Origin of the sequence: Bacillus sp. AF62 (assembly GCF_050312695.1) — a bacterium.
Taxonomy (GTDB): domain Bacteria; phylum Bacillota; class Bacilli; order Bacillales; family Bacillaceae_G; genus Bacillus_A; species Bacillus_A cereus.
This window is the reverse complement of sequence record NZ_JBNPJZ010000051.1, coordinates 1-42,967: the sequence shown is the minus strand read 5'-3', so window position 1 is coordinate 42,967 and position 42,967 is coordinate 1. Positions and strand designations below refer to the sequence as shown.

The window sequence follows — 42,967 nt, the reverse complement described above, 5'->3', positions numbered from 1 at the left end:
TTTTAAATAAGCATTTTCCATTCGTAAATATTCAATCTCTGATTGTAAATCATTTTGAGAGTTCTTATCTTGTTTTTGTTTAGGCGCAATAGCTTTCTTTTTCTTCACAGTAGAATACCCCTTACTTGTCTTACGAAGAGCTTCTATTCCCTGTGACTCTAGTATTGTCCGCCATTTCCTAATAGTTTTAGGCGATGGAATATTAAACATAGCTGCAGCTTGTAGGGGCGAAGCTCCGGTATTGTTCATATAATTTAATACTTCCATTTTAAATCGAACATCGTATCTTGTAAATTTAGAATTTAAGGACTCTATCCCTTGTTTTTTAGAACGTGCCACCCATTCTTTTAGTAAAGTATAGCTCACTTGATATTTTCTGGCTGTCACTTTAAACGAATCATTTGTATTTAAATAATGTTCAACAGCATTTTTCTTTATCTCAAATGTATATTTTCTAGACATAATAAAACCGCACCTCCAATTGTTAGTAAATGTCTAACAAATTGGGTGCGGTTCATTTTCAGTCGGTTTATATTTAAATCTTAAATCAAATATAAAGCCATCTACTAACTTAGCATCCGGATATACACTATAGATTTGCCCACTTTCAATAAAAGATACATAGGCATTAATTTTATCTTGTAACAATGCTAAGTGCTGAAGTTCATTTTCCCAGTCTAAATGATCTGCAATCATTAATGCTAACTTATTTTCACCCATACTCTTGCCAATTCCATCTATCTTATTTTTGTCTAATATCGACACTTGTCTCTCACCTCATTTATTCATCAAAATAAGTTGTCCCCTCAGGACGAACAATTTGCAGTCGTGTTCCACTAGGCACTTCGTATCCCCCTGAAAAATCTCCCTTTCCTTCACCTACGACTGCCCCACCAGAATTCTTCAATTCAGGGAATCCCTTTTCTTGATTAGTAGTATATGGAGCAGTAGCGGAACTTTTATATTCTTGTATAATAACATTCCCATATTCATCAGATGCAATTGCGTCAACTCTCACCTTGGTCCCTTCATGCGTAACAATGGTTATTTCTCGTTGAGCATTTTCATACTGCTGTGAAAATAGATTAAAACTTTCATCAGAAAATTCTTGCCTCTGCTCTTTAAGTGATGCCCACTTTTCACTTGCTTCTTTCCACTCCAGTGGCTCTTTAGGCGCTTCACCATTGTTGTATTTCCTTTCACAATATACATCATACTTCGTTGGCAACTCAGCATTTTTAAACCTACCGGTATTATCAAGTAGATCAGAATTCCCTTTTCCAACTTTCCCCGTACCCTTATAGTTGTGATCTCACGCTAATTTTTAATTAGGGATTTTTTCAATACACTTAACAAAAGAGACCTCAAATATGAGGTCTCTTTTGTTAAGTCTTCTTCATCTATAACTTCCTCTTTACTTATTCAATATCAGACAATCTCCCTTATTGAAATATAATAAAATCCTAATAAAAACGCGTTCTTCAAAAAGTTCTTTTTCTGCCCTTCGAATCTAGTAAAATGGCTATAAGATATTACAAATTTAAGCTACGCTTAACTTGCACTAATAAATCCATTAATCCATTTCTTTCTGGATTTTTTTCCACTTCTTTTTTCACATGTTCTTCCAAATAATTATAAAAAGTTTCAAAGTCCAAATACACTTGTTGTTCAGACTCAACAGCTGGAGAATCTAATTCAACCAACACATGCTTATCATCTAAAGGTATAGGTAGCTGTGACATATCAAATTCATCTAAATCCGACTGAAAATGAACAAATACTATTTCTTGTCCAAACCCCTCTTTTTTCACAAAAAAACTCAAAGCTCTTTCCAAGTACTTACCGTTTATAAAGTTAAAATATATTGACATTAATTCATCGTTTTTCTCTTTATCTTCAATAAATTCAAAATTACTATTCATTTTATCCTCCTATAAACATTGTATCTTATAATATCAGTCTAGAATTGGGAAAAAGTTAGTTATCTCTCCAGTATCATTTAAATAACCTCTGAACTTCAATCCATTTGAAGCAGTACCTTCAACAAGCCTACCATTTATTGTTCCCTTTTGCATTGCTTCTTTTCCCCACTGATATATCTTATCATCACTAATCATTGCTGGATCGTATATTGTTTTAGGCTCCTTAATATTTTTATACGAAACAGGTTCTGCAATATTTCCAGCCATATCTTTTCTAGGTATTTTGTATTCTATCTCATAAATCCCTTCAATTGAAGAATGTGATTTTTTAGATATAATTAAGTCTTCTACATCAACACCCTGATTTTTCAAAGCATTGTAAAATTCATCCATGTTATGCCCACCACTAACTCCTTTCTTAGTGCCTATATTCTCAACATTTTTCAAATGATTTTTAGCATTATCTCCAAATTTAAAGTTATTAGCTCCACCCGTACCCTTAACAACCTTACTCTCCATATACTGATAAGCCTCTTTCAGAGAATACTGTCCTCCTGAGACATTTCCTACTCCAGCCATGGCGAAGCCTTTTCCCTCGCCTGGGATCCATTTGTATTCCAGTAATTTTTTTACTGCGTGCTGGATCTTTTCATTCCCCTGCAAGAAAGTTGTTTTTACGGTTGTGGCACCTTTGTTCCATAGATTGCCGATTTTGTCGGGAAATCCTTTTGCTGTGGAGGCTACAAAGTTTACACCCTCTTTTACTTTGTGGCTGGCTGTTTTTATGCCATCGACAGCTGCTTTTCCAGCTTTTCCAGCCACCATTGATATTCCTTCGCCTAGCCCTTTTCCTGCTTTTACAATCGTCTTCCCAAAGCTAGAAGCGACATACTTTATTCCTTTTCCAGCAAGACTTGCCACTTTTCCAACAGGAACAAAGTTTAGGAGCGTCCATCCTGCGGCGATGAGTCTTTCTTTTGATGATAATTCTTTTCCTGTAATAGGGTCTTTACCGGTAACTGCACGAATTGCATCATTTACTCCAATGAATTCAGCTGCTCCTTCTATTCCCTTTTCCCACCATGATTTTTCATGTTTCTTTTCTTTTTTATGGGTTTCTTTCAATTTTTCATTTTGTTTCTTTTGATATTCTTCATCTGCTTGACGAAACTTTTGAGCGATACGCCGTAATTCTTTTTCTGTAACTTGTAAGTTACGTATGTAAGATTCCATGAGTCTCATTGATCTCATATATTCCCCATAAAAATGCTGACTCGTTGCTCCTTGCCATTGCATTTGAATACTAAACATAGATTGATTGAGATTTTGTTGTATGGTCTGGCTGTGTGTTTGCATCTCTGATATGTTTTTGGCAATTTGTTCGAGTTGTTCAGGTTTGACCTTAATTTCCAAACCTTCTCCCACCTTCCTCTATTTTATACCAAAAAGAAATAGAACTGCATCAATTTTTACTTATTCCCTTTAGAAAAAACATCAAAAATACTGTTATCACAAATCGCTTCAATTTCTTCCTTTACAAATAATTTTTGAAATTTTGTTCCTGGGTTTAATATTACATTTGCCTCTAAATCTATCGTCTTTAATAATTCAATGGCATTCATAGAGACATACGGACATTCTTCTGGAATAACCATTTCTAAATGTTTCAAATCAGAATACAGTGGTAACATTAATCCTTCTTCCATTTCAAAATAATGAATTTGCAATTGTGTATTTTCAGTTGAAATCAAATTTCCTTCTTCATCTACAGTTGTATTGCCCTCTACCGAAGCAACAACGTACAAATTTGATTTCTGTAATATCTCATAAAAACGAACTCTTTTTTCTTCATTCTGTAAAGCCTCCACTAACGCCTCATCTAATGGACAAATTTCTAGTAAACTCATGAATTTTCACTCCCTATTTGAAATAAGTTCGCCACCTTACCTAGGGTAAGATGGCGAACTTTATTACTTTATTTTTTAGTAGCATTTTTTATCGCTTGTAGCCCATCATTTGCTTGGCTTCGAACGTCCTGCGGAACATGTTTATAATCCGCACGACTTACAAATTCGAAACACTGATATGCAGTATTTAAATCATTTCCCTTTAATGCATTTTGCCCAACAATAACCATCGTCTCTGCAATTTGTCTTATTTTCGCTTTACTTTGTTCATTTGTATATCCATTTTCAATAGCTGTATTTGCATAAACTAATGCAGTTGCAATATCTTTCACATTTGAGCTATTGCCATATTTCGCGAACGATTGACTTGCTACATTGAAATCATTCAGATAATCAATAGAATTTCTAATTACGTCTTGGAAGCCAAGTCCTTGTGCACCAGGCGTTGTATACATTAATCGGTATAAATTCATAGCTCTTGCAGGATCAGATACTTCAAATCCACGTGCTTTATTTAATAACTTATTAAAAATGTTACTCATATCTCCTGCATTAGCTATACCACGTTCATAAGCTTGTCCATAATAATATAATGCATTCAATTGACTAGCTTCATCACTCTTACTATTTTCATAACTTGCTAAATTCAACAATTGAATACCTTCTAATTTCTTCGTTGCTTCCTTTATTTTCTCATTGAATCTTGCATCATCCACTATAGCTGATGAAATATCTTTTAAATATACAATTAATTCAAGGGATGGTTGAACAGATTTTTTAACTTCACTTTGCCATCCAGAATTCCCCTTTAAATTATTCCATTGCTCCATAGTTTGATTCCAAAGGAAGTTTGTATTTGTTTGTAATTTTTCAAATGCACGAGCATGTTTATTTCCATTACGAATAGAATTCGCCATATATAATACAGCGTTATAATAATCTTTCTCTACTAATGCCTGATCTGCCTTTACTTCTAACATTACAGGTAAAGATAACGATTTTGCCTTTTCTCTCTGCTCAACAACTACATTTTTAACATTTAAGATAAAGTGATAATTTTGTAATGCCACTTCTGCAGATGTCTCTTCTGCTTTTGATTTTGTTAATAAGTTCTCAATTGCATTTTTCAATTGATCCCGCAATGTGTTTTGTTCTTCACCTTTTGTCTGATCAATGTATTGATCTGCTAGTACAATTGCTTCTTTCCACTTCGCTTCGTTCATATACGCTGTTACCTGTTCAATCGCCCATTGTCCAGGTGTTTTTACTTCCTCTTGCTTTGTACCATCTTTATTATCTTTTTGTTCCTCATTCTTTTTATCTTCTTTATTATTTTGTGCTTCTTCTTGTTTTGCATTTTCTTTATTCGTTTGTGCTTCTTCTTGTTTTGCATTTTCTTTATTCGTTTGTGCTTCTTCTTGTTTTACATCTTCTTTATTTGTTTTCGATTCTTCTGGCTTCGAATTTTCTTTATTCTCTTGTTTTTCTTCACCTTTTGATTGTTGTACTTCCTTTTCAGTCATTGCTTTTTCTTCTACATTTTTCTTTTGTTCTTTTCCTTGATTTAAAACTGGTACAGTTGGAACATCAACTTTCCCTTGTACCATTTGTTTCAATTCTTTTTCAAGCATTTGATTAAAAATATCTTGCACTCGATCGTAAGCTTGTTTTTGTAAGTCTTCATCAACGCCTTGTAATACAGAAGTTAATAAATAATATTTACTTAAAGCTGCATTTACATCTCGTTCTTCTTCTCTAAGCGCCGCATTAAAAATGTCTTTAGACAACTTTTCTATAACATATTTCTTATTTTCTTTAAATTGTTCAAATTCTTGGTCATTAAACGCTGGATCTTGATATAAAGTTAATTGATTTCGAATATAAAATAGTTGCTCATATTTTGAACTAGCTACTTTTTCAAATTGAGCAGAATCCTGTGCTGCTAACAATAATGCTGCTTTATTGGCTTTGGCTGTCGAGGAGCTCTGAGAAATAAGCTGTAAATCATCACGTTCCGCCATTGTATTTGTCATACCATCAATTAATTTCAAATGATTTTGTGCCTTATAAAACTCTCCAAAAAACACCGCACTAGATTTCTCCCCATTTGCTGTATACCATTCTACAAGAATATCACCCGTTTTTGGTGATACTGTAATTGTGGGGTATGTTGGTTCTGGATCTGGTTTTGGTTTTTCTGTTCCAGTTCCTTCTGTTCCAGTTCCTCCTGTTCCAGTTCCTCCTGTTCCAGTTCCTCCTGTTCCAGTTCCCCCTGTTCCAGTTCCTTCTGTTCCAGTTCCTCCTGTTCCAGTTCCTCCTGTTCCAGTTCCTCCTGTTCCAGTTCCTTCTGTTCCAGTTCCTCCTGTTCCAGTTCCTCCTGTTCCAGTTCCTTCTGTTCCAGTTCCTCCTGTTCCAGTTCCTTCTGTTCCAGTTCCTCCTGTTCCAGTTCCTCCTGTTCCGGTATTAGTTTTTGGTGGTTCTACAGTAGGTGTAGGTAATTGAACATTATCATTATTTTTAACTGGCTCCACCACAGGACCACCCATATTAGTTGGCAGTTCCGGCTTTTGTGGCGCTGGTGCATCTGATAATTTGATTAGTGGATCTTTCTTTTCCACCGACACATCATCCGGCTTATACGTCACTGGTGTAATTGGTGATTTATTATTTCCGATTAGGTCTGCTAAATTAACGTTTGGTTTTTCGCCAGGTTTGTCATCTTTTTTTGCAGGATCAGCAACTAAATTTGGGAACATAGACTGTAAATTGCTTCCTGTAATACGATCATCTTTTTTCTCTTCTGTATTACTTGCTAGTTTTACGGTTTCTCTTCCTGCTGTGCTAAATCCTTTGTCATACACAAGATATCCTGATGTTCCAAGTAAAGCTGCTGACATTACTGATATAGCAACTTTTTTCCCTAAATTATTATTGTTCTCTTCCATGCATTTTCCCCTTTTCCCATCTTTATTGAATCCAGCCGTTTGTTTTCATTTCTGTTAGTTTTTCTTGTGCTGCTCTTACTTCAGCTTCATTTTCATTTGCTTGTACTGTTTTTCTTAAGAAGCGGTTCGCTTCTTCATATTTTTTTTGTTTAATTTTGAACATCCCAAATGCAAAATTCACATGTGGATCTTCATCATTTTGCGAATATGCTTCTGCGAAAAATTTCTCGGCTTCATTTCCTTGTCCCACTTTATCGTATAAAATCCCTATATTCACAAGTGTATTTGTATCTCGGGTCCCACTGTTGACAACTCGATTATAAGCTTCTAATGCTTGTTGATACGCAGCATTACTTTTTCCACCATCTCGCGATTCGTAAAATTGACCAGCTTCATAATATACAATTCCTAGTTGATTTAGTAACTCTATATTTTTCATATCCTTTTGGATTGCAGCTTGTAATACTTGAGATGCTTGTTGATAATTCGCCTCTTTTTTCGCACTATCAATTAAATTTGTTTTATTCCAAAGCACATATAAGTTTGAAAGTTCAATTGTATATATAGCGTTCTTTGAATCTTGTGTAATAGCTTCTTTAAAGAACGATTCAGCTTTGTCTAACTGCACAGTTGCCGTAGCTAGTTGTCCTTTTAAATACGAAACAATCGCCTTATCTTCATTTGTTTTCGTGCTCATTTTGACGATAACGTCTTCCGCCTTTTCAAATTCTTTCATCTTCATATGACTTACAGCTAAATCTCTCATTGCATCTTTTTTATACGGTTCAATTCCTTTTGCATTATTCGCTAATGCTTGTTCGAAATTCGGAACTGCTTCTTGATATTTTCCAATGCGGAAATTTGCTGAAGCTAATAAATAGGCAGCTTCATTATTTTCTTTATCAATTTCTCTATCCTTTATTAATTTGGTAATATAGTCGATTGCAATTTTATTCTTTCCTTCAGCAACGTAAATTGTTGCTAATTGAAGATGCGCTTCGTCTTTTCCTTTCACTGCAATTGCATGACCAACAGCCTCTTCTGCAAGTTTATATTTTTTATCATGATAGGCTTGCCTTGCTTGTTCCATAAAGTGTTGATATTTAGCATTCGTTGTATAGAAGTAATACGCCGTAGCACCACCTATAACGACAATTGTAATTGAACCAATGATCAAAATACGTTTTTTATTTTTGCTCCACCATTTTGAAAAGGCAGACGGTTCTTTTTGTTCATGCGTTAATGTAAGAGGTTGATTCGATGCTTTTGCATTTAAAATTTCATCATCTATATCATATTCAACTTGTTTTTTTGTTTGTTTTCGGCTCTGTAGAATGCTATTTGGAACTGTAATTGTAGCTGCTGCTTCTGTAAATGATGTTTCTTGTTCTTCTTTTATCTCCTCAATAATGCTTTCAATTTCCTTTTTTAACGCATGATCAATGTTTGGAAATTGTACGATTCGTGAATAGACGAAACAAGCAAATTCTGCATTGTTTTCTCTCTCCAATTCAGTAGCTAGTTCCAAATAACTTTGTAGCACCTTTTTTGAGTTTATTCCAGGCTCTTGACTCTCTATTGTTTGAATGATATATGCGAGTTCTTGTTTTAGAGCAGTTGATGGATTAAGTGAATTGAAAATTGTTTTATATTCATATAATGCCGCTTGCTTAAATCCTCTCTCTTCTAATAATCTTGCAATTTCCAAACATTTCGATACAAAAAGAGACTGTTCTTGTTCTGACTGCTTTTCTGTATCAATTTTTATTATCTCTCTTGCACTATTAAATGCATCGTGCCATTGTGCAAAGCTTGGACATTCTGCAAAAGTTTTACTATTCCATGCCTGCTTAAATAACTGTGCAATTTCCCCATTCCATTGATTATGTAATACTTGCTGAAGTAATGCATATCTTTCACATTCTGTCTGCATTTCTTCCGTTTTAAAGTAACTTGCATCAGTCCATTTTTTATTTCGAACTTCTTCACTACACCAACTTAATATTTCTCCTAATAATATAGCACCAGCAAATCGATCGGCTTCTTTTTGCCATACTCCACTTGTCAAATACTTTGGTGCGTAACCCGCTGAACCTGCTGGCAATAATGAAGGTCTTTTCGTTTTTGGGCCATACATTTGCTCAACATCAACAAGCTCAATACGGTGTTGACCTTCAATAGGATTTTCACTTAGAAAAGGTATTAGTACGTTACTAGATGACAAGTCATTATGAGCAATCTCATTTTCTTCCATTATCTTAAGTGTTGTTAGAAATGCCTCTGCAATAAAAAAACATTGTTGCTTTGATAGCATTCGTTGCTCTTGTAAAATATCAGCCCAAGTTGGCCCTTCAATCCAAGGCATCACAATACTATTCGCAAGATCTTCTGACTTTTCAATTACAGATGTATGTTCTTCTTTTGTAACAATGTAGCGTGAACATACTTTAAGACCCGCTAAGGAAGAAAGTGGTTTCAAAAATACTAATTGATGTTTTTCATCACGATAGCGTTCCTTAAAAACTTTTAATGCTATTCGTTCTACACTATTTTCATGTTGTAGCTGATATACCGTTCCTTGTCTACCTTCTTGCCCATATGGCATATCAATTCCCATAACTGCTGGATGCTTTGAAAAATGATACGCATCTTTATTTAAAATAATTTTTTCTCCTACTTCTGGCCTGAATCCCATTTTATCCCCTTGCTCTCATATGACGATTTTTAAAGAAAAGACCAGGAACAATAGCTCCTGGTCTTTTGCAATTGTTCTGCTATTAATATGAGCTATCCGCGTTACGGAAGTTAGTAGCAATGTTTTTCAAATCAGTAGAAATATGTTCTAGAATCGGAATGTATTTTTGCATTTCTTGTCTAGCACTTTCAAAGTTCGCTCTGAACTTATCTTGTGTTGCCCCAGACCATTGTCCCTCTAAACTCTGAATTTCATTTCCAAGGTTATTGATTTGTTGTTGAGCTTCAGCTGCTGCGTTTGTAAAGCGTCCAGCGATTTGATCAAGTTGTTCAGGTGTAATTTTAATTTCTGCCATTCTGCTTTTCCCCTTTCAATCTATTAATATCATAACAATTAGATTATAAACTATATTCACACTATTTTTAAAGGGTTAGTTTACAAAAAAATAGTATTTTTTTGCAAATTACCCCAGTTTTATATTTTTTCTGTCGATTCTAACCATTTTCTAGCAATCTTTTTTGTTAAATCATGTAGTAAATGTAGTGGTGTAAAAGCACATTTTACTTTCATAGGTTTCCTGCGTACAAAATATCCTTCCCCACTCTGGAATTCTTGATCCATTTCCGTATGCTTAAGCTTTATATTAAAGAAATACACATCATTATTTTGCGTAGTGCCTAATAAATAACTACAGCTTCGTTTTCTGATTTCCGCAAACCATTTTTCATGTGAATAATTAGTTACACTTGAAGTTGTAGCAGCTGCAACAAAATGGATCCCTTTATTTCTTCCATTTTGAACAATTTGCTCTATTTTATTTTTCGCATCAAAATCAGTAGATAATAACGCCAGCATTTGATCAATATCATCAATAACAATAATAATCCTTGAATATGGAAATTTCATTTTTTCATTTGGATTTAAAGACGGCATGACCACTTCTCTATTATTTATTACTTCTAGCAGCTCATCTAACATTTCTTTTAATTGCATTCCATCTGTAATTCGCTTTTTAACATGTGGTAATTCTCCAAGAGCCAAAATACCCGTTGTTTTTTCACTTAAATCAATCATGAATAATTCAATTTCTTCAGGTGCATGTTGATAGGTAAGAGAAAAAATTAGTGTTTGTAATAAAGATGTCTTACCACCTTCAATTCTTCCTCCAATGAAAATATTTGTCATTTCCTCCAATGAAAAGTTTTGCAAGCGAATATCTTCTGTTTCGATACCTACACAAATTTGTGACGATTCTGATTGCTCTAGCATGTCTTCAATAAACAACTGTTTCGGAACCATTGGAATTGATTTTGCTTTCTCTCCAGTCCATGCTCCATTCATTTTTTGAATAATTGTTTTTAATTGCTTAGAATATTCCAATTCATTTTCTCCAATGAAAGGCAATGCTGCTTGGAATAGTTCTGGGGGCTGCCCTTTCGCTAAACCACGTCCAGATGGTACATCAATTAATGGGAAGTTTGGTCTTCCAACTAAACTATAATATTCTGTTCTATCTTGTAATTCAAACGAAATTGCCATCGGAATATTGTTACGAACACGGTCAAACATATCAGTTGTTTGGTTGAGTGATAAATGAAAAGAAATACCGTACGTACTTGATTCACGTAATAATTGCTCTAAAATTTCATTTTCCTTCTCATACTCACTACGGAACCTAATATAACCATCTATCATTACGACAATAGCTGGAATCTTTGTTTCTACCATTCGGTTATACATCGCGAAAGATTTTGCTCCCCTATCAGAAAAACATTCTTTTCGATATGTGACTTCCTTCTTCAAAAAGCTAAACAACCGTTTCATTTTTTCAACTTCGTCTTCTTGTACAATTCCACCCACATGTGGTAAATCTCTAAAGTCTAAAAACATGCGACCAAAATCAACTACATAAAAGTTTACTTCCTCTGGTGTATGAGACAATGCCAGAGACATAATAATTGTTTGTAATAGAGTCGTTTTTCCTGTACCTGGCATACCGTAAATATTTAAATGCCCCTCTTGAACATCTAATTTCAAAGGATACTGCGCTTGATTTGCCACATCGTCGATTAGTCCTACCGTTAACTGCAATTTATCTTCTCTTTGCTTCCATACATCCGCATTCCAATTCTCTATTTCATAGAATTGATTTAATAATAGTTTCTCTGGTAAAGGTGCTAACCAAGGTCCTGGCAACGCTGTAATATTTTCTTTTTCGGATACGTTCTGTACATATTGAATAAAAGCTTGTAATTGCTTTGGACTATTTGTCATTGGTTTTGGACGCTTTTTCACTTTTATTCTTTCACCCGAGAGCTTAACTTCTGTAAAATCAACAATATCAAGAACTTTCTCTTCATCTGGATTATAAGGTGCTCCGCTCCATGCTGATTGGAATAATTCCAATACTTCATTGCTACCAACTTGGAGATACCCTCGTCCTGGTACATTGATTTTTGATGCATCTGGAATCTTTAACATTTCACGACTATCCGCATCATCTTGGACACGTAAACAAATTCGAAAACGCGAGTTACTCCAAATCTTGTCATTTACAACCCCCGAAGGTTTTTGGGTTGCTAATAATAAGTGAACTCCTAATGTCCTTCCTATTGCAGCGACACTAATTAGCTCGTCCATAAATTCTGGTTGTTCCTTTTTCATTTGAGCAAACTCATCAATGACAATAAATAAATGTGGCAAAGGTTCTTTTTCACGCCAGCTTGTTTCATAATATTCATCTAAATGTTGAACATTCCCAGCCTGAATAAACAATTTTTGTCTTCTCTCTAATTCCGCCTTTAATGATATTCTTGCACGCTCAATTAAGTTCGGATCTTCTAAGTTTGTAATAGATGCGATAATATGTGGTAATCCTGCAAATGTGTTTGACATTCCGCCACCCTTATAATCGATAAGCATAAATGCCATCTCATGAGGGTGATAGGTAGCCGCTAATGCGGCTATAATAGACTGAATCACTTCACTTTTCCCTGAACCTGTTGTACCAGCCATTAAACCATGCGGACCATGTCCTTTCTTCTCAATTTTATCGTGAATATTTAGAAACACAGGTTTACTTCCTTCTCTTACACCGATTGGAACCGGCAATGAAGTCGGATATCGATTTTTATCCCATCTCTCTAGCACTTGTAACTCTTCCATTTTTTTCACTTGAAACAAATCTAAAAAAGTTAATACTTTCGGTATGTTAGCCGCTGTAGAACTTTTCATTCGAATAGGAGCAATACTTCGCGCACCTGATTCACATCGTTCGAATGAAAGTCGGTCTACTTTAAAACTAGCACGCGTTGTCCCGCTATTTTCAGCTGAGCTTGAAAATGTTTCTACTAACTCACCATTTTCTCCGTTTAAGCTAATAACAAGATCACATTCCATCGGCAATCGTTCTCTCTGTTCTGCAAATATAAACGTAGATGCTCCGACACTTTCTCCTTCTCTAAGTAACATTGGAATTAGAGGATCATCCTCTAAAAACTCTCTCGCAGATAAGAAAAATACATAAATTGGGATTAAAGGTATTTTCGCATCCGCCTGTGCAGAGGAATTATAAATTCTACGCATATTAAGTGGTGTGAACAACGCTTCAGCTAATTTCTGAGCGTCTTGTTGATTTTCAGATAGAAAACGCATACTCCTCTGCTCATCCCATACATGAGGAAGCCATCTCATCCAATCCCATTGTTTTTTCTCCTTCTCATGATAAAAGGCTGCTATTTTCACTTCATTTGGCGCATGATGTGTCATAATTTGCGTCGTTACAATTCGAATAAAGTTCAACCTATCCTCTTTATTTCCAACTACACCAATTACATCATTTTTTTTCAAAGATATTGAAATATGTCCATTAGGAATTGTAGTAAAATCCCTTTTGACATTTTGTGCTTCTGTAACTAATGGATTTTCTTCGTAGCCTTTCTGCTCAGGCACTTTCAACTCTACAAAGAATGGCCTTTCCCCCGTTCCAATACGAATATCTAAAAAATCTGGGCTTTCGGGTGTTCGCTCCCATAAGTTACTTTCTTGATTTTCAATTCTTTGCACACTTTTTAATGGACTTGGATTTTGTGTAATTAAATACTTTGCTTGTTCAACCTTTAACGTATCTAATTCCACTCGACGCTTTTGAATTTGCTCTAAGTATCTTGTTTGTAATTGTTCAACCATTTGACGATGTTCTTTCTTTCTACGTAAATGCCCCATCGATGTAAATATATATGACCCTAACATAGGAATACTAGAAACCATCATAAGAGGCATATAGCTTGAATTCATTTTCATAACCTTCATCATCACAAAGTATAATACTAGCGTCAAAATTGTCATCGCCGCTGGCAATATCATCGTTTCAATTGAAAATTTCGGCTCCTCCGGTATATTCGGTGGATCATGAATAATAACATTCCCTGTTGGTATATCTACTTTCACACGCGGAGAGCGTTGAAAATACGGTGATTTTTGCACAAAACATTTCTCCTTCCCCATCCAAAAACTATTACTCAATGATTTTCCATACATAATCTTCTTCACTAGAAGACATATCTTGTTTAACAGGTTCATTATAAACTTCTTCTGCTGGCATCATTTCAAAAGAAGGGATAATTGCTCCTTTTTTATGTAGCATTACATATTGTCCGTCCCACACATCATTATCGCGTAACGTTTCATCATTTCGAATAGAATGCCACTCTTCTTTATCTTTTGCCACTCTAATTTCATAGATCTCGCTTAATGCTTCATCTATTTTTTCATGATGTAAAATCGCTTCAATAATTTGCACCACTTTTACGTCATTTGGAATTGCAATATCAATTTCTTCATTTGACTGTTTTATGTATGTCACAATAATCTCTTCCACATTTATTCACCTTTTTCTCCATCATGTTTGTTACCAATAAACATCTAAAAATGAAATATCATCGCTTGTCGGAGAGTTCTGTGCCCTCTCAATTTCTTTTAACACTTCCTCAAAATTATACTGCATAAGCGGCACAAGTCCGTCTGAGTGAATAACTATCCGATTAGCTTCTTGCCTAGATAATGCCTTTGAAAAAACCGCCAATTCCCCACCAATAATGCCTCGCTGTGTAGACCATCTTTTCTCTATATTTCTATTAAACTTCATTATATTCGAACAATTCTCCTTATCTTGAAACAATTGTACAAATGAATCACCATGTGTAACTATCGTTATTTGTACTTTATCTTGATTTGGAATGAGTTCTATTTTCCCGCCAATAAACATCGTTTCACTACCTTTTGTTCGCTTTTCTTCCAAAACATCAAGTAGTAACCACGGTGTTTCTTCTGGCAAGCGAAATGCACTCACTTCCTCTGAAGCTTCTTCTATCCAATTATTTAACTGTTCATTTAATAATGTAGCAATATCCAGTCCACTTTCTTGACATGTATCAAACAAGTTTACTAACTTCATACCAAGAAATTTCGCAGCGATTTCACCATGAAAAGACATTCCTACACCATCACATAATGCAAAGGTAACACTAGTCCCATTATCTTGAAATATAAGAAAATCTTGTCCACTCTCATTTAAGTCTTGCGTTTCTTTAGCTCTTACGTAACTATATCGATATGTAAAATTTTCACCTTTCTTCTCTTGTAATACTGTTTCTTTTTCTTGCGACAGGATATACTTCACTATTTTTCTCCCTCCTATCGAACCGGCGTTGCAGCAGACATTTGAAATCCAAGTGATACTAAATCTGCATTTGTACCTGGAAACATCATCACTGCACCATCCCCAATATGAAAACCATACTCAGTCATCATCTCACGATAACTTTGAGGGATAGGAGAGGAAAGTCGTTGCAACTTTGCACCATATTCATCCGTAATTTCTGTATGTGGCATAATCCCTTCCCACTTCTTTATACTAGTAATTTGTTCTTGCATAATTTCATCCGAAATAAAGATATTTTCAATTAGTACATTTCCATCAGGTACAGACATATTCATAATTCTTCGCACAATTAATTCTGGATCTTCGCCAGTTGAAGCACCATCTGTCATATGACAAACAACAGGAGCTGGCCCATCTTGTAAATTCGGTAATTCCTTTTGCAATAACTTCTCCACTACAGAGAAAGCCTTTGCTGTATCAGTTAAACGATGCGTTTGAATTTTTTCTAGTGGACGTAGTCTTGCTACTTCATCTATTGTTTTCACCCCACCCAAAAGATCAAAAACTTGATCGCTATAAGCTAAAATAGATAACTTATATCTTGGAAGCAATCGACTACCTTTTGTCGAACGAAATACCATTTGGCGAATTGCTAAAGAAAGAGCATCCGTTACAATGTCAATTCTCCTTTTTTCTTCTCCCTCTACATCCATCATTTGATTCATTGATGCGCTTACATCAAGAAGATAGATTATATAAGCTGGTGTTTGTTGTGTTGCTTGAGTTTGATATAACATGTTTCATACCCTTCCATACATTATTATATGAACTTTTTTTATATTCACATTTCATTATAACTTATGAATTTTCTTTTTCTCAATTTATTATAAAATGTTCTCGATATAATTTACATATTTTCACACAAAAAGATATTTTTCTTCTCTTTAACTTATGTTTAAATATACAAAACCCTTCTATATTCATAGAAGGGTTTTAATATTATGGTATAAGACGAGTACAATCTCTCGGAAAAGCACTAGCCTCTCGTACATTTGTTAATTCTAATATTTTATATACAATCCTTTCTAACCCAATCCCGAAACCTCCATGCGGGGGACAACCGTATCGGAATGTATTTAAATAAGATTGAAATTTCTCTGGGTGTAATCCTTTTTCTTTAAACGAAGCGAGTAACATTTCATAATTATGAATTCGCTGTGCCCCTGACGTTATTTCTAGCCCTTTATATAATAAGTCGAATGAATCAGTAATAGCTGGATTCTCTTTATTTTGCATCGTATACATCGGTCTCGCTTCTTTCGGATAATGTGTAATGAAAACAAATTCACTATTATATGTTTCCTTTACATATTTCCCTAGTAACTTTTCACCTTCTGTATCTAAATCCCCTACAGGAGATTCTTTACGATACTTACTTTTCAAAATTTCTTGTGCTTCTAACAATGTAATTTTAGGTATTTCAGTAATAACAGGTACTTCTATTTGTAATAGTTGTAGTTCTATTTCACATTTTTTCGCTACTTGTTGAAACATATATCGTAAAACATCCGTTTCTAGTTGCATCACTTCATAAAAATCATGAATAAAACCAAGCTCTACGTCTAACGATATATATTCATTCAAATGACGGGAAGAATTATGATGTTCCGCTCTATATACAGGTGCAATTTCAAAAACTCGTTCTAAGCCACCCGCTACCATCATTTGCTTATAGAACTGTGGTGATTGTGCTAAATAAGCTTCTTTTTGGAAGTATGGAAGCTTAAAAACATTTGCTCCTCCTTCTGCCCCTTGTGAAACAATTTTCGGAGTAAATATACGTGTGAAATCGTTCTCTATTAGAAATTCACTAAAGCTCTGAACGAGTGTAGATTTCACTTTAAAAATCGCTGCAGTTCGCTCATGCCTTAATGATATTACCCGCTCATTAAGTAGTTGATCTAAGCCAACTTGTAACTTCTTTTTATTTATTTCAAATGGAAGTGGCTCTGCACCGTTTATTACTTTCACTTCATGAGCAAGTACTTCAATACCCAATTCCGTTTTCGACGTCTCGACTATCTCACCGATTACATGGACAACACTTTCTACATCAACTTTATATCCGGCCAATTCATTTTCTAATACACATTGAATTACTCCTGTTCTGTCCCGTAATAATAAAAAACTAACATTTCCAAGGTGCCGAATTTTTTTTACCCATCCTTGAAGTAATACAACCTTTCCACTTTGCTTTGTACATTCTTTTGTGAGTGAACGCTTCATTATTGAATCCATTATTTTTCCCTCCAGTAATTTTATATTTATTTACGTTATTGTTGTCATCGTCATCATCCACGGTCACTCACCCCCTTTCAAAGAATACAAAAATCCGCCCCTATAAATAGGGACGGATTTTTTTCCGCGGTACCACCCAAATTGTCATACTGACCATCTTAGCCCTGATAACGGTAGGTACCGTTTGCTTTTACTAATAATCACGTTCAAAGCAACACTCACAGGTGTCTTTCCATCATGCGGTATCGCAACCTTCCCAGCAACCGGCTGCTCTCTGTAGACCTTTGCACCATGTACTTTTCCTGATCATCACTTTTTATATTTACAGAGTATTCTAACTCCTCACTTTATAAAATGCAAGCCTTTTTTGAAACATTCTGATTTTCCAACTCCTAAATTCTTCTAAAGTGTGAAAAGTTAATTTTGTAATACATATTCTTATGTATCAAATTCGAAATTACACCTCTAACATTTTTCCATTTTTTACATAAAACCCAATTTATTTACGCATATTAATAAAAAATTTTATAGCGAGGTGTGTATATGCAAAAAGCAATTAGTTTCTTTCTCCTATTGTTTTGCCTAATTGTAGTAAACGAAACATACGCCTATTCACCAAAATCTTTACCCATCTCTCAAAACTCTGATCAATGGCAAGTGAATATTGATAAACCGAAAAAAACAAACAAGAATATGCTTCAAGCTAAAAAAGATGAATTTCAAACATATCATTTTTCAGTAAAGAATGTTGGGAATAGTGAGGTATATAACGTAAACGTCGAAGTATTCCGCAACGAACCAAATAAGAAAACGAAATATGAACTCTTTTCCCTAAAGGAAAGTCGTTTAGCAAGTGGAAAAACTGGATTTGAACACGCTAATTTACCTGTTGCTACAAAAGCAGATGAAGTTGATGTTATTATTACATGGCAAGAGCACCCATTCCGATCGATGCGAAATGGTCAAAAAGTTGAATCTAGAAAATTTAAAGAGCATTTTGTTTTTAAAGAAGCTAAAAAGTAAATGGGATACGGATATATTCACACTATCATTGATATAGCTTTATTTACTAGTACCAGTTCGTAAGCAAATTAAAAAGTCGTGGCTTATAAATGCCACGACTTTTTATATTAATTCGTACTAATGCCTCTCGCTGCCCAAATGCGATCGATATCAGCAGCATGTTGTCCGCCATATAAAAGAGCATCCGCTTGCTTAATCGCTTTCGCTCCATCACTGAATTTAGAGTTTGGTGTTAATGACCAGTGTGATTGTAAAATGATTTTTGTTGCTACATCACGGCCAAAAGCTTGTGCCATTTCGTATTGACCTTGAGCCCAAATTTCACCATCATCATGCACTTCATTCGTTATATCTTTCGGATATACTTTATTCGTATCTAATCGGCGTAAGCATGTTGGATCTGAACTAGAATAAGCTGTCGCATCCCATTCTCCAACACATGCTTTACCATATCCAGTAGTCGATACTGCATCTTCATATGTAGCACCTAAGAAGTCGCCAAATCCTTCTCCCATCGCTCCACCTTCTGCTGAACTACCAAAGCCAGGAACTTGGTTATCTTGAATCGAATGCCCATATTCATGTGCGATAATACCAGCATCTTCTGCATCATCAACACCGCCAGTACCGAAAGTTAAAGCTTTTGTTGATGGAGAATAGAATGAGTTATCATCAGTTGTACCATTAACATTCACTTTTATCGAACGGTTATTAATATTTTTAAAACCTAGACTTTGAATGTAACGTTGCAATGTGTCGATATGATAGTACGACATAACATCTTCAAAGCTATCATTTGCACGTGTATAGTTAAATTGTAAATTCGTAGATTTTGTTTTCGCTTTTGAAGAAATCGTTACATATTCTCCAATTAAAAATCCTGTTCCATCTAAACCTTTTAACGTAACAGTTTTCAGTTGGTTCGTTAGAGCTGTTGAATCTGCATCGTTATTATCTTTTAAGCCTACTTTACTACCGCTAGATACGACTGGGTTAGGTAAAAATACTTTTCCTGACCCTTCAGCTTTTCGGTTTATATCAACCTTTTTAATTAACTTTCCATTTTCTGCATCAATAAATGTTTCCCATGCACCAAATGGATTATTAGAATGGACTACAACTTTATATACTGGACGAGCAATTCCTTCTTCAACAATATATCCGAACTCTTTATCTGTAGGAGCCCATAAATTTTGCTCACTTGCTTCTCCAACATACGCCATTGATTTTTGTATTGCATCTTTTTCACTAATTTTTGTCGTTACTTCCTTCACACCTGTAACAGGCTGATAATCAGAAACAGCGAGTACTCCCTTTCCCTCTCCGTTAAGAGTAACTGTAATTTGTTTTGAGAATACAGGCGCACCGTTAACAACTTGTTGGAACCTAACATATGAAGCTACTGACGTTTCTGTTGTAGAAATATATTGCAAGTCTGAAAGGTCTGTTTTCAATCCATACTGCGCAGCATTTTCTTTTAAATATTCAGTTGCTTTTTTCTGTGGCGAATAAGCTTCTAACTTTACTTGCTGTTGTTTTTCCAATGCCGAAACCGTAGAAATCGTCCCCATTACTAACGGTACAGTCATTGCCATTGCCACCATTTTTTTATTAAACATAGAACCACTCCCCCTAATAAAGTAGCTCAACCTTATCCCATTACCACTCGGCAATCATTCCCCACAAAATGGGGGGATAAAAATTGAATCTACGAGTAATTCTCTATGGACACTTCTATTACCTTTCCATTTAGGGTAAGTGAAATTTTCTCAATATTTATGTGTAAAGTGAACACAATATTTTAGAAATATATTTCTAAAGCAATTCCTTAACTCTTAAACTTTTTAAATGACTTTGTAAAAAACAGGCCACTTTTTTACCTAACGGTAGGTTGAAAAAATATTAATGAATGATACGATTTATATAACCTTTTTTTAGGAGGCTTTATTATGGGCAAAAGTGAAGAAACACTCTCTTCAATTATGGAAGCAAGCTATCGACTGTTTGCCGGACATGGTATTACCAAAACGACTTATTCAATGATTGCTGAAGAAGTCGGAATTGCTAAACCGTCCATTTATTATTACTTTAAATCTAAAGATGCATTAATCGAATGTATTTTCACAGAATTATGTGCTGCGATGCAGTTTTCTTCCTTCTTCCATACAGAAGAGTTTACGAAAGGAAATTTTATTGACAAATGCATTGAAATTGGATTCAAAATAATTGATGAACAGCAGAACGATCCTTATTTTAATCGTGTGTTGCAAGAATATGTATTACTATCTTCAAGAAATGATATGTACAAAGATCGATTACTAACTGTGCAAACAGAATATTTACAAGGATTTGAATCCCTCCTTACAAAAGCAAATGAGCTTCAATTGATTGAAAATAAAAATCTAGTTTCAAAAGCTCATATGTTAGCATTAGTGCTTGATAATGTCGGGAATTTTATGATGTTACATGTGGATATAGATTATAGACAAATATGGATGGAAGCTGTAAACAGTATTTTTGAAAGAAGGGATTGAATTGAATACTAAAAAACGAATTATCGGCTTAGACTTTGCTAGAGCTTTGGCGATGTTTGGTATGCTGCTTGTTAATTTTATGGTGATAACAGGTGCAGAAGGAAATGGTCCCCCATTTTTAATAACTTTCATGTCACTTTTTGAAGGTAGAGCTTCTGCCTTGTTTGTTATACTTGCTGGAATTGGCATATCTTTAATGACTAGATCATCTGTTGCTAGAAATGAAAAAATAAAAATTTCTAATAGCCGAAAAATCATCTGGAAACGGGCACTATTCTTATTTATTTTAGGATTATTTTTATACGTAATGGAGTGGACTGGGGATATATTACACTACTACGGTGTTTACCTTTTCGTTGCTGCATTACTCATTACAGTCCGAAAAAAAGCATTACTCTTGTTATCTATTATTATCCTACTCTTGGCACAATCTCTTCAGCTTACTTTCAATACTTTCGAAGGTTGGGGAGGCCCTACTCCATTTATAAACTATGTAGACTTCTGGACAATAAACGGTTTTCTTCGCAATTTATTCTTTAATGGTTATCACCCTTTTTTCCCATGGTTTTCGTTCTTCTTAATCGGTATGATAATTGGAAGATTAGATCTTCATAATAAAAAGATTAGAGATAGGTTGCTCTTGCTCGGTATTACATTCACCATACTGATAGAACTTTTATCAAAAGGGCTCACATACTACTTCATTCCACACATTGGCAAAGAAGCTGCTACATTTTTGTTTAATACAGGACCCATTTTACCAAATATATTATATATTTTATCTGCTACAGGATCCGCTATTGCTATATTAATACTTTGTCTCTATTCCGCTGAAAAATATGAAAATAATTGGTTTGTTACTTCCATTATACAAACAGGTCAATTAACATTAACTCATTATGTAAGTCATGTATTTATCGGTATTGGAGCATTAATTCTATTCGATAGAATGGAACATCAAACACTACTTTTCGTTTTATTATTTGCTACTATATTTTTCATTTTCAGTATTTTGTTTAGCGTATTATGGAGAAAGAAATTTTCTAGAGGGCCTATTGAATGGATTATGAGGAAATTAGCTAGTTAATTTACCTCCATACGAAAAAGGAAGTTGGAATCATTCCAACTTCCTTTTTTCTTTAATTAGCTGCACTTAATTTAATTCTAAGTTTTGTTTCACCTAAAGAAAGTTCATCGTCTTCGTTCGTTAAGTGACCAAATGTAAATTGTTTAACGAGTAAGTTTTCTTCCAATAAATCTTTATGGTTCGTTAACGTTCGTTGTAGTTCTTCTTCTGTATCGAGAATAACATCGACTCGTAAATTAACTGGTAAATTCAACTGTTTACGATATTCTTGAACCGCACGAATGAATTCACGCGCTACTCCTTCTTGTAACAATTCTTCCGTTACATTCGTATCTAACATAACCGTATATTGTCCGTTAGTCGTGTTAGAGAATCCTGATTTTGCAACTTTCTCAACTAACACATCTTCAGCAGTTACAACTACTTCTTCTCCTGGTGTTGCTTCGTAAACTGCTCTTTCTGTTGATACAAAGTTTTGTACTTCTTCTTGTGATAATTGTTTTAGCCAACCATTCACTGCATTCACATTTTTACCGAATTTCGGCCCCGCTGTTTTAAAATTGAGCTTCAATTGATATGATGTGTATTTTGTTTCATCGAGTTCAACATGGAACGCTTTTACATTTAACTCATCCATAACGATATCACGATAAGATTCCCAATCCATATCATTCTCGTTATGCTCAAGTAATACAAGTTCTGCTAGCGGCTGTTTTACTTTTAAAGAATGCTGATTACGGTTACTTCTTCCAAGTTCAACAACTTGTAAAACAGCATCCATTTCCGCTTCTAATTTCGGCTGAAGTAGTGATTCATTTACAACTGGATAATCAGCTAAATGAACGCTACTTCCTTCTAAATTAAGATGAATGTCTTCCGCGACAAACGGTGTGAATGGTGCAATTAATTTACTAATTGTTACAAGTACTTCATGAAGTGTCTCATACGCAGCAGCTTTTTCAGCGTTCATACCAGATTCCCAGAAACGATTACGTGAGCGTCTTACATACCAGTTACTCACTTCATCTACAAGTACTGCAATTTCACGAGCTGCATTCGTAAATTGATAATCATCAAGTGCTGTTCTCACTTTTTTCGTTGTACTATGCAATCTTGATAATACCCATTCGTCTAATTTCGTACGCTTTACATCATACGTTTCTTTCGGGTTATACTCATCTAAATTTGCATATAAAACGTAGAAGCTATACACATTGACTAATGTATCTACAAATTTAGATTTCGCTTCCAGTACGGTTCTTTCAGAAAAACGCTTCGCATTCCACGGAGCACTATCAACAAGTAAAGCCCATCTTAGCGCATCTGCACCAAACTTATCTACTAAATCAACTGGATCTAGTGCATTTCCTTTGCTTTTAGACATTTTCTGCCCTTCTTCATCTAAAACATGCCCTAGTGATAACACTCGTTTATACGGTACTTTTCCTGTATATAGTGCTGATACTGCTAATAAACTATAAAACCAGCCGCGTGTTTGATCAATTCCTTCTGCAATAACATCAGCTGGAAACTGCTCTTCAAATAACTCTTTATTTTCAAATGGGTAATGATATTGTGCAAATGGCATGGAACCACTATCAAACCAAACATCAATTACTTCTGGTGTACGATTCATTGTGCCTCCGCATTTTTCGCAGCAGACTTGCACTTCATCTACATACGGCTTATGCAATTCCAAATCTTCTGGTGTTTCGTTCGTACTATGCTTTCTTAATTCAGCAATGCTCTTCGGTGCGAACTGATGATTACAACTTTCACATTCCCATACGTTTAATGGCGTTCCCCAATATCTATTTCGGCTAATATTCCAGTCCACCATATTTTCTAAAAACTTACCAAAACGTCCATGTTTCATATGATCCGGATACCAAGTAACAGAATCATTATTTTGTAAAAAGGTATCTTTAATTGCAGTTGTTCGAATTAACCAACTTTCTCCTGCATAATAAAGTAGTGGTGAATCACAACGCCAGCAATGCGGATAGCTATGTTCATATTTTTCTTTATGATACAGTAAACCTTCCTTAGCTAAATAACGAACGATATCCACGTCACAATCTTTTACAAATTTCCCTTTCAAAAATGGTACTGCTTCTGTATACTCACCTTTTTCATCTACAACGTGCAAGAATGACAATCCTTCACTTTGAACGACTCTATAATCGTCTTCTCCATATGCTGGAGCAATATGAACAAGTCCTGTACCACTATCCGCTGTTACAAAATCTGCTGCGATAACACGGTAACCATTTGTAACTTCTTTCATCGGAAATGGCGCTGTATAAGATGTGTTTAATAATTCTTCGCCTTTATGAACAGATAATACTTCATAGTTTTCTTTTAATACTTCTTGTACACGTTCTTTCGCAACAATGTATACATGACTTTCTTGTTTTGCTTTAACGTATTCCATATTTGGATGGACAGCAAGCGCTACGTTTGCTGGAAGTGTCCAAGGCGTTGTTGTCCAACCTAAGAAATACTCATTTTCACTATCTTTCACTTTAAACTTCACAGTTGCACTTAAATCTTTTACTGTTTTATACCCTTGTGCAACCTCATGTGAGCTCAATGAGGTTTGGCAGCTTGGGCAGTATGGTGAAACTCTATGTCCTTTATATAACAATCCTTTTTCATGGATCGTCCCCAAAATATGCCATACACTTTCGATATATGGATTCTCTAAAGTTACATATGGATCATCCATATCTACCCAATAACCAATACTTTCAGTGAATTCACGCCACTGCTTTTCATATGTGAAAACACTCTCTTTACACTTTTGAATAAATGGTTCAATACCATATTCTTCAATCTCATGTTTACCAGAAATACCAAGTTGCTTCTCAACACCTAGTTCTACAGGTAAACCGTGTGTATCCCATCCTGCTTTTCTTACTACTTTATAACCAGCCATCGTTTTATATCTTGCTACTAAATCTTTAATTGCCCGACCAAGTGCATGGCCGACGTGTGGTAAACCGTTCGCCGTTGGTGGTCCTTCATAAAACACAAACGATTGCGCGCCTTCTCGATTCTGAATTGATTGTTCGAAAATATTTTGTTCGTTCCACTGTTTGCGAATTCGTGTTTCTCTTCCTACAGCTGATTCTTTTACATCTACTTTTTCCATATACAATCACTCCTTTGAATATTTTAAAGCACACAAAAAACCCGTCCCTATAAAGTAGGGACGGGTTTACCCGCGATACCACCCTAATTCTATTAGCTTTTTCACTAATAGCGCTTAGCAACGTACTATCATACGTGTTCTTTGTAACGGTAGACATCCGTCCGGGCTTACTCACTTTCAGCCTCGGCTCCTCGGAGATGATTTTCAAATAACGTCTGCACACCGGCTTTCAGCAATATACCGGCTCTCTGGAGAACAGCTCACTATTTTACTCTTTCTCGTCTTCAGATTTGTATACTTTGTTAAAAGCTATTCTATGCCATTTGGTAACTAATTGTCAACTAATTCGAAATATATTTTCATTTATACCCTTTTTTCACTATTTATATACATATACTATTACTTTTCAAATTCCCGTAATCCTGCTAAATCTTTATCTTCCTCAATAAGTTCAGCAAAGAATCCCGATTCATCCTCACGAAGGACAATTTCAAGCTCTTCCTTCGCCTCTTCATTTCTATTTAACTGTGCTAAATAACAAGCACGATCATATCTTGCTAACAAATCATTTGCATCCATTGTTAATACTTCATTTGCTATTTTTTCTGCCGTTAGTGTTTGGCCGGCACCATGATATGAAGACGCTAAAGAAAGGAGAATTGCTGTTTCATTTGGATGATGTATAGAAGCATTTTCTAATACATGAATTGCCTCTTCAAACCTTTCTTGACTTTGATACATTTCTCCTAAAGCAAGAAATGCTCTACTTACGAACGGTGTTTGCTCCGTTAATTGTAAGGTAATCTTTTCTGCTTTTCTTTCTTCCCCTGCTTTAAAGAATACTTGTGCTTGCAGAAGAAGAGTATCATAATCATCTGGTAGTTCTCGAACCATTTGCTTCGTTAATTCCAAAGCATCTCTTAACATATCTTCTTCCTCGCACTCAACGAAAAGATTTACAAGTTGCTTCGCTACTTCATAATCCCATCTATTTTCTAGTGACGTGTGCAGAATCTCTATTGCTTCTTTATTCATCTCTACATTCTCATAAAATAGCGCAAATCGCTGTGCTGCCATACTATTTTTCGGATTTAATTTTAAAGAGATTTCATATAAATCAATTATCATAGTAACCATTGAAATTTCTTTGGCACGATTTTTCATACGATAAAAAGCTCTCGTAATGATAGATCGTTTTGGTTGTTCATGCAGCTGGCGTTCAATCCATATTTCCGTAACCGCAGCTGCAGCATACATGAATGCTGTACTTCTTTCTGCTTTTTTCACCTTTAACGTATGAAGAAAATCTCGTATGTTAGACAATTTTTTATGCTGCTCTACTGCTTTTACATAAACATCAAATATACGTTCATCATCAAAATCTTTTTGTATTACTTTCATTGCAACTTCAATTGCTTTTACATTTCTTTTTTTCACTAATACTTTTGCATAATGATATAGAACTTCTATATGCTCACCATCTAATTGTAGCGCGTATTCAATCTGTTCTTGTTCTTTATCTATTTCATTCATCGCTCCGTACACATATGCAATCGCATCTAAACGCCATATTTCAGGTACTTCTTCCTCTAATTGTTCTAGTTCCGTCAGCAATTCTTCCTGAAGATTCATATCTACTGAAAGCTGTGCCAAATATTCCATATTAATATGCAACGGCTCTTCCTTCATCGCCTGAACCATATGACTTTGTTCTTTAGAACGGTTTTCTTCTTTTTCGTATATTTCCGCAAGCTGTAAATGTACACCTACGAAATTCCCATCAAGCTCTAAACATGTTTCATACGCTTGTTTTGCTTCCGTCAATTGCCCTAATGCCATAAGTGTTTCACCAATTCGGTAATACGGTAATGCCGTTTCCTTTTGTTCTATCGCCTTATTATATCTTTTCATCGCTTGGCCGTACTGTCCAATAGATTCATATAAAATACCTGCATAACAACCGTACTCACTTACTTCATTACTTTCTTTGTGTAACGTTCTTAAAAACGCTATACCTCGTTGTACAAATTCCGTTCCTTTAATTCGATTCACATATTCATCTAACGCACTTGCTACATTATAATCGCTTTTCTTTATACCATTTTCTAACTTAGATAGCGCTACTTTAAACCCTTCTTCATTTCCACCAAGTTCAAGTTCAGCATCCCATAAAACCATTCCTGCATTCATGAGGAAATCTTGGCTCTTTTCAATTTGCTTCTCAAGACCAAGAATGTATTCTTTTGCTTCCTTGTATTGTTCTCTTGCCATATACACTTGTGTAAGTCCGAAGTGAGAATAAACATCCTCATCGTTTTCTTCTAAAGCACGCTTATACAATACTTCTGCTTCTTCCAAGCTATCATTTTGAAAATGATAGTCACCTAATTTTACGTAAAGAGGTGCTTTATCATCACAATTCTCAATACCGTTTAATAAAATTTCTTTCGTACTTTCCTCATCCTTCAAATCAGATTCGTATATTTCCGAAAGTTTCGTATAAATGTAAGGTGCATTACTATCCAAATGAATCGCTACTTTAAGCCCTTTTATTGCTAAATATAATTTTCCTAGTTGATGTGCACATCTCGCTCGTTCATACCATACATGTGCTTCATATTTATACTCTTTTAACAAGTCATTAAAGATTTCATATGCTTCTTCATATCTTTCTAAATCTATTAATATTAAACCGTGATTCGTTAAAGTGAACCTTTCAGGACTGCGCTCTAACGCAACTTGAGAGTATTGCAATGCTTTTTCAGATTGATCAATATACATATAGGATAAAGCGAGAAAACTCCAAGCAATAGGCTGATCTGCGTCTAATTGTAACGATGAACGAAAGCTTGAAATCGCTTCTATATAACTTTCCTGCTCAAAAGCATATCTTCCGTTTATTAAATGATATAAAGCACGATTATTTTTCCTCTCAACGCTTGTCAGCATTTGCTCCGCTTTCTCTACTTCTTGAAGACGAATAAAACACTGTGCACCATGCAATTTAACAAAGTCCGAGTTCGGAAACTCTTCCATTAACTTATCGATACAATATAAAATAAATTCTTTATCTACTTCAACATCTAAGTGCTTTATCGTATATAACCACGTATTTAGATTATCACTCGTTTCTTTTAAAAATTGTACTAAGTCACTAATTCCCTCTTTGTCATGTTCATCTAAATGATCCGTAAGAGAAAAAATAGATTTAAAATAACGATTTTCTTCCTCACTTAGAAACGCTAGTTGCGCCTTCTTTTCTTTCGGAACAAACGTGATTGCTAAACAGCCTGTATAACGATATTTTTCTTGTAATTTACTATATTCTACAAGAACTGGTTCTATAAAGTTTGGATCTTGAACATAGAAAGCTTGCAATGTATCATCATATCCAGATAGAACTTGTACGTGTGAAGCATGCTCAATATCTATACTTAATAAAACAGGAATTCCTTCATCAATCAGTCTCTTATAATTCTCTTCATTCCCTTTAAAATAACGATATTCATAACCTAATTCTTCCAAATAAGAAACAGTATCTGAAAACTTCGATCCTGTCATATCAAAAATAAACTCTGCTATTTCATCTTGTGTACGTGTCTCTCCCCATATACGCAACATCATCTCTAAACTTGTCGGAACACAATAATTATCCTTTTGTACAATAGGAACTATCGGCAAGTGAACCTTTTTTCCATCCGGATTTTTTTCTAAATTATGATATAAAGATTCTTTTAAACTCTTTTCTTTTTTTAATAGCTTTTGTAAATCTGCAAATTTATTCATTTTGTACAGCGCTTCTGCACGTAAATGTACAAAGTAAGTGTTATAAGCATGATATGGCAGCTGAGTATTTATGTTATCTATTACCGCTAACATCTCTTCATATTGCTCTAAATCTAATAAATACTTTACCTTCTCAAAATGAAAATATGGTACTTGTGGGAACTTTACAATCGCATCATCAATTAACTGTATCGCACGTTTTTGTTCTCCTTTATTCGCATACAATTGTGATAATAAATAGGTAGATAACTCTTCACAATCTTCATGCTGCATGCCAGCAATAAATTGTTCTTCCGCTTTCTCCCATTCGCCTGTGTGCATATAAACGTAGCCCCATTTATCAAACACTACGCGCGTACTGTACTCCTCTGCTTTTTGCATATACATTAGCGCTTCTTCATTTCTTTTCATTTCTAAAAGACATCGTACTAACGTAAAATATGTTTTCGCTAAAAAATCTGCATCTATTTCTTCTTTATTACTCTCTTCTAAAGTTTCTTTTAACAGCTGCTCTGCTTCAAGAATTTTTCGCTCATCAATTAGCTCATCACAATATAAAGAGAGCGTTCTCATATTTGGGAATTTTTTATAAGCGTAGCGAATGAGGAATGAACTGTATTGGTGCATAAGCCCTTCATCAGTAAGGCGAATTAATATGTCAAACTCCTTATGCGAAGGAATATTAGCAAGCCAATTCTTCACATAGGATAAAGTATTCGTTTCTTTTATATATGCAATTTCATTATTTATTTCCTGTAATCCGTCTACAAATCTCTTATCTTTCAAACACGCTTCTAACTGCTTAAAATCTAGCATGCATTCACCTCGAATTTATATTTAAACTGCTACTTGCTTAGATTTTACACACCATATAGTATGTATTCAACTAAAATCTCTTATAATGGATGATATTAATTAATATTATTCAAATTCATAACAAAATATAGTAAAAATGATTGTTTTTCTCCATATGTTGTTTAATTATATAGAATAACGTAACATGCAGTTTTAATCTTGTAGAAGCTGAAATTAGTACATAAAATTATATCGGCGATTTTCAAATTATATCGACCGATTCTTAACATTTATCGGCGATTATATGTCGAATATCGACTTATCGACATTAAACGACAATCCTTATATATCATATCTTTTAACATACTATATCACCAAATGTAATTTTCATATTCGGAGCGTACACTAAAGAAGAATGCACATGAAATATTTTAAAAAATCGTAGTTCAGCTTCATATTGAGCTAGCGCATTATCATATGTTAATCCTCTGTCTATTAAACGTTTTATAAATTGCTGCTTATCACCCGGATTACCTGCAATCCCCTCTTCTTTTAATGAATGATACAAACTTTGTTTATCATTATGGTGGATATTAGAATCTAAAAAGTTCACTTTATCACTTACTCTACACTCAATATTTTTCACACCTAATTCACTTAAATACATCGGTATTTTCATACCAATATTTCCATCTTTTCCACTCCTCTGCGTGTCACTTTCAAATAAATTCTGCAAAATGCCTAGCTGGATAATTTCCGATTGGTTCTCTCCATCCAAAGTGTATGAAGACATATTTGATATCCAATGTGGTTCAAAACAGATTATTTTCCCGCCACTTTTAACTGAATGAATCATTTTTTGTAGCATCGTTTTTGGTGAACTCATATGTAATAAGAAGGCATGACAAATTGCTATATCGTATGTATCGTTCAATTCAATTTCTATAGCATCTCCCTCCAGAAATTCTGACTCGTACGGAAGTGAACGAAACAACTCTCTCGCTTCAGCTAATAATGTTTCTCCACTATCAATGCCTGTATACTTTGATCCTTCTGGAAGTAAAGGCATTAATAATAAGCCTAAATAACCATATCCACAACCATAATCAACAACATGGACTGGCTCAGAAATCTTCCAAACTGAATTCACTAGAAAACTTACATAATCGCTATTGTAATATAAATCTCTCGTATTTTTTAAATACGCTAGTTTACTGTTCCAATCGTATGTTTCCAACCTCTAACGCCTCCTTTTATATACACCCCTTACAATTCTCCATTTAACAAAACATTCCTACATTTTTAACAATTACCCAAGAAATTGGTTTTAATAAGGTGAGATTACTGCTTACATGACTCCTATACCAAATAAAAAGGCATACATATCTGTAATGATACATACACCTTTTATGCTACATCTCCTCAGGAGTCTCCACCCCAAGTAAACGTAATCCTTCTTTTAATACAACCGTCACAGCATAAACCAATGCGAGTCTGCTGTCTTTTTCTTCACTCTCTTCTAATATACGAACATTACCGTAATATTTATTGAACGATTGTGCTACATCTAATACATATTTCGAAATAATCGATGGCTCATTTTTATTGAAAGCTGCTTCAATTACTTGTGGGAATTTGTTTAGTAATTTTACGACACTCCAGCTATGATCGTCTTTTAAAGCAAACGTACATGTTTCAAATTCTACACTTTCTTTTCTTAAAATAGAGCAAGCACGTGCATGTGTGTACTGTACGTACGGGCCTGTTTCTCCTTCAAATTTCAGCATGTTTTCTAATGAGAATTCAATATTGTGCATACGCTCATTTTTTAAATCGTGGAAGATGATTGCACCAACACCGACTTGCTTTGCTACTACTTCTTTTTGTTTTAAGTTTGGATTTTTCTCTTCAATATTTTGTTTTGCAAGTTCGATTGCTTCTTCGAGTACTTCTTCAAGTAAAATAACTCTTCCTTTACGTGTTGACATTTTCTTACCATCTTTTAAAATGAAGCCAAACGGTACGTGTTCCATACCATCAACCCAAGTATAGCCAAGTTTTTTTAATACGGTGAAAAATTGATTGAAATGTAAGCTTTGTTCTGGACCAACAACATATAGCGCTTTATCAAACCCATAAGTGTTTTGACGATATAAAGCTGCCGTTAAGTCACGCGTTGCATAAATCGTCGCACCATCTGATTTTCTAATTAAGCAAGGCGGCATTCCTTCTTCTTCTAAATTAACGACTAATGCGCCTTCTGATTCTTCCAGTAAGTCGTGCTCTTCTAAAATCCCAATAAAGTCTTCCATTTTATCATTATAGAAAGCTTCGCCTTGAAAATTAGTAAATTCCACACCGAGAAGTTCATAAATACGAGAAAATTCTTTTAATGATTCGTGACGGAACCAATTCCAAAGTTCAACTGCTTCTTCATCGCCTTCTTCTAGCTTTTTAAACCAAGCACGTCCTTCTTCTTCTAATTCATCATTCTCTTTTACTTCTACATGAAACTGAACATATAACTTAAATAGCTTACGTATTGGATCCTCTTTCACCACTGCTTCATTTCCCCATTTTTTATAAGCCGTAATTAACTTTCCAAACTGTGTTCCCCAATCTCCTATATAATTAATCCCTACAACTTCATAGCCACATTTTTCAGCGATATGTTTCAGCGAATTTCCTATCATTGTAGAACGTAAATGCCCCATCGAAAAAGGTTTCGCGATATTAGGAGAGGAATAATCAATTACTACTGTTTTTTCACAGCCAAAGTGGTTTTGACCGAACTCTTCTTTCTCCGCTAAAACTGTTTTTAATACTGCATCACTTACAGTTTCACGATTGAAAAATACATTTACATAAGGACCAACGGCTTCTACTTTCGTAAAAAACGGATCATTTAATTTCTCAGCAACTTCCTTTGCGATAAGAGCTGGTGCTTTTTTATATTGCTTCGCTAATGAAAAACATGGGAACGCTGCATCTCCAAATTCATCTTGTTTCGGTGTTTCAATTAAATCTAAAATTTGTTTTTGCGTTAATTCATTCGTGAAAATATTAGATAAACTTTCCGCAAACTGCATTTTATAATCCATGATACAACCTCCTTATTTTTTAAAACACAAAAAACTCGTCTCTAAAAAAGAGACGAGTTTGAACCCGTGGTACCACCCTTGTTGTTCGTTACGAACCACTTTCCCGTTTATAACGAGGACAGGGGGCCTCGGCTTTCTCTACTATTCGTTCAAGAAGCATCTCCGAAGTGCGCTTCATCTTTTTCTTCCGTACTAGGCTCACACCATCCCTAGCTCGCTTTCCTTCTAAAAAAGACTACTCTCTTCATCACAGACAGCATATTTAATTAATTATTGCTTATTATACATCTTTTCAAACAATTAGCAAGGGTCAATTACACCAAAGTGAAACTTAGCACTTTTTCTTTTGTATACATGAAAATTGTGTTTTTCAAATCTAGAACTACGAAAATGATCTTTTAAAACGACACGTTTTCTCGCCACTCGTTTTGCCTCCGCAATTGTTTCGTCAGTAATATCATGATACAAAGCGAAGTGTTTTAATCCTTTAATTCCGTCAGATTCTATGACAGTTTCTTCAAACATCGGATCAAGGTAAACGACATCATAACTATTGTCTTCACATTGCGCTAAAAATGAAAAATGCTCCGTTTGCTTTACTTGGATTCTTTGCATTGCTTCATCAATTTCAGAAACAGATGAAGACCATGTTTTCAAACCATTTCTCATGATATAAGCCATATATTCATTGCCTTCAAGTCCTGTTACTTTTCCACTTTCACCAACAACATAACTAGCTACAATACTATCTGATGCCATCCCGAGCGTACAATCTAACACTGTCATTCCGCTCTCTAATTTAGCAGCTTGTACAAACGGATCGTGTTCTCCACGCATTAACCTTTTCACACGAAACATCGCTGAGTTCGGATGAAAGAAAAATGATTCTTCCGTACCTTTCGGATAAATAGCTAATCGGTTCTTTCCTACGACAAGTATATCTTGTTCATACTGCTCATGTAATTTATGCACTGGTATATCATTACGTAAAATGAAAGAACGATTTAATTCTTCTGCTACCTTTTTTGCATATGCTGTCATTTCTTTGTTTGTTCTTCCTGCTGTTGTTACTATCATTGTTTCACCTCTATATAAAGAAAAGAGGGAGATTTACTCTCCCCCTTCTTTAGCAATTCTTTTCGAAAGCTTGCTCTAAGTTCGTAATAATTTCGTCCATAGTTGCACCTTCAATTTCATGACGGTGAATGAAGTGAACAACTTCTTTTCCTTTTAATAATGCCATAGATGGTGAAGATGGAGGAATTTCTCCGAAATATTCACGCATTTTTGCAGTAGCATCTTTATCTTGACCTGCGAATACAGTTACAAGATGATCAGGTTGTTTTTCAGCACGAACAACCGCTTGACCTGCTGATGGACGTGCTAAACCAGCTGCACAACCACAAACAGAGTTTACAACTACTAAAGTTGTACCTGATGTATTTTCCATAAATTCTGTTACAGCTTCTTCTGTAGTTAACTCTTCAAACCCAGAACGCACTAACTCTTGGCGCATTGGGATTACCATTTGGCGCATGTATTCTTCATAAGCATTTGACATCTTGTAATCTCTCCTTCAACTTTCATTCCAAATTCATCATATCACGCTCTATTAATAGGTGCAAAAGAAAGATAACGATGATTTCATTTTTTTGTAGGGATTTCACAAACCCCACCGCGGCAATGTCCCACTGGAACAAGTTTTCTATTATTAGCGATATAATCGTATACTTTACTTCCAAAACCAAGTACGATAGATAGCTTTATAAAAGGAACTGCAAACCAATAAGATGGAACGGCCTTTGCTAATACATCTATGCTCTGAATGCCGTCATACCACTTATTATTTTTAAAAATATACAGTCTTTGTTCCATTTTACTTTGTAGTTCTTGAGAAAGCTTATATTTCTCAACTACATCTTCATTTCGAAATGAAACAAATTTCATCTTACCCTTTTTATCTAATTTTTTCGTACGTTCTGCAACGGCCGTACACATCGGACACCAACTATCATAGAAAACAATCATACATTATTCCCCTTTACGAGACTCCGTCATTTGTTTCCATACAGAACCTTTTGCTTCTTCTCCGCCTTCAATACGCTCTAATGCTAGACGTGCTTGCATCGCTACTTCAAACTCTGAATCATCTTGCGCTGCTTTTAATGCTGGAATCGCACTTTCATCTCCAAGTTCAAATAAGAACATCGCTGCACGCCAGCGTACTAATTTACTTGGATCTTTCAGAGATTTAATCATAACGAACATCGCTGCCGGATCACCTACATCTGATAAACAATCTCCTGCAGTACGACGAACACTTACAGAGCGATCTAACAACGCTTTATATAATAACGGTAATACTTCATCACCTTTTACCATACCTAAATACGCTGTTGCTAAACGGCGTATTGAAACTTTTTCATCATCTAACGCCATCTTCAACACTGGAATATCTTCTTCAGTAGGATCCATTTGTTCTAATGCTGCAAAACGGTTTTTCCAGTCAGAATCTTTCATCATCTCTTCTGTTACTTTATATGGCTCACGCTTTTGAATCGTTACTTCAACAGCACCTGCTTGATTCAATAATTCTTTAACCGTTTCATTTACACGTTCTTCTGAATAAGCAGCAACAATCTCTTCTACTACTTCTTTCCCGATTTCTTCAAAATTACCGTAACGTGTACTTTGTTCTACCCATTTACGCTCTTTTACAACGTTTGGTGCAGACATTTGTACTTTCATAATTGATTCTTTGAAACGATCTGGTAAGCCAACGCGTTCTTCCGATGTTCCATCTGTTAACTTTACTTGCATTGGAATTGTAAAGAACATTTGAACAAACACTTTCACTTCTCCAAAATGAGACAGTTGTTGTTCTTCACTTTCTTCCACTACTTCTTCGCCAAAAACAGCACGAACTTGTTGTAATAATACTTTCCAGTCATACTTTGCATTTCGCTCGACTGCTAAAAAGTCAGCTACATGATACACACCTTTAATGCCTTCAATTTTCAAAATTTCTTGCACTTGCATTGGTGCCTGTTCTTTATTTTCATTTGTATAATTATTACGCGCTCCTGATGGTAATACTTCATTCAAAATAACTTTCATTGTATTTGGACTTGGCGTCGGTTCAATTGCTTTAATCTTCACGTAAAAAACTCTCCTTTATTGCGTGTTCTTAGCTGTATTGTAACATGTTATCACTCTATACTCCTACTCGGATGCTTAATTTTACTACTTTCTTCCCGCTACCATACTATTTCATTCTTTTTACATTTCAAATTAGGAATGAGGTTTTAAAAGCTTTCGTTTCCGATGCTTTTTATTTTTTATCCATTTCTTGAGGTACCGCCAGTATTAAAAAAACACACGCTAAGCAAAAAAATATAATAAGCTGTCCATATAGACAGCTTATTTACATATTTTTCGTTCTCGGAAGTTGATCTTGTAGCGCTCTTTCTCGTAATTCACTATGTTTTCCAAAGAAAATAGTGAAAGACAAGGCGATGAATACATTTGCAAAATGACAAAACTGTAAGAATACACGAGTATTTGTAAGAAAGTTCGATGTTTTCCTTTTTCTTTTTTTATTATAGTGAAAAAGAAGAACGAAATATTCTCTTATGTAGGAAAGGAAGATAATAATGATTGATTTATTAAATAAATGGATGTTAGAAAGTACAGGAAATTTCAATATCGTTGTAGGACTTACAGCACTTCTATTTTTGGGTTCAGTAATTACACTTATTATTATTTACAAAAAAATTGGTAAACCAGATGAAAGAACAACTCCTATTCATTTTAAAATTATTTCTTGTATGTTTACTACTCAAATTCTAATGAATTGCATATTTATTTCTTTAGTTGGTAAAGATATTGAGAATTTCCGTCAAATCTTCATATTATTTGAAGCCTTTGTATTCTTCGTTGGAGCTATTTATTCGTTTAAATTATATAGACAAGAATTTAAATAATTCACTTGCAAGAAACAATAAAAAGGGGGATTCCTTACTCTCAGAAAGGATCCCCTTTTTTATTTTCTATCACTCGATTCTTCTTTTTATACATTCCTATCCTCGCATGGGTTTTACGGTTCTCGATTGTTACTGGATTAGCCGAAAAACGTAATAAAATTTTGTATACTCTTTACTTGTTTTCCAAAAAAAGCTGGCGGTACTCCTTCTTTAAGTTTATTAAAATACTTTCCACAATTTTTTCCGTAGCTATTACTTAAAATCACCTTTTATTACGATGCCCCCTCCCGCCTTCTCTCCAAAAAGGTAATACTCTCAATCACAACTTCAGTTCTATATATTCTCTTGCCTTGTTCATCATCGTAATTACTCGTCTGAATACGCCCTGTAATCCCAACAAGTGATCCCTTCTTACAATATTCAGTTACATTCTCAGCCGATTTTCGCCAAACGACACAATTAATAAAATCGACTTGTTGTTCACCTAAACTATTTCGAAATCCTCTATTCACCGCAATACATATTCTTGCATAAGCAACGCCTTGTTTTGTGTAGTATAATTCTGGCTCCTTTGTCAATCTACCGATTAATACAACTCTATTCATCATAAGTTATACCACCTCACATATTTTTCTCCATTGTAAGGAGAAATGGATGAATGGTAAAAAGCACAAAATGATGTATCCGTAAGTAAAAAGTGTTAATTTAGGCCTTACAAAACAAAAAAAGAAACCATACATAGTTCAAACATGTATGGTTTCAAAATTTATTACACTTCAGTACAAGATATGTAATATCCTCCGCGAGCCATCTTTATTTCAGCACGGTACATTACATTTTCTAAGTAAAAAGTAATCGGTTTAACTTTACTCTCAAATTTTAGTCTTTCATTGCATTCAGTTGCATATCCTTCAATCGCTGAAGTAATAACTTCAGATGATGGATATGTTAAAGCTTCATCTAGTTCTATGAAAAAACTTTTAGAAAATAGTTTTTTCATAATCCCCTTCTTCCCATTCATCATATTCCATCTCCTTCAATTCAAGTTGATAACATCCATATTATACCATACGTTCAATATATCTTTGAAAATAAAAAAAACCTGCATTTTTCATGCAGGTTTTTTTTATTAGTCATTTTTCGTAAAGTAAGAAACGAAACGAAGAATTTCTAAGTATAACCAAACTAATGTAAGCATTAGTCCCATTGCAGTGTACCACTCCATATATTTCGGAGCTTGACTACGTACACCATTTTCGATTAAATCGAAATCTAGTAATAAGTTTAATGCAGCAACTACAATAACAACTGCACTAATAATAATACCGATTGTACCACCTTAGTGAATGTATGGAACAGTTACACCAAACATATTTAGTAGGAATACGACTAAATACATAACCAGAATTCCGAGTGTTGCTGCCATAACGCCTGTACGGAATTTATCCGTTACTTTTACTACGCGTGTTGCATATAACACTAACATTGCAAATAGAATTGAGATTGTTAGTAATACAGCATTTAAAACGATAGAATCGCCAAATTTCATTGTATAAACTGCTGAAATACTTCCTAACACAACCCCTTCTACCGCTGCATAGATTGGTGCACCAAAAGGTGAAATACGCGGGAAGAACATAGACGCAAATGCGATGATTGCCGCAACGATTAAAGCACCAATTAATACTGGCATCTTCATCGTCCCCTGCATCATCTGTATGTATGAATAGACAGACGTTGCAAGTAGCAAGATAAGCATAATGAACGTTTTGCCTACTGTTCCGCCAATTGTCATCGCAGAAGCGCTTGCTCCCTCTTTACGGAATGCCTCTTTTTTCAACATTGGATTAGATGTTCTCATTTTTTCCCTCCTAAAATAGGTTCTACCAATAGTGTAAAGTTTTTCTCTTTACTTTTCAATATATGCAGCTTGTTTTTATTTTAATCCTTCAACCATGTCTGATAGTTCACTCCATCTTTCCATCTTTTTTTCTAGCTCTTCTTCTGTTTTCTGCTGTGCTTCAGATAATTCTTGTGCCTTTGTGAAGTCAGATCCAACTTTCGCAAGTTCTTCTCCAATTGACTCAATTTTTTCTTCAAGTTCGGCAATTGTATCTTCAATCGTTTCCCATTCACGCTGCTCATTGTATGAAAGTTTACGTTTACGTTGTTGTTTTGGAGCTTCTTCTACTACTTTTTTCTCTTTTTGAACTTCCGCTTTCTCCATAAGTTCTCTCGTTTTTTCCATTTCTAAATAATCTGTATAACTACCTAGGAACTCAAGCACTTCGCCTCCGCCAGTAAAGATGAACAGTTCATCTACTACTTTATCTAAGAAGTAACGGTCATGCGATACAGTTAAAACGACACCTGGGAAATCTTCTAAATAATCTTCTAGTACTGTTAATGTTTGTGTATCTAGATCATTCGTAGGTTCATCAAGTAAAAGTACGTTTGGTTCTCCCATTAAAATACGTAATAAATATAAACGTCTTCTTTCACCACCAGATAGTTTACCAAGCGGTGTACCATGTGAATGAGTCGGGAATAAGAAACGTTCTAACATTTGAGATGCACCAATTACTTTTCCATCTGTTGTATGAATAACTTCTGCAATCTCTTTAATGTATTCAATCATACGCTGATTTAAATTCATCTCTTCATTTTCTTGCGTATAATAAGCAACTTTTACAGTTTGCCCAACTTCAATTTCACCACTATCAGGAGATAACTTACCTGCAAGCATATTTAATAGCGAAGATTTCCCGCTTCCATTCGCTCCAATAATTCCGATGCGATCGCCTGGTTTCACGATATGATTAAAGTTGTTTAATACCGTTTTATCACCAAATTTTTTCGTCACATCTTTTAACTCAAGTACTTTTTTTCCAAGACGGCTACCGCTAAGTGCAATATCAACTGACTGTTTTGCAGCTGGCCCTTCTTGGCCCTTTAGCTCATCAAATCGTTGAATACGTGCCTTTTGCTTTGTTGAACGGGCTTTTGCACCGCGGCGGATCCATGCTAGTTCGCGGCGATATAAGTTTTGACGTTTTGATTCTTGCGCAATTTCTTGTTCTTCACGAAGTGCTTTCGCTTCTAAAAACGTACTGTAATTCCCTTCATAACTATACAGTTTTCCATTATCTAATTCGAAAATACGATTCGTCACACGATCTAAGAAATAACGATCATGGGTTACAAGTAATACTGCGCCATTATATCGAGCTAAATATTCCTCTAACCATTCCACTGTCTCATGATCAAGATGGTTCGTAGGCTCATCTAAAATTAATAGATCCGGTGTTTCAATAAAACATTGCGCCATCGCAATACGTTTTTTCTGTCCACCAGATAAATTTCCAACAGTTGCAGTGAAGTCCGTAATTCCTAATTTCGTTAAAAGAGATTTCGCATTTGCATTTGCTTCCCATGCACTCATTGCATCCATACGTTGCTGCACTGCAAATAATTGTTCCTGTACTTTTTCATTACTTGGATCTTTTTCGATATGTAATAGCGCCTTTTCATACTCACGAAGAAGACGAATTAAAGGAGTATCACCATGGAAGACTTGCTCTAGCACTGTTAGTTGTTCATCAAACTCTGGTTGCTGTGATAAATAACTAATTGTATACCCACGAGAATGAGTCATATCACCTGTATCAGGAATTTCTGCCCCTGCAATAATTTTTAATAACGTCGATTTACCAGTTCCGTTTACACCGATAATTCCGGCACGGTGTCCTTCTGCAATACTAAATGATAATCCATCAAATAACGGTTTTTCTCCATATGATTTTGATAAGTTTTCCACAGTTAACATTTTCATATTTGTGCATTCCACTCTTTCATAAATTGTTCAATAAACTGTTCCATATAACGATGACGAACTTCCGCCTCTTGTTTTGCTGCGTTCGTGTTCATTAAGTCTTTTAATTTCAAAAGTTTTTCATAAAAATGATTTAAAGATGGATCGTTATTTTTTCTATATTCATCTTTCGTCATCACTTCACGCGGAGGAATAGTTGGATCATACATTAATCTCCCTTTCGCTCCACCATACGCAAATGTGCGAGCTATTCCAATTGCTCCAAGGGCGTCTAAGCGATCCGCATCTTGAACAAGCTTCCCTTCAAGTGAATCCACTTTACCGCCATGACCACCTTTATAAGACATATTGGCGATAATATGAAGAACATGTTTACTTTCCTCTTCTTCCACATGTAACTCTTCTAACCAATCAGAAACTTTTTTCATTCCTTCTTCTTCACTTTCATTTAACTTCTCATCTGCCACATCATGAAGTAATGCTGCCATTTCAATTATAAAACGATTTCCCCCTTCTTGCTCGGATAAAGAAATCGCCAGTTTATGTACGCGTTCAATATGATACCAATCATGCCCACTCGCATCTTTTTCTAAAATATGTTTTACAAAAGTAATTGTTTTTTGAATCTTTTCTTGTTTTGTCATTTTATCTTCACCCAGTTACTTATTGTAACACGCCCGCATTTTTTCATCACATATTTTCTTGTCCGCCCATACACTGAGTGGTAAGCATCATCATGAAGGAGGAATAAATATGTTCTATAATAATCAACCGCCTTATCCAAGGCAACCATTTTACCCTCAACAACAAGAACAAAGATACACAGAACAATACGAAGAACAAGAGTTACAACAGCAAGAACAACAATATGACGAAAACCCATATGCAACAACGCAAAATCAAGAAACTGAATTTCAACAAAATCCATATGAAACACGTCCAAATTATGAATATCCTCAAAATCCATATGCGGTACCACAAAACCAAGAACAACCATATCAGCAAAATCCATATGCAGCACCACAAAACCAAGAACAACCATATCAACAAAATCCATATGCAGCACCACAAAACCCATACACAACTCAACCACAACAACCGCAATACCAACAACAAATGTATCAACCAAACTACGACGCACGTGTCTCACCACCTAAACCACCAACAATAGATCCAACGCAGCCACAAATTTTACCGCCAGGACCAACATTAGACATTACACAACCACAAATCTTACCACCTGGACCAATTACTGAACCAACACAACAACAAATTCAACAAGTTGTCGGTACACAGTTTTTACCTTTCAAGAAACCCGTACTAGATTTCGTAAAACCATGGGTAGATTACGGTTTAAATGAAGCAAAACATACATCACACGAACACGCATTAACAGAAGTTGCTGCGATTATGTTTTTAGTTGGTAAAGGCTTCAATCCGACGATTGCTCATTATATCGTAGAATCTTGGGAGAAGAATGAACAGTTTTAGGGTTGTTTATTTTATGTTCAGAAAAACTATAAAAGCGTCGCAAATGCCTGTTATACAAGCATTTGCGACGCTTTTTATTTGTTATATTATATTCTACTTCAAAAGGGTATTTCATATTTTTTCACATGTTTTTATATTATTTGTGAGCAAATAATAACCTTTTAATTAAACTGTATTAGATCCCCTTGATAAATAAACATTCCCCTTCCATTTGTTGAACTTGTGTTCTAAAAATACACTTTCATATTATATAGTTTCACTTCGTTTCATAGGTCTTATTAAATACGTCTTTATTTGATAAGGTTTTTCTACGATATCACTACTTATTATTAATTCGTGGCTGTTTTTATTCTTGATATTAAGACTGTTTTTATGAGCATTTCGTATAAGTATGATGTAACTGATTAAAGCTATTTTCAAAGACGACATATCGGCGATAATTTATGTCTATTTCTTATAGGTGTTAGCAAGTTCGTTTGCAAACTTGTTAGCACTTTTTTATAGTTCTTCTATAAATAAATGCCCCTTAATATAATCTGAATTTTATATATTTATATTTTTTTCTTTTTATCTCATAATTTTAATTGGGAAGGGGAGGAAAAAAATGGTTCAAATCAAGGTAACACCTGAAATGCTAGAAGAAGTCGCAAATCGTGCAAATAATACCAGGCGCACCTTAGAACCTGTTTAGAATCTATGGTATAATCTGTACAAAAAAGGATATTTTCTATGATACATAATTATACAAGTAA

At 34.9% G+C, this 42,967-nt stretch carries 32 protein-coding genes, 3 pseudogenes and 3 other annotated features; of the genes and pseudogenes, 6 read left to right on the top strand and 29 right to left on the bottom strand.

What is annotated here, in order from left to right:
• From ACQRBL_RS10565 to aspS, 14 genes are all read right to left on the bottom strand, one after another.
• Nucleotides 1-462 (bottom strand): helix-turn-helix domain-containing protein (locus ACQRBL_RS10565; RefSeq protein ID WP_427734496.1); only part of this gene is annotated, 462 nt, incomplete at its 3' end.
• A 33-nt stretch (nucleotides 463-495) separates the two neighbouring features.
• Nucleotides 496-765 carry a DUF6572 domain-containing protein gene (locus ACQRBL_RS10560; RefSeq protein WP_411996487.1) on the bottom strand — a complete coding sequence of 90 codons (270 nt, stop codon included), beginning with the start codon at nucleotides 763-765 and terminating at the stop codon, nucleotides 496-498.
• Between the two features lie 16 nt (nucleotides 766-781).
• Entirely contained in the window at nucleotides 782-1,228 is a 447-nt protein-coding gene (locus ACQRBL_RS10555; protein ID WP_023521818.1) for a hypothetical protein, read from the bottom strand.
• A 304-nt stretch (nucleotides 1,229-1,532) separates the two neighbouring features.
• On the bottom strand, nucleotides 1,533-1,922 hold the full coding sequence (locus ACQRBL_RS10550) for a hypothetical protein (RefSeq protein WP_001087573.1): 390 nt from the start codon (nucleotides 1,920-1,922) through the stop codon (nucleotides 1,533-1,535).
• A 33-nt stretch (nucleotides 1,923-1,955) separates the two neighbouring features.
• Nucleotides 1,956-3,335, bottom strand: a complete 1,380-nt coding sequence (locus ACQRBL_RS10545; RefSeq protein ID WP_411996488.1) for a WXG100 family type VII secretion target — start codon at nucleotides 3,333-3,335, stop codon at nucleotides 1,956-1,958.
• Nucleotides 3,336-3,391: 56 nt separating this feature from the next.
• Nucleotides 3,392-3,829 (bottom strand): SseB family protein, encoded by a 438-nt coding sequence (locus ACQRBL_RS10540; RefSeq protein ID WP_411996489.1) that lies wholly within the window; start codon nucleotides 3,827-3,829, stop codon nucleotides 3,392-3,394.
• A gap of 68 nt (nucleotides 3,830-3,897) precedes the next feature.
• Nucleotides 3,898-6,774: a hypothetical protein gene (locus ACQRBL_RS10535; RefSeq protein ID WP_427734492.1), complete on the bottom strand. Its 2,877-nt coding sequence runs from the start codon at nucleotides 6,772-6,774 to the stop codon at nucleotides 3,898-3,900.
• Nucleotides 6,775-6,796: 22 nt separating this feature from the next.
• A complete protein-coding gene (locus ACQRBL_RS10530) occupies nucleotides 6,797-9,469 on the bottom strand; it encodes a tetratricopeptide repeat protein (RefSeq protein ID WP_000506911.1) in 2,673 nt (890 codons plus the stop codon).
• Nucleotides 9,470-9,551: 82 nt separating this feature from the next.
• Nucleotides 9,552-9,824, bottom strand: a complete 273-nt coding sequence (locus ACQRBL_RS10525; RefSeq protein WP_000807833.1) for a WXG100 family type VII secretion target — start codon at nucleotides 9,822-9,824, stop codon at nucleotides 9,552-9,554.
• A gap of 119 nt (nucleotides 9,825-9,943) precedes the next feature.
• Entirely contained in the window at nucleotides 9,944-13,954 is a 4,011-nt protein-coding gene (essC, locus tag ACQRBL_RS10520; protein ID WP_411996491.1) for a type VII secretion protein EssC, read from the bottom strand.
• A 31-nt stretch (nucleotides 13,955-13,985) separates the two neighbouring features.
• Complete coding sequence (locus ACQRBL_RS10515; protein ID WP_000391139.1) at nucleotides 13,986-14,348, bottom strand: EsaB/YukD family protein; 363 nt, start codon at nucleotides 14,346-14,348, stop codon at nucleotides 13,986-13,988.
• A 30-nt stretch (nucleotides 14,349-14,378) separates the two neighbouring features.
• Nucleotides 14,379-15,152: a hypothetical protein gene (locus tag ACQRBL_RS10510; RefSeq protein WP_411996497.1), complete on the bottom strand. Its 774-nt coding sequence runs from the start codon at nucleotides 15,150-15,152 to the stop codon at nucleotides 14,379-14,381.
• 11 nt (nucleotides 15,153-15,163) lie between these two features.
• On the bottom strand, nucleotides 15,164-15,928 hold the full coding sequence (locus ACQRBL_RS10505; RefSeq protein WP_000966848.1) for a vWA domain-containing protein: 765 nt from the start codon (nucleotides 15,926-15,928) through the stop codon (nucleotides 15,164-15,166).
• A gap of 202 nt (nucleotides 15,929-16,130) precedes the next feature.
• Nucleotides 16,131-17,429, bottom strand: coding sequence for an aspartate--tRNA(Asn) ligase (aspS, locus tag ACQRBL_RS10500; protein WP_000377339.1), 1,299 nt, complete (start codon nucleotides 17,427-17,429; stop codon nucleotides 16,131-16,133).
• A gap of 105 nt (nucleotides 17,430-17,534) precedes the next feature.
• Nucleotides 17,535-17,748: a binding site (T-box leader), on the bottom strand.
• A gap of 224 nt (nucleotides 17,749-17,972) precedes the next feature.
• Between aspS and ACQRBL_RS10495 the strand changes: the two genes are divergently transcribed.
• A complete protein-coding gene (locus ACQRBL_RS10495; RefSeq protein WP_001167912.1) occupies nucleotides 17,973-18,452 on the top strand; it encodes a hypothetical protein in 480 nt (159 codons plus the stop codon).
• A gap of 107 nt (nucleotides 18,453-18,559) precedes the next feature.
• Here the strand turns inward: ACQRBL_RS10495 and ACQRBL_RS10490 are convergent, their stop codons facing one another.
• Nucleotides 18,560-20,071, bottom strand: a complete 1,512-nt coding sequence (locus ACQRBL_RS10490) for a M36 family metallopeptidase (RefSeq protein ID WP_000482274.1) — start codon at nucleotides 20,069-20,071, stop codon at nucleotides 18,560-18,562.
• A 330-nt stretch (nucleotides 20,072-20,401) separates the two neighbouring features.
• Here ACQRBL_RS10490 and ACQRBL_RS10485 point away from each other — a divergent pair, with 330 nt between their 5' ends.
• Together ACQRBL_RS10485 and ACQRBL_RS10480 are read left to right on the top strand one after the other, a co-directional pair.
• Nucleotides 20,402-20,986, top strand: a complete 585-nt coding sequence (locus ACQRBL_RS10485; RefSeq protein ID WP_023521810.1) for a TetR/AcrR family transcriptional regulator — start codon at nucleotides 20,402-20,404, stop codon at nucleotides 20,984-20,986.
• Nucleotide 20,987: 1 nt separating this feature from the next.
• Nucleotides 20,988-22,073, top strand: coding sequence for a DUF418 domain-containing protein (locus ACQRBL_RS10480; protein WP_001093112.1), 1,086 nt, complete (start codon nucleotides 20,988-20,990; stop codon nucleotides 22,071-22,073).
• A gap of 52 nt (nucleotides 22,074-22,125) precedes the next feature.
• On the opposite strand, the gene ileS is transcribed toward ACQRBL_RS10480, so the two are convergent.
• The 9 genes and pseudogenes from ileS to ACQRBL_RS10435 form a co-directional block, all read right to left on the bottom strand.
• Nucleotides 22,126-25,227: an isoleucine--tRNA ligase gene (gene ileS / locus ACQRBL_RS10475; protein ID WP_411996492.1), complete on the bottom strand. Its 3,102-nt coding sequence runs from the start codon at nucleotides 25,225-25,227 to the stop codon at nucleotides 22,126-22,128.
• A gap of 53 nt (nucleotides 25,228-25,280) precedes the next feature.
• Nucleotides 25,281-25,521: a binding site (T-box leader), on the bottom strand.
• Between the two features lie 105 nt (nucleotides 25,522-25,626).
• Nucleotides 25,627-29,829, bottom strand: coding sequence for a tetratricopeptide repeat protein (locus ACQRBL_RS10470; protein WP_411996493.1), 4,203 nt, complete (start codon nucleotides 29,827-29,829; stop codon nucleotides 25,627-25,629).
• A gap of 337 nt (nucleotides 29,830-30,166) precedes the next feature.
• Nucleotides 30,167-31,045: a class I SAM-dependent methyltransferase gene (locus ACQRBL_RS10465; protein ID WP_000451279.1), complete on the bottom strand. Its 879-nt coding sequence runs from the start codon at nucleotides 31,043-31,045 to the stop codon at nucleotides 30,167-30,169.
• Between the two features lie 175 nt (nucleotides 31,046-31,220).
• The gene (argS, locus tag ACQRBL_RS10460) at nucleotides 31,221-32,909 is read right to left on the bottom strand and encodes an arginine--tRNA ligase (RefSeq protein WP_411996494.1); all 1,689 of its coding nucleotides are present in this window, start codon (nucleotides 32,907-32,909) and stop codon (nucleotides 31,221-31,223) included.
• A 45-nt stretch (nucleotides 32,910-32,954) separates the two neighbouring features.
• Nucleotides 32,955-33,169: a binding site (T-box leader), on the bottom strand.
• Between the two features lie 40 nt (nucleotides 33,170-33,209).
• Nucleotides 33,210-33,986, bottom strand: a complete 777-nt coding sequence (locus ACQRBL_RS10455; protein WP_063547140.1) for a class I SAM-dependent methyltransferase — start codon at nucleotides 33,984-33,986, stop codon at nucleotides 33,210-33,212.
• A gap of 49 nt (nucleotides 33,987-34,035) precedes the next feature.
• Nucleotides 34,036-34,470, bottom strand: a complete 435-nt coding sequence (locus tag ACQRBL_RS10450; RefSeq protein WP_000063706.1) for a BrxA/BrxB family bacilliredoxin — start codon at nucleotides 34,468-34,470, stop codon at nucleotides 34,036-34,038.
• Nucleotides 34,471-34,553: 83 nt separating this feature from the next.
• A complete protein-coding gene (locus ACQRBL_RS10445; RefSeq protein ID WP_000634891.1) occupies nucleotides 34,554-34,937 on the bottom strand; it encodes a thiol-disulfide oxidoreductase DCC family protein in 384 nt (127 codons plus the stop codon).
• Nucleotides 34,938-34,940: 3 nt separating this feature from the next.
• Nucleotides 34,941-36,068, bottom strand: coding sequence for a conserved virulence factor C family protein (locus ACQRBL_RS10440; RefSeq protein WP_000692587.1), 1,128 nt, complete (start codon nucleotides 36,066-36,068; stop codon nucleotides 34,941-34,943).
• 280 nt (nucleotides 36,069-36,348) lie between these two features.
• Nucleotides 36,349-36,423, bottom strand: a pseudogene (locus ACQRBL_RS10435) (transposase); the annotation flags it as partial.
• Nucleotides 36,424-36,562: 139 nt separating this feature from the next.
• Here ACQRBL_RS10435 and ACQRBL_RS10430 point away from each other — a divergent pair.
• Complete coding sequence (locus tag ACQRBL_RS10430) at nucleotides 36,563-36,892, top strand: 6-aminohexanoate hydrolase (RefSeq protein ID WP_065483389.1); 330 nt, start codon at nucleotides 36,563-36,565, stop codon at nucleotides 36,890-36,892.
• A 272-nt stretch (nucleotides 36,893-37,164) separates the two neighbouring features.
• On the opposite strand, the gene ACQRBL_RS10425 is transcribed toward ACQRBL_RS10430, so the two are convergent.
• The 5 genes and pseudogenes from ACQRBL_RS10425 to ACQRBL_RS10405 all read right to left on the bottom strand — a co-directional run bounded on the left by ACQRBL_RS10425 (nucleotide 37,165) and on the right by ACQRBL_RS10405 (nucleotide 41,368).
• Nucleotides 37,165-37,500, bottom strand: coding sequence for a single-stranded DNA-binding protein (locus ACQRBL_RS10425; protein ID WP_000982013.1), 336 nt, complete (start codon nucleotides 37,498-37,500; stop codon nucleotides 37,165-37,167).
• A gap of 161 nt (nucleotides 37,501-37,661) precedes the next feature.
• A complete protein-coding gene (locus ACQRBL_RS10420) occupies nucleotides 37,662-37,916 on the bottom strand; it encodes a DUF4318 domain-containing protein (protein WP_411996495.1) in 255 nt (84 codons plus the stop codon).
• 105 nt (nucleotides 37,917-38,021) lie between these two features.
• Nucleotides 38,022-38,753 (bottom strand): annotated as a pseudogene (locus ACQRBL_RS10415) (Bax inhibitor-1/YccA family protein).
• A 75-nt stretch (nucleotides 38,754-38,828) separates the two neighbouring features.
• Nucleotides 38,829-40,724, bottom strand: coding sequence for an ABC-F family ATP-binding cassette domain-containing protein (locus ACQRBL_RS10410; protein WP_411996496.1), 1,896 nt, complete (start codon nucleotides 40,722-40,724; stop codon nucleotides 38,829-38,831).
• Nucleotides 40,721-41,368: an HD domain-containing protein gene (locus ACQRBL_RS10405; RefSeq protein WP_000165961.1), complete on the bottom strand. Its 648-nt coding sequence runs from the start codon at nucleotides 41,366-41,368 to the stop codon at nucleotides 40,721-40,723. The genes ACQRBL_RS10410 and ACQRBL_RS10405 overlap by 4 nt, the downstream gene beginning before the upstream one ends.
• Nucleotides 41,369-41,477: 109 nt before the next feature.
• Here ACQRBL_RS10405 and ACQRBL_RS10400 point away from each other — a divergent pair, with 109 nt between their 5' ends.
• On the top strand, nucleotides 41,478-42,215 hold the full coding sequence (locus tag ACQRBL_RS10400; protein WP_061660812.1) for a hypothetical protein: 738 nt from the start codon (nucleotides 41,478-41,480) through the stop codon (nucleotides 42,213-42,215).
• 583 nt (nucleotides 42,216-42,798) lie between these two features.
• A pseudogene (locus ACQRBL_RS10395) lies at nucleotides 42,799-42,903 on the top strand (WXG100 family type VII secretion target); the annotation flags it as partial.
• Between the last annotated feature and the right edge of the window lie 64 nt (nucleotides 42,904-42,967).

Coding starts and splice junctions, on each gene's coding strand:
- ACQRBL_RS10410 (WP_411996496.1), bottom strand. CDS start 40,724: ATGAAAATGTTAACTGTGGAAAACTTATCAAAATCATATGGAGAAAAA.
- ACQRBL_RS10495 (WP_001167912.1), top strand. CDS start 17,973: ATGCAAAAAGCAATTAGTTTCTTTCTCCTATTGTTTTGCCTAATTGTA.
- ACQRBL_RS10405 (WP_000165961.1), bottom strand. CDS start 41,368: ATGACAAAACAAGAAAAGATTCAAAAAACAATTACTTTTGTAAAACAT.
- ACQRBL_RS10420 (WP_411996495.1), bottom strand. CDS start 37,916: ATGATGAATGGGAAGAAGGGGATTATGAAAAAACTATTTTCTAAAAGT.
- ACQRBL_RS10530 (WP_000506911.1), bottom strand. CDS start 9,469: ATGGGATTCAGGCCAGAAGTAGGAGAAAAAATTATTTTAAATAAAGAT.
- ileS (WP_411996492.1), bottom strand. CDS start 25,227: ATGGAAAAAGTAGATGTAAAAGAATCAGCTGTAGGAAGAGAAACACGA.
- ACQRBL_RS10430 (WP_065483389.1), top strand. CDS start 36,563: ATGATTGATTTATTAAATAAATGGATGTTAGAAAGTACAGGAAATTTC.
- ACQRBL_RS10490 (WP_000482274.1), bottom strand. CDS start 20,071: ATGTTTAATAAAAAAATGGTGGCAATGGCAATGACTGTACCGTTAGTA.
- ACQRBL_RS10400 (WP_061660812.1), top strand. CDS start 41,478: ATGTTCTATAATAATCAACCGCCTTATCCAAGGCAACCATTTTACCCT.
- ACQRBL_RS10425 (WP_000982013.1), bottom strand. CDS start 37,500: ATGATGAATAGAGTTGTATTAATCGGTAGATTGACAAAGGAGCCAGAA.
- ACQRBL_RS10505 (WP_000966848.1), bottom strand. CDS start 15,928: ATGTTATATCAAACTCAAGCAACACAACAAACACCAGCTTATATAATC.
- ACQRBL_RS10550 (WP_001087573.1), bottom strand. CDS start 1,922: ATGAATAGTAATTTTGAATTTATTGAAGATAAAGAGAAAAACGATGAA.
- ACQRBL_RS10445 (WP_000634891.1), bottom strand. CDS start 34,937: ATGATTGTTTTCTATGATAGTTGGTGTCCGATGTGTACGGCCGTTGCA.
- ACQRBL_RS10525 (WP_000807833.1), bottom strand. CDS start 9,824: ATGGCAGAAATTAAAATTACACCTGAACAACTTGATCAAATCGCTGGA.
- ACQRBL_RS10470 (WP_411996493.1), bottom strand. CDS start 29,829: ATGCTAGATTTTAAGCAGTTAGAAGCGTGTTTGAAAGATAAGAGATTT.
- ACQRBL_RS10535 (WP_427734492.1), bottom strand. CDS start 6,774: ATGGAAGAGAACAATAATAATTTAGGGAAAAAAGTTGCTATATCAGTA.
- ACQRBL_RS10455 (WP_063547140.1), bottom strand. CDS start 33,986: ATGATAGTAACAACAGCAGGAAGAACAAACAAAGAAATGACAGCATAT.
- ACQRBL_RS10450 (WP_000063706.1), bottom strand. CDS start 34,470: ATGTCAAATGCTTATGAAGAATACATGCGCCAAATGGTAATCCCAATG.
- ACQRBL_RS10540 (WP_411996489.1), bottom strand. CDS start 3,829: ATGAGTTTACTAGAAATTTGTCCATTAGATGAGGCGTTAGTGGAGGCT.
- ACQRBL_RS10485 (WP_023521810.1), top strand. CDS start 20,402: ATGGGCAAAAGTGAAGAAACACTCTCTTCAATTATGGAAGCAAGCTAT.
- aspS (WP_000377339.1), bottom strand. CDS start 17,429: ATGGATTCAATAATGAAGCGTTCACTCACAAAAGAATGTACAAAGCAA.
- argS (WP_411996494.1), bottom strand. CDS start 32,909: ATGGATTATAAAATGCAGTTTGCGGAAAGTTTATCTAATATTTTCACG.